41 protein-coding genes and 1 pseudogene (1 of these 42 running past the window's edge) are annotated in these 57,671 nt (G+C 65.3%); 23 read left to right on the plus strand and 19 right to left on the minus strand.

The genetic code is table 11. The features are described 5' to 3' along the window. The first annotated feature begins 105 nt into the window (after positions 1-105). The 4 genes from ACOJB8_RS34195 to ACOJB8_RS34210 all read left to right on the plus strand — a co-directional run bounded on the left by ACOJB8_RS34195 (position 106) and on the right by ACOJB8_RS34210 (position 5,224). Entirely contained in the window at positions 106-1,308 is a 1,203-nt protein-coding gene (locus ACOJB8_RS34195) for a CaiB/BaiF CoA transferase family protein (RefSeq protein WP_342948730.1), read from the plus strand. Between the two features lie 65 nt (positions 1,309-1,373). Further along, positions 1,374-2,249, plus strand: coding sequence for an amidohydrolase family protein (locus ACOJB8_RS34200; protein WP_342948729.1), 876 nt, complete (start codon positions 1,374-1,376; stop codon positions 2,247-2,249). A 78-nt stretch (positions 2,250-2,327) separates the two neighbouring features. Next, positions 2,328-3,695 (plus strand): short-chain fatty acid transporter, encoded by a 1,368-nt coding sequence (locus tag ACOJB8_RS34205; protein ID WP_342948728.1) that lies wholly within the window; start codon positions 2,328-2,330, stop codon positions 3,693-3,695. 44 nt (positions 3,696-3,739) lie between these two features. Further along, on the plus strand, positions 3,740-5,224 hold the full coding sequence (locus tag ACOJB8_RS34210; RefSeq protein ID WP_475016580.1) for an MmgE/PrpD family protein: 1,485 nt from the start codon (positions 3,740-3,742) through the stop codon (positions 5,222-5,224). An 18-nt stretch (positions 5,225-5,242) separates the two neighbouring features. On the opposite strand, the gene ACOJB8_RS34215 is transcribed toward ACOJB8_RS34210, so the two are convergent. The 4 genes from ACOJB8_RS34215 to ACOJB8_RS34230 form a co-directional block, all read right to left on the minus strand. Then, positions 5,243-6,829 (minus strand): Na+/H+ antiporter, encoded by a 1,587-nt coding sequence (locus ACOJB8_RS34215; protein ID WP_069263442.1) that lies wholly within the window; start codon positions 6,827-6,829, stop codon positions 5,243-5,245. A 55-nt stretch (positions 6,830-6,884) separates the two neighbouring features. Then, entirely contained in the window at positions 6,885-7,790 is a 906-nt protein-coding gene (locus ACOJB8_RS34220) for a LysR family transcriptional regulator (RefSeq protein ID WP_342948725.1), read from the minus strand. Between the two features lie 92 nt (positions 7,791-7,882). Next, a complete protein-coding gene (locus tag ACOJB8_RS34225; protein ID WP_342948724.1) occupies positions 7,883-8,650 on the minus strand; it encodes an SDR family NAD(P)-dependent oxidoreductase in 768 nt (255 codons plus the stop codon). Positions 8,651-8,691: 41 nt separating this feature from the next. Beyond that, positions 8,692-12,222 carry an indolepyruvate ferredoxin oxidoreductase family protein gene (locus ACOJB8_RS34230; protein ID WP_342948723.1) on the minus strand — a complete coding sequence of 1,177 codons (3,531 nt, stop codon included), beginning with the start codon at positions 12,220-12,222 and terminating at the stop codon, positions 8,692-8,694. A gap of 140 nt (positions 12,223-12,362) precedes the next feature. Here ACOJB8_RS34230 and ACOJB8_RS34235 point away from each other — a divergent pair, with 140 nt between their 5' ends. After that, on the plus strand, positions 12,363-12,836 hold the full coding sequence (locus tag ACOJB8_RS34235) for an Lrp/AsnC family transcriptional regulator (RefSeq protein WP_069263434.1): 474 nt from the start codon (positions 12,363-12,365) through the stop codon (positions 12,834-12,836). 210 nt (positions 12,837-13,046) lie between these two features. Here ACOJB8_RS34235 and ACOJB8_RS34240 read toward each other — a convergent pair whose 3' ends face one another. Continuing rightward, on the minus strand, positions 13,047-13,256 hold the full coding sequence (locus tag ACOJB8_RS34240; protein ID WP_069263432.1) for a DUF1059 domain-containing protein: 210 nt from the start codon (positions 13,254-13,256) through the stop codon (positions 13,047-13,049). A gap of 453 nt (positions 13,257-13,709) precedes the next feature. Here ACOJB8_RS34240 and ACOJB8_RS34245 point away from each other — a divergent pair, with 453 nt between their 5' ends. The 5 genes from ACOJB8_RS34245 to ACOJB8_RS34265 all read left to right on the plus strand — a co-directional run bounded on the left by ACOJB8_RS34245 (position 13,710) and on the right by ACOJB8_RS34265 (position 16,966). Continuing rightward, positions 13,710-15,116, plus strand: a complete 1,407-nt coding sequence (locus tag ACOJB8_RS34245; RefSeq protein ID WP_368727737.1) for an FAD-binding oxidoreductase — start codon at positions 13,710-13,712, stop codon at positions 15,114-15,116. Positions 15,117-15,150: 34 nt separating this feature from the next. Further along, positions 15,151-15,444: a GYD domain-containing protein gene (locus ACOJB8_RS34250; protein WP_069263426.1), complete on the plus strand. Its 294-nt coding sequence runs from the start codon at positions 15,151-15,153 to the stop codon at positions 15,442-15,444. 270 nt (positions 15,445-15,714) lie between these two features. Beyond that, a complete protein-coding gene (locus ACOJB8_RS34255) occupies positions 15,715-16,089 on the plus strand; it encodes a hypothetical protein (protein ID WP_368727736.1) in 375 nt (124 codons plus the stop codon). Positions 16,090-16,093: 4 nt separating this feature from the next. Next, the gene (locus tag ACOJB8_RS34260) at positions 16,094-16,432 is read left to right on the plus strand and encodes a hypothetical protein (protein WP_475016584.1); all 339 of its coding nucleotides are present in this window, start codon (positions 16,094-16,096) and stop codon (positions 16,430-16,432) included. 81 nt (positions 16,433-16,513) lie between these two features. Beyond that, positions 16,514-16,966, plus strand: coding sequence for a lytic transglycosylase domain-containing protein (locus tag ACOJB8_RS34265; protein WP_428996002.1), 453 nt, complete (start codon positions 16,514-16,516; stop codon positions 16,964-16,966). Between the two features lie 48 nt (positions 16,967-17,014). Here the strand turns inward: ACOJB8_RS34265 and ACOJB8_RS34270 are convergent, their stop codons facing one another. Together ACOJB8_RS34270 and ACOJB8_RS34275 are read right to left on the minus strand one after the other, a co-directional pair. Next, complete coding sequence (locus ACOJB8_RS34270; protein ID WP_069263421.1) at positions 17,015-17,986, minus strand: DUF6492 family protein; 972 nt, start codon at positions 17,984-17,986, stop codon at positions 17,015-17,017. A 19-nt stretch (positions 17,987-18,005) separates the two neighbouring features. Next, positions 18,006-20,024 (minus strand): GumC family protein, encoded by a 2,019-nt coding sequence (locus tag ACOJB8_RS34275; protein ID WP_475016586.1) that lies wholly within the window; start codon positions 20,022-20,024, stop codon positions 18,006-18,008. A 325-nt stretch (positions 20,025-20,349) separates the two neighbouring features. Between ACOJB8_RS34275 and ACOJB8_RS34280 the strand changes: the two genes are divergently transcribed. From ACOJB8_RS34280 to ACOJB8_RS34305, 6 genes are all read left to right on the plus strand, one after another. Next, positions 20,350-21,069 carry a polysaccharide biosynthesis/export family protein gene (locus ACOJB8_RS34280; RefSeq protein WP_069263417.1) on the plus strand — a complete coding sequence of 240 codons (720 nt, stop codon included), beginning with the start codon at positions 20,350-20,352 and terminating at the stop codon, positions 21,067-21,069. A 63-nt stretch (positions 21,070-21,132) separates the two neighbouring features. Further along, entirely contained in the window at positions 21,133-22,419 is a 1,287-nt protein-coding gene (locus ACOJB8_RS34285) for a hypothetical protein (protein ID WP_475016588.1), read from the plus strand. Next, positions 22,406-24,091 (plus strand): glycoside hydrolase family 44 protein, encoded by a 1,686-nt coding sequence (locus tag ACOJB8_RS34290; protein WP_475016590.1) that lies wholly within the window; start codon positions 22,406-22,408, stop codon positions 24,089-24,091. Before ACOJB8_RS34285 ends, ACOJB8_RS34290 begins: the two co-directional genes overlap by 14 nt. Next, positions 24,084-25,466 (plus strand): lipopolysaccharide biosynthesis protein, encoded by a 1,383-nt coding sequence (locus ACOJB8_RS34295; protein WP_475016591.1) that lies wholly within the window; start codon positions 24,084-24,086, stop codon positions 25,464-25,466. Before ACOJB8_RS34290 ends, ACOJB8_RS34295 begins: the two co-directional genes overlap by 8 nt. A 436-nt stretch (positions 25,467-25,902) precedes the next feature. Next, the gene (locus tag ACOJB8_RS34300; protein WP_475016593.1) at positions 25,903-27,693 is read left to right on the plus strand and encodes an FAD-binding oxidoreductase; all 1,791 of its coding nucleotides are present in this window, start codon (positions 25,903-25,905) and stop codon (positions 27,691-27,693) included. A 359-nt stretch (positions 27,694-28,052) separates the two neighbouring features. Further along, positions 28,053-30,047 (plus strand): alkaline phosphatase family protein, encoded by a 1,995-nt coding sequence (locus ACOJB8_RS34305; RefSeq protein ID WP_475016595.1) that lies wholly within the window; start codon positions 28,053-28,055, stop codon positions 30,045-30,047. Between the two features lie 69 nt (positions 30,048-30,116). Here ACOJB8_RS34305 and ACOJB8_RS34310 read toward each other — a convergent pair whose 3' ends face one another. Together ACOJB8_RS34310 and ACOJB8_RS34315 are read right to left on the minus strand one after the other, a co-directional pair. Then, positions 30,117-31,799 (minus strand): alkaline phosphatase family protein, encoded by a 1,683-nt coding sequence (locus ACOJB8_RS34310; RefSeq protein ID WP_368684652.1) that lies wholly within the window; start codon positions 31,797-31,799, stop codon positions 30,117-30,119. 279 nt (positions 31,800-32,078) lie between these two features. Further along, on the minus strand, positions 32,079-32,333 hold the full coding sequence (locus ACOJB8_RS34315; protein ID WP_176732859.1) for a hypothetical protein: 255 nt from the start codon (positions 32,331-32,333) through the stop codon (positions 32,079-32,081). Between the two features lie 175 nt (positions 32,334-32,508). Between ACOJB8_RS34315 and ACOJB8_RS34320 the strand changes: the two genes are divergently transcribed. After that, the gene (locus tag ACOJB8_RS34320) at positions 32,509-34,935 is read left to right on the plus strand and encodes a putative bifunctional diguanylate cyclase/phosphodiesterase (RefSeq protein WP_475016597.1); all 2,427 of its coding nucleotides are present in this window, start codon (positions 32,509-32,511) and stop codon (positions 34,933-34,935) included. 146 nt (positions 34,936-35,081) lie between these two features. On the opposite strand, the gene ACOJB8_RS34325 is transcribed toward ACOJB8_RS34320, so the two are convergent. Together ACOJB8_RS34325 and ACOJB8_RS34330 are read right to left on the minus strand one after the other, a co-directional pair. Next, entirely contained in the window at positions 35,082-36,263 is a 1,182-nt protein-coding gene (locus tag ACOJB8_RS34325) for an acetate/propionate family kinase (protein ID WP_368602624.1), read from the minus strand. A gap of 78 nt (positions 36,264-36,341) precedes the next feature. After that, positions 36,342-38,732: a DUF3141 domain-containing protein gene (locus tag ACOJB8_RS34330; RefSeq protein ID WP_475016599.1), complete on the minus strand. Its 2,391-nt coding sequence runs from the start codon at positions 38,730-38,732 to the stop codon at positions 36,342-36,344. A 442-nt stretch (positions 38,733-39,174) separates the two neighbouring features. Between ACOJB8_RS34330 and ACOJB8_RS34335 the strand changes: the two genes are divergently transcribed. Continuing rightward, positions 39,175-40,926: a SulP family inorganic anion transporter gene (locus tag ACOJB8_RS34335; RefSeq protein ID WP_475016601.1), complete on the plus strand. Its 1,752-nt coding sequence runs from the start codon at positions 39,175-39,177 to the stop codon at positions 40,924-40,926. Between the two features lie 29 nt (positions 40,927-40,955). Next, complete coding sequence (locus ACOJB8_RS34340; protein ID WP_475016603.1) at positions 40,956-41,636, plus strand: VIT1/CCC1 transporter family protein; 681 nt, start codon at positions 40,956-40,958, stop codon at positions 41,634-41,636. Between the two features lie 301 nt (positions 41,637-41,937). Here ACOJB8_RS34340 and ACOJB8_RS34345 read toward each other — a convergent pair whose 3' ends face one another. From ACOJB8_RS34345 to ACOJB8_RS34355, 3 genes are all read right to left on the minus strand, one after another. Next, positions 41,938-42,645 carry a transposase gene (locus ACOJB8_RS34345; protein WP_342948707.1) on the minus strand — a complete coding sequence of 236 codons (708 nt, stop codon included), beginning with the start codon at positions 42,643-42,645 and terminating at the stop codon, positions 41,938-41,940. A gap of 351 nt (positions 42,646-42,996) precedes the next feature. Then, positions 42,997-43,944, minus strand: a complete 948-nt coding sequence (locus ACOJB8_RS34350) for an NAD-dependent epimerase/dehydratase family protein (protein WP_342948705.1) — start codon at positions 43,942-43,944, stop codon at positions 42,997-42,999. Then, entirely contained in the window at positions 43,944-45,662 is a 1,719-nt protein-coding gene (locus ACOJB8_RS34355) for an FAD-dependent oxidoreductase (protein WP_475016606.1), read from the minus strand. Before ACOJB8_RS34355 ends, ACOJB8_RS34350 begins: the two co-directional genes overlap by 1 nt. A gap of 307 nt (positions 45,663-45,969) precedes the next feature. On the opposite strand from ACOJB8_RS34355, the gene ACOJB8_RS34360 reads away from it, so the two are divergent. Continuing rightward, positions 45,970-46,794, plus strand: coding sequence for a WecB/TagA/CpsF family glycosyltransferase (locus ACOJB8_RS34360; RefSeq protein WP_069263374.1), 825 nt, complete (start codon positions 45,970-45,972; stop codon positions 46,792-46,794). A 58-nt stretch (positions 46,795-46,852) separates the two neighbouring features. Here ACOJB8_RS34360 and ACOJB8_RS34365 read toward each other — a convergent pair whose 3' ends face one another. Further along, positions 46,853-48,295: an undecaprenyl-phosphate glucose phosphotransferase gene (locus ACOJB8_RS34365; RefSeq protein ID WP_475016608.1), complete on the minus strand. Its 1,443-nt coding sequence runs from the start codon at positions 48,293-48,295 to the stop codon at positions 46,853-46,855. 605 nt (positions 48,296-48,900) lie between these two features. After that, entirely contained in the window at positions 48,901-49,257 is a 357-nt protein-coding gene (locus ACOJB8_RS34370) for a DUF4148 domain-containing protein (protein ID WP_342948701.1), read from the minus strand. Between the two features lie 273 nt (positions 49,258-49,530). Here ACOJB8_RS34370 and ACOJB8_RS34375 point away from each other — a divergent pair, with 273 nt between their 5' ends. Genes ACOJB8_RS34375 through ACOJB8_RS34385 form a run of 3 tightly spaced genes read left to right on the plus strand, consistent with a single transcriptional unit; the run spans position 49,531 to position 55,462 of the window. Next, positions 49,531-52,740: an efflux RND transporter permease subunit gene (locus tag ACOJB8_RS34375; RefSeq protein ID WP_475016610.1), complete on the plus strand. Its 3,210-nt coding sequence runs from the start codon at positions 49,531-49,533 to the stop codon at positions 52,738-52,740. A 10-nt stretch (positions 52,741-52,750) separates the two neighbouring features. Further along, positions 52,751-53,965 carry an efflux RND transporter periplasmic adaptor subunit gene (locus tag ACOJB8_RS34380; protein ID WP_475016612.1) on the plus strand — a complete coding sequence of 405 codons (1,215 nt, stop codon included), beginning with the start codon at positions 52,751-52,753 and terminating at the stop codon, positions 53,963-53,965. 12 nt (positions 53,966-53,977) lie between these two features. Beyond that, on the plus strand, positions 53,978-55,462 hold the full coding sequence (locus ACOJB8_RS34385) for an efflux transporter outer membrane subunit (protein WP_475016614.1): 1,485 nt from the start codon (positions 53,978-53,980) through the stop codon (positions 55,460-55,462). Here ACOJB8_RS34385 and ACOJB8_RS34390 read toward each other — a convergent pair. From ACOJB8_RS34390 to ACOJB8_RS34400, 3 genes and pseudogenes are all read right to left on the minus strand, one after another. Further along, a complete protein-coding gene (locus tag ACOJB8_RS34390; protein ID WP_475016633.1) occupies positions 55,437-56,852 on the minus strand; it encodes a heavy metal sensor histidine kinase in 1,416 nt (471 codons plus the stop codon). The two genes, ACOJB8_RS34385 and ACOJB8_RS34390, sit on opposite strands and share 26 nt — an antisense overlap. An 8-nt stretch (positions 56,853-56,860) precedes the next feature. Continuing rightward, entirely contained in the window at positions 56,861-57,538 is a 678-nt protein-coding gene (locus tag ACOJB8_RS34395) for a heavy metal response regulator transcription factor (protein ID WP_069263361.1), read from the minus strand. 100 nt (positions 57,539-57,638) lie between these two features. After that, positions 57,639-57,671 (minus strand): annotated as a pseudogene (locus tag ACOJB8_RS34400) (aldo/keto reductase) (its annotated part continues 321 nt past the right edge of the window); the annotation flags it as partial.

Genomic DNA, 57,671 nt, shown 5'->3' on the forward strand with positions numbered 1-57,671 from the left:
CGGCAAGATGATCGACGCGCCTTTCGTCGAGCGCGCCCGTGCCCTCGTGCAGAGCGCCGAACGGCTTGGACTCATTGCATCCGCAACGTCGAGCGAGGTGCGCCAATGAGCCAGCCTGCCGAATCGAATGCAGCGCCGCGCGGCCCGCTCGCGGGCGTGCGCGTGCTCGACCTGAGCGCCTATATCGCGGGCCCGTATGGCTGCACGCTGCTTGCAGACCAGGGCGCGGACGTCATCAAGATCGAGCCGCCCACGGGCGATAACCTGCGCAAGTATCCGTCCACGCTCCAGGCCGAGAGCCGCGCCTTTCTCGGCGTCAATCGCGGCAAGCGCGGGCTCGTGCTCGACCTGAAGCAATCCCGCGCGCAGGAGGTGCTGCTGCGCCTCGTCGAACAGGCTGACGTGCTCGTGCACAACTTTCGACCCGGCGTGCCGGCACGGCTCGGTATTGCCTGGGAACAGCTGCGCGAAGTGAACCCGCGGCTCATCTACTGCGCAGTCACCGGCTACGGCGACCAGGGCCCGAACAAGGACAAGGCCGGCTACGACCAGGTGCTGCAAACCATGACGGGCATGTGCGCGCTGCAGGGCAAGAGCGATGGCCCGCCCGAGATTCTTTACGGCTCGGTGGTCGACTACTACGCCGCCGCGCTCGTCGCAGCGGGCGTATCCTCCGCGCTGTTCGAGCGCGAGCGCAGCGGCGCGGGCCAGTACGTGGGCGTTTCGCTGCTGCGCAGCGCGCTCACCATGCAGTCCGCGCGCATGATCTGGGCCGACGACGAGCCGAAGGACGTTGGCCGCGACATGCGTTCGGGCGGCATCACCGGTATTCATCCGACGCGCGAAGGCTGGCTCTACATCTCCGCGAACACGCCGCATTTCTGGCAGGCGCTCTGCGAAAAAACCGGGCTCGCTGCACTCGCGCAGAACGAGCGTTACGATTCGGTGCGCAAACGTGCCGAGCATCGCGACGAGATCGTGCCGCAATTGCACGCCGCGTTGCAGGCGCGCAGCGCGCTCGAATGGGAAGCGCATTTTGGCGAGGCGGTGCCCTGCGCGGCGGCGCGCACCGTCGAAGACATGTTCGACGATCCCCAGGTGCTCGCAGAGGAGATGGTCACGCGCTACGACTATCCCGGCGTGGGCGCGTATCGCGGCTTTCGCGAGCCGATTCGCTTCGGCGCGACGCCTGCGCCGGACCCGATCGCCGCGCCCGCCTTCGGCGAGCACTCCGATGTGGTGCTGCGCGAGGCCGGCTGGAGCGATGCCGATATCGAACGATTGAGAAACGAGCACGCCGTGCTCTGAACACACAAAGCTGCATCCGCGCGCGTCCATGCCTGGTAGCGCGCGGCAAACAAGGAGACAACGCGATGGAGCGTGAGCAGCATGTCCATACCATCGAGGCCCCCGGGGCGCGCATCGCGGCGCCCGCCTTCGCGTGCGATTCGCACATCCACATCTACGATCGCCGCTTTGCGGCCTCGCCCGGCAACGGCGCGCATATCGTCGATCGCGCGACGGTCGAGGACTATCGACGCGTACAGGAACGCACCGGCACGCAGCGTACCGTGATCGTCACGCCGCGCCCCTACGGCACCGATAACTGCGTGACGCTCGACGCGATCCGCCAACTGGGCATCGACAACGCCCGCGGCGTAGCCGTCCTGCGCCCCGAAGTGAGCGACGCCGAACTCGACATGCTCGACCGCGGCGGCATACGCGGCATCCGCTTCACGTTGTACACGCCGCATCAGGCGGTCGTGACCTTCGACATGGTCGAGCCGCTTGCGCAGCGCATTGCCGAACTCGGCTGGCATGTGCAGTTGCACTGGACCGCCGACCAGATTGTCGAGCACGAAGCATTGCTCACTCGCCTGCCCTGCAAGATGGTGTTCGACCACCTCGCGCGCCTGCCCCTGCCCGCGGGCACCGCGCACCGCGCGTATGGTGTGGTGCGCCGTCTGGCCGCTTCGGGGCGCGTATGGGTCAAGCTCTCGGGCGCCTACCTCGATTCGCAAGTGGGCCTCGCAGGCGGCTACGCCGACCTCGCCGACACAGCACGCGCATGGTCCGCGCTGCTGCCGGAGCGCACCGTGTGGGGCAGCGACTGGCCGCACGTGACGGAGGCGCACAAGCCCGACACCGCCGCGATCTTCGATCTGCTCGGCGCGTGGGTCGACGACGAAGCGGCGCGCAAGCGGATTCTCGTCGACAACCCCGCCGAACTCTACGGCTTCGCCCGATGAACTAGCGCCACTGCGCCCCCGATACAAACAGCCGCGCGCCAGGTACGTGCGGCCACTTTCAGCACCAGGAGACGAAACATGAAGTCCACCGCTACCGCCGCACCCGTACGCAAGACACGCTTTACCGACGCGACGATCAGCCTGTTCGAGCGCACCATTCCCGACCCGTTCGTGCTCGCGATCCTCATCACCGCGGTCGTGGCCGCGCTCTCGGCGATGTTCGCCCCGCATGCGACGCTCAACACGCTCGTGGTCGGGTGGTACAAGGGCTTCTTCAATATCCTCACGTTCGCCTTCCAGATCACGCTCGTGCTCGTCACGGGCCACGCGTTCGCGCACGCCGCGCCCGTGCAGCGCGTGTTCAAGGCGCTCGTGGGCATCGCCCGCACGCCGGTGCAGGCAGCGGCGCTCACCTTCCTGCTAGTAGCCGTGGCCTCGTTCTTCAACTGGGGCCTCGGTCTCGTGGTGAGCGCGCTGCTCGCGCGCGAAGTGGCCAAGCGCATGCGCGTGGACTTCGCGTGGATCGTCGCGGCGGGCTTTTCGGGCTGGGTGGTGTGGGCGAGCGGCATTTCCAGCTCCATCGCGCTCGCGCAGTCCACGCCGGGCAGCGCGATGAACGTCGTGCAAAAGCTCACGGGCGAAGTGCTGCCGTTCAACGACACCGTGTTCACGGCGTTCAACCTCGTGCCCGTGCTCGTGATGCTGGTCGCCACGCCCATCGTGCTCGCACTGCTCAAGCCGCGCGATGAAGACGCCGTCGTGCTCGACATCGAGAATAACCCCGACCCGGAACCGCGCAAACGCCCCGAAGGCAAGCTGAGCTTCGCGAAATGGCTCGAATACTCGTGGATCGGCAGCGCGTTCATCGGCCTCGTGGGCGTGACGTTCCTCGTGCTCGCGCGCATCGAGCACATCGAAGCGTTCTCCGGCGTGAACGCCGTGATCTTCGTGATGTTCATCGCGGGCGTGATCCTGCATGGCTATCCACTCGCTTACGCGGATGCGGTCAAGAACGCCGCCAAACAGACCGGCTCGATGATGCTGCAATACCCGCTATACGGCGGCGTGATGGGCATGATGGACGCCACGGGCCTGCCCAACGTGATCTCGCACTTCTTCATCGCGATCTCGAACACGCACACGCTGCCGTTCTGGAGCTATGTGTGCTCGCTCATCGTCACGTTCTTCATTCCGAGCGGCGGCGGCCACTGGGCCGTGCAGGGCCCGTTCGTCGTGCCCGCGGCGATCGCGCTGCATGCTTCGATGCCCGCAACCACCATGGCCGTCGCCATGGGCGAGCAGGTCTCGAACATGATGCAGCCCTTCTGGGCCGCGCCCGTGGTCGCGATGGCGGGCATCGGCGTGCAGCGCGTGCTGGGCTTCACGGTCATGACGTTCCTGCTCGGCACCGTGGTGTTCGGCGCGGCGCTGCTGCTGCTCGTTTGATGCGCATTCTTCCCTGAAACGAACAAAGAACAAGGAGACACCGCATGCAACGGCGTGCATTCATGGCGTCGCTCACGGCGCTCGCCGCGGGCGCGGGCACATTCGGCGGCATCGGCGCGGCGCGCGCTCAGAAGGTCGCTTCCGCATCGGCTTCGGCCACGATCGCGCAGCGGCTTGCGGCTTACGCCGCCGCGCTTGACTACGACGATCTCGATGCCGGTACGATCGAGGCGGTCAAGACCCACTCCGCCGACGCGCTGGGCTGCGGCATCGCCGCGCTCGGCGAGAAACCCGTGGGCATCGCGCGCCAGGTTGCGCTCAACTACGCGAGCGGCGACGGCCGGGGCGCAACCGTGCTCGGCACGCAGCGGCGCACGTCGCCCGACCTCGCGACCTTCGCGAACGGTGCGGCCATCCGCTATTACGACCTCAACGACGTCTATGCGGGCAAGGAAATCGGCCACCCGAGCGACAACATCGCCGCATGTCTCGCCCAGGCCGAGGCCGAAGGTGCGAATGGCCGCGATCTGATCGTCGCCATCGCCCTCGCCTACGAGATCGATTGCCGCCTCATGGACGCCGCTTCGATCAGTTCGCGCGGCTGGGATCACCCCATCTTCAGCCTGCCAGCGGCCGCGCTCGCGGCGGGCAAGCTCATGAAGCTCGACGAGCGGCAACTGGCCGAAGCGGTCAACCTCTCGCTCAACGGCCACCTCGCGCTGAATCAGACGCGTGTGCAGACCATGTCGAACTGGAAGGGTCTCGCCGATGCCGACGCCGCACGCAACGCGGTGTTCTCGGCCGCCCTCGCGCGCGACGGACTCACGGGCCCCGCGCCGATCTTCGAGGGCAACGCAGGGCTGTTCAAGCAGGTATCCGGCCCATTCAGCATCGACACGGCGAGCTTCGGCGGCAAAGGCCGGCCGTTTCGCATCAACGACTGTGCCGTGAAGTTCTACCCTGCGCAGGCGCTCACGCAAACGGCGATTGCTGGCGGCATCGACGTGGCGAAACAGGTGGGCGACCTCGATCGTATCGTCAGCATGGAGATTCGCACCTCGCACGAAGGCTACTTCTCGGCAGGCATGGACCCGCAGAAATGGGCCCCCGAAACGAGCGAGACTGCCGATCACAGCCTGCCCTACGTGACCGCGCGCGCCATGTTCGACGGCGATATCAGCCTGGCGAGCTATCGCACCGAAGCGCTCCATGACCCGAAGATCCGCACCTTCATGCAGAAGATCAAGGTTGTAGAGGATCCCGAACTGACCCGGCTCTATCCGAAATATTACGCGACCATCGTAAGCGCCACGCTCACGGACGGACAAACCGTGTCGAAGCGCGTGGACGACATTCCAGGCTTCGCCACGCGGCCGATGCAGCGCGGCGACTTCGAAGCGAAGTTCCGCAAGAACGCGGTGCCAGTGATCGGCAAGGCGCGCGCCGACGATGCGCTTGGTTTTTTCTGGAGTCTCGACGAGCAGCGCGACCTCTCGAACCTGTTTGCGCCACTCGTCGTGCACGCCTGAAGAACGCGAGGGGAAGCATCACCCCCTCCCGTGTCGCGCCGAAAGCTCCTCCAGATCGAGATCGCGTTCGAGCACGCGCAGTAGTTCGTCGTGGATCAGGCCGGCACGGTGCAGCTTCAACAGCTCCGCGCGTCCAGCCTCCACGGCGGCCAGCACGACATCGTAGTGCGAGGTGCGCATTTCCTGCGGATAGCTCTCGGCGTTTGCAAAATTGCGCGTGAGGTTCGCACGATACGTGTACTGCTCCAGCAGCCGCGGGTGGATCACGCTGCCGTCCGGACCATGGACGAGCGGCGTGATTGCCGCTAGCTGGGCGGCTTCGAGGCGCGCCCACGCCTGCGGCTCGTTGAGGTAGGGTTCCTCCCCTTCCATATCGTTCGCAGGCCTGATCAGCTTGATGAGCGGTCCGATGGTCGTGCCTTGCAGCAGCACCGTGAACAGAATGACGGCAAATGCGGCGAAGAGAATGAGATCGCGGCCCGGCATCGCTTCCGGCAGCGCAAGCGCAATGGCCAGCGTGACCACGCCGCGCATGCCGGCCCAGCTCACCACCGTTGCGCCACGAAAGTCCGCCGCTTTCACGCGGGTCGGTAACATCCGGTGCAGCGCGGTCCTGACGATCTCGATGCCATACGTCCACACGCAGCGCGAGACGACGACGGCGAGCACAACGGCCATTGCAGCGGGACCGAGCAGCGCGACAGCATTGCCCGTCCCGCCGAGGCGCAGCATGACCCCACGCAGCGAGAGGCCGATCAGCACGAAAACCAGCGCCTCGAGCACGAAGACCATGACCTGCCAGAACGCCGTGCCGCGGCTGCGCACCGTGGCCGAAAAGATTTCGTGCTGATGCCAGCCTAGCTGCATGCCGCACGTGACCGTGGCGATCACACTCGAAACGCCCAGCATGTCCCCCGCGATATAGGCGATCCAGCCTGCCAGCACGGAGGCGGTGATGATCAGATACTCGTCCTGGAGCTGACGCAGCAGGCACACGACGACATAGCCCACGACAGCGCCGACAACAATGCCGCCCAGCGCGAGCCCGACGAAACTGAGCGCCGCATTCGGCTCGCTGAATACGCCCGTCAATGCCGCCGCGACGGCGAAGCGAAACAGCACGAGACCGGCGGCGTCGTTGAGCAGGCTCTCGCCTTCGAGCAGCACCATCAGCCGGCGCGGCAGCGCGAGCCGCTCGAGCACGGCTTTCGCGGCGACCGCATCGGGCGGCGAGACCACCGCGCCCAGTGCGAAACATGCGGCCCAAGGCAGTGACGGAACGGCCCAATGCGCGACCACGCCAACGGCCCACGTCGTGAATGCCACCGCGCCAATGGCGAAGAGCAGGATGGGCGCGAGGTGACGCTTGAAGTCGGACCAGACGAAGAAGTAAGCGCCGTCCATGAGCAAGGGCGGCAGAAACACGATGAGGACGAGGTCCGGGTCTATCACCACGGGCGGCAGGCCGGGCGCGAAGGCCATGGCGGCGCCGCCGACCAGCAGCGCGGCAGCGGGCGGCAGGCGCAGGCGTTTGGCGAGCAACTCGAGCGCGATGATGGCGATGAGCGAAAGGAGCACGAGCTTGAACGCCGACACAGCCGACATGACGCTTCCTTGTTTTTACCCAGGTACGGTGAGTGGAGGAGCGCGGCCGCCCCCTTCAATTCCCGCAAGCGTGAATCAAAAACTGCTGCATCGCTCGCGCCGGATCGCTGAGCACGGCACCAGGATGCCACAACATGCCCGCTTCCATCTGCGGAATGGCATCCTCGATGGCGCAAGCGTCGATGCGCTTGCCCTCCAGCGACCACGGCCTGAACACCATGTCCGAGAGTATCGTCACGCCGAAGCCATGCGCCACGAGCCCGCGCAGCGCCTCCATCGAACTCGTGCGAAACGCGATATTCGGCGCAACGCGGCGCTTTTTCCAGTAGCGCAGCGTCGAGGCCTCGCCCTCGTCCACCGTGAGCTGGATATAGGGGTAACGCGCGATGTCGCGCAGCGTGACGGTGCCCATCTGCGCGAGCGGATGCGTCGGCGCGGCCCACAACTGGCGGCGCGAACGCATCAGCAAGTGGTGACCGAAGCGCGCGCGCCGCTCCACATTGGAAAGCAACGCCACGCCAAGGTCGACTTTGCCCGCGAGCACCGCCTCCTCGATGGCCGGCCGGTCCAGATCGTGCAGATCGATCTCGATCTCGGGATAGGTCGCCCGAAACCGCGCGAGCAGTTCTGGCAGGAAGTAGCCGAGCAGCGTATAGGAGGCGGCCATGCGCACCGTGCCGCGCAAGCTGTGCGCGCGAAACGGCGCCTTGTGCAGTGCGTCGCGCACCGACTCCAGCACGTGGCGCGCGTGATTGAGGAAGTCCTGCCCGTCTGGCGTCAGTTCCACACCTTGGGGCAAGCGCACGAAGAGCCGCGTGCCGAGCGCCTCCTCGAGCGCAAGCACCGCGTTGGTGATCGCCGACTGCGAGACATGCTCGGACGTCGCCGCCATCGAAAACTGCCCGTTCTGCGCCGCCGCCACAAAGTAGCGGAACTGCCGCAAGGTCACGTCCTTGGCCATGTGCTTTTCGAATATCGTGAGTCGATGGTTCCGATTCTACGATACGTGGTCTTAAACGTGCCCGCAGCGGCCGGCCCCACACAAACCGGGTATCAGCGCGGCGCCATCCGCAACGCGCCATCGAGCCGGATCACCTCGCCGTTCAGATAGCGGTTGCCGACGATATGCTCGACGAGCGCCGCGAACTCCGCGGGCTGGCCAAGACGCTGCGGAAACGGCACGCCCGCGCCCAGCGCCTGCTGCACTTCGGCGGGCATGGCGAGCAGCATCGGCGTTTCGAAGATGCCGGGGGCGACGGTCACCACGCGAATACCGTTGCGCGCCAGTTCGCGCGCCGCCGGCAACGTAAGTGAAACGACACCACCCTTCGAAGCCGCATAGGCCGACTGCCCGATCTGGCCATCGTACGCGGCTACCGAAGCCGTATTGACGATCACGCCGCGCTCGCCGCCGGCATCCGGCGTATTGTTCGCCATCGCCACGGCGGCGAGGCGCATCACGTTGAAGGTGCCGATGAGGTTGACGCTCACGACCTTCGCGAACAGATCGAGCGAATGCGCGCCGTCTTTTCCGACGATGCGCTGCGCCGGCGCGATCCCCGCGCAGTTGACCACGCCATGCAGCGCACCGAAGCGCTGGGTGGCAAGCGCGATCGCCGCCTCGACGCTTGCCGCCAGCGTCACATCCACCTCGACGGCCAGTGCATGCTCGCCGCCGAGCGCCGCCGCGTCACGCGCACGAGCTACGTCGATATCGCCGAACACAATATTCGCGCCGCGTTCGAGCAGATGTCGGCCCACCGCCGCGCCGAGTCCAGAACCGCCGCCCGTGATGAAAAACGTCTTGTCCTGCACAACCATTTGAGTATTCTCCGTTGGTTATCGATTCGTTATCCGATCTTTCAAACCGTCTCGCCAGCCAGTTCCGCCCGATACTTTTCGCGCACGCCGCGCGAGCGGTCGTAATTGCGCTCCTTGACGATACCGAAGCCTCGCACCGCACCCGGCACGCCAAGCAGGCCGACGGCTGCCGCCAGCGTCTGCTGCGTCAGTTTGCCGAGCACGAGGCGCACGTCTTCCTCGAATTCGCCGATCATCGCGCGCTCGATCACGCGGTCGCGCTGCCGTGCGAACGGATCGAGCGCCGTGCCGCGCAGCGCCTTGCCGTGCTTGAGTACACGCAGCAGCGGCTCGGCCCACACGCCGCGCAGCGCGATCTTGTTGCGGCGCCCGGTTTGCGCATCGCGGCGCGTGAGGAGCGGCGGCGCCATGTGGAACGTCTTCCTGACCGCCGTGCCATCGAACAACGCGCACAGGTACGCGCCGAAGCCGCCATCGGTGTGCAGGCGCGCAACCTCGTACTCGTCCTTGTAGGCGAGCACCTTGAAGTATTGGCGTGCCGCCGCTTGCGCAAGCGCGCCGCTCGCCCCTCCGATCGCGCGCTCTGCCTGCGCGACGGCATCGACCAGCGCGCGATAGCGCTTCGCATAGGCGGCGTTCTGGTACAGCGTGAGATCGTGCTCGCGCTCGGCCACGAAGCGAGCGAGATCGAACGGCGTGTCAGCGACCGCTAAGTCCGCTCCCGTCACGCGTTCGAGCGCGCGAGCGTCCTGTGCGATCAAACGACCCCAAAGGAACGCGCGTTCATTCATCTTCACAGCCGCGCCATTGAGCCCGATTGCCTGCAGGATCGATGCTTCGCTAAGCGGCACGAGCCCCGACTGATACGCGTAGCCCACCATCATCATGTTCGAAGCGATGGCGTCGCCGAAAATCGCTTCTGCCGCCGCCGTGCAGTCCCAGAACACCATGCCGTCCGCGCCCATCGCGCTCTCGATCGCCGCCTGATGCACGGCTTTGCTCACGGGCAGATCGCCGTCGCGCACGAAGTCGGCGGTCGCGTTGATGCGCTCGTTCACGATCGCGCGCGCGCCGCTGCCCGGCAGGCGCGAGAGCGCGCCCAACGATGCCGCCACCACGGCGTCGCAGCCCAGCAGCACGTTGGCCGCATGCGCGCCGATACGCGAGGTGGTGATGAGCCCGCGGCTCTGCGCGATCTGCACGTGGCTCAACACCGCGCCGTTCTTTTGCGCGAGGCCCGTGAAGTCGAGCGTCGAGGCGCCGCGCCCTTCGAGGTGCGCGGCCATGGCGAGGATCGCACCGATCGTCACGACGCCCGTGCCGCCCACACCCGTCACAACCATGCGCAGGTGTTGCTCCAGCGCCTGCGGCACGTGAGCGGGCGGTGCGAGCGTGGCGCGCAGTTCCGCTTCGATGCGCTGAATGCGCGCGGCGTCCGGGCGCTTCGGCTCCATGCCCTCCACCGTCACGAAGCTCGGGCAAAAGCCCTTCACGCACGAGGTGTCCTTGTTGCAACTCGATTGATTGATGGCCCGCTTGCGGCCCAGCTCCGTTTCGAGCGGCTCGATCGCGATGCAGTTCGACTGCACGGAACAGTCCCCGCAGCCTTCGCAGACGGCCGGATTGATCACCACACGCGTGGGCGGATCGATCAGCTTGCCGCGCTTGCGGCGGCGCCGCTTTTCGGCGGCGCAGGTCTGGTCGTAGACGATCACCGAAACACCCTTCTGCTCGCGCAGGCGGCGTTGCAGCGTATCGAGCGCGTCGCGGTGCAAGAGCGTCACGCCCGCAGGCAACGCCTGCGAGCCCGCGTACTGCTCGGGCCGGTCGGTCGCCACGACGACTTCGTTCACGCCTTCGGCCCGGACCTGCGCCACCACGCGATGCACGGTGAGGCCGCCCTCGGCGGGCTGGCCGCCGGTCATCGCCACCGCATCGTTGAAGAGGATCTTGTAAGTGACGTTCGCGCGCGCCGCCACGGCCTGGCGGATCGCCAGGCTGCCCGAGTGCTGATAGGTGCCGTCGCCGAGATTCACGAACAGATGCGGCATGTCCGTGAAGGTCGACATCCCGACCCACTGCACGCCTTCGCCGCCCATCTGGCAAAACGTCGCCGTGTTGCCCGCCTCGCCGAGCGCCATGATGTGGCAGCCGATACCGGCCGCGGCATGCGAGCCGTCGGGCAGACGCGTCGACGTATTGTGCGGGCAGCCCGCGCAGAAGAACGGCTTGCGGGTGAGCGGTTCGCCTTGCGGCGCTTGCGCGAGCGCGATCACGCGCTGCGCACCCGAACGCGCATGGGTCGCGCCGGTAGCGACCAACGGCAGATCGATCTCGACGTGCCGGAAAAACCGCTGCAGTGCGTGCGCGAGCTGCTCGGGTGCGAACTCCATCGCGGCGGGCAGCAGCGGCTCGCGCTCGCCGAGCGTCTTGCCGTGCACGGACGGCCGCTCGTCGGCCCGCACGTTAAAGAGTGCTTCCTTGATCTGCCGCTCCACGAACGAGCGCTTTTCCTCTACGACGAAAAGCGCCTGCATGCCGCGCGCAAATGCCTTGAGCCCTTTCGTTTCGAGCGGCCAGATCATGCCGACCTTATAAAGCCCGATACCGAGTTGTTCGAGGCGCTCGGCCGTGAGCCCCAGCGCCTCGAACGCGGCCAGCACGTCTGCATGCGCCTTGCCCACCGTCACGATGCCCACGCGCGCCTGCGCGGGGCGCAGCAACGCGCGGTCGAGCGGATTCGCCCGCATGAAGGCGAGCGCGGCGGGCAGGCGCTCTTCGAGCACGCGGCGCTCCAGTTCGGCGCGCTCCGCGGGCCAGCGCAATTGCGGGTCGTAGTTGAAGCCGCGCTTCGGCGGCACGGCGATGTCGGCGGGCAAGCGCAACGGCACGCCGCGGCCCACGCGCATCGAGCGGCCGCTTTCCACCGTCTCCGTAATCGCCTTGAAACCGACCCACAGTCCGCTGAAACGCGACAGCGCATAGCCGGTGAGCCCGTACTCGATGTATTCCTCTACCGACGCCGGAAAGAGAATCGGCATCATCGCGCCTTCGAAGACGTGGTCCGTCTGGTGCGGAAACATCGACGACTGCGCCGCGTGGTCGTCGCCGGCCACCGCCAGCACGCCGCCGTGCCGCGCGGTGCCGAGCATGTTGGCGTTGCGGAACACGTCGCCGGTGCGGTCCACGCCCGGCCCCTTGCCGTACCACATCGAGTACACGCCTTCCACACGTTTGCCGGGAAACGCGTCGAGTTGCTGCGCGCCCCACAGCATGGTCGCGCCGAGGTCTTCGTTCAGGCCCGGCTCGAAGCGCACGTCGAAGTCCGCGAGCAGTGCCTTCTGGCGCCACAGTTCCTGATCGAATCCGCCGAGCGGCGAGCCGCGATAGCCGGAGACGAGACCCGCCGTTTTCAGCCCGGCAAGGCGGTCCGCGCGCGCCTGTTCGATCAGGATGCGCACGAGCGCCTGGGTGCCGGTGAGAAAGACCGCGCCGTCCTCGCGCAGGTAGCGGTCTTCGAGTCGATAGTCCGTATCGATCTGGCGATCGGTCTCGACGGCTCGCATGTTCATGGTGTCTCCGCTGTTCGACTTGTGGGTATTAGCGGATTCTAGGTAGCCAATAGCGGCGATTCGTGCCAAACTGAGCCACATTCTGTTCATCAATTAGCAACACTCGCCCCAAATTCAACTTTTTCAGGGAAAGCTGGCCAATGAAATTCGACCGCGTGGATGTGGCCATCCTGCACGCCCTGCAGCGCGACGCGCACGTGAAGTCGGCCGACCTCGCCGAATCGCTCGGGCTTTCGCTTTCACCGTTCTACCGGCGCATCCGTATGCTCGAAGAGCGCGGCGTCATCACGCAGTACGTCACGCTGCTCGATCAGGAGAAAGCGGGCTTTCCCGTCAACGCCTATGTGTCGGTGGCAATCGAGAAGAAGAACGAGACACGGCTAGCCGCGTTCGAGCGCGCGATCTCGAACTACGACGAGGTGATGGAGTGTTATTTGATGACGGGCGCGTTCGACTACATGCTGCGCGTGGTGGCGAGCGATATTGCGGGCATCGAGCGTTTCGTCATGACGCGCCTCACCAAGATCGAGGGCGTGCGTGACATTCACACTTCCGTGGCGCTGCGCCGCGTGGAGTACAAAACCGAGCTGCCGGTGCGCGTGCGCGACGAGTGACGCGCGGTGCAATGCTGCGGTTCAGGATGTCGAAGGAATCACTGCTTAGCGAGGGCGTTCACGCCTTTTGCCCCGTCTTGCGGCGCGCGCCTGCGCCGTGAGCAGCGCGGCGGTGCGCTGTTCGAGCGCCACGTTGCGGCGCTGCGTTTTCTCGTGCGCCTCGGGGGCAGGCGCACCGGCCGGCACATTGCATGCCGGGCCGGTTTCTCGTCATGAACGTGGCGATATTTCGGGCGGCGAGCCCTCATGAAAGAGCTGGCTGAGTTGCGCGCGCAGTTCGGGCGAATCGGCGTGACGATGCACGCTCACCGCGTGTTGCACGGCAGCTTCCAGAAGCTCCGAATCCGAATCCGCCGAGATAGCAACCGTGCAGTTCATCTCACTGGGAAACTCCCTGCAGTCAATGTACTTTCGCGTCATGGTGGAACCTCTCGCTGGGCGGGTAAAAAACAGGCACGCATGCAGGCCGCGCGCGTGAAAATTATAGAATCCATGCATTGTGCTTGCTAAACTATTAAAGCGAATCCAGACGCGACAATAATCTGAATTAATTGCACGTTTTTTTATCAAGCTGCGTAATTTAGGTTATCTAATGAATCGACGAGGCTCGGTGGCTGCCTGGGTGCAATCCAGATTGTCACAAAGCGCTCGCCGCCCGGCCCCTCGCGGTCCGGCCAGAGGCGGCCCCCGCCGCCCTTTGCGAAAGCCCTTCCTTCCCGCTTTCCCGACCGGACGCACGCCGCGTCACGCGCGTGCGTCAGCCGCATTGATTCGACAATTGAAGCGGTCGCCTGCAGTTCCGTTCAGTCCATGAAAACGCACGTCCGGCTAATGGCGCGCGTTTGTCCGATCCGTTGAATTGAGAGGTGTGCCATGTCGAGCCTGTCGAGCGAATCCATCGCCACATTGAAAAGCGCGCTGCGCGGCGAAGCCCTGCAACCCGGCGACGCGGCCTACGAAGAAGCCCGGCAAATCTGGAACGCGATGATCGAGCGCCGCCCCGCGCTCATCGTGCGCTGCCGGGGTTGCGCCGACGTGCGCCAGACCGTGGCGCTCGCGCGTGAAAGCGGCCTACCGCTCGCCGTGCGCGGCGGCGGCCACAATATCGCAGGCAGCGCGCTATGCGACGGCGGCATCGTGATCGATCTCTCGCTGATGAAGTCGGTCAGAGTCGAGCCCGCCACACGCCGCGCGTATGTGGAGCCCGGCGCCACGCTGCACGATTTCGACCACGAAGCGCAGGCATTCGGCCTCGCTACGCCGCTCGGCATCAATTCGACGACGGGCGTCGCGGGTCTCACGCTGGGCGGCGGCTTCGGCTGGCTAAGCCGGCGCTTCGGCATGTCGGTCGACAACCTCGTCGCCGCCGACGTCGTGACCGCCGACGGCAACCTGCTGCGCGCGAGCGCCGAAGAAAACGCCGACCTCTTCTGGGCGCTGCGCGGCGGCGGCGGCAACTTCGGCGTGGTGACGATGTTCGAGTTCGCGCTACACCCCGTCGGTCCCGAGATCTACGGCGGACTGGTCGTGCTGCCGTTCGACGCCGCGAAAGAAGCGCTGACACACTACCGCGAAGCGGCCGAAGCGATGTCCGAAGACCTGACCGTGTGGAGCGTGTCGCGTCTCGCGCCGCCGCTGCCGTTCCTGCCGCCCGAGGTGCACGGCAAGCCCGTCATCGTGTTCGCGATCTGCTATTCGGGGCCGCCGGAAAACGGGCCGAACGCGGTGGAGGCCGTGCGGCGCTTCGGACCACCGTGTGGCGAACATCTCGGGCCGATGCCCTATGCCGCGTGGCAGCAGGCGTTCGATCCGCTGCTCACGCCGGGCGCCCGCAACTACTGGAAATCGCACAATCTCGACGCGCTGCCCGACGGCCTCATCGACACGCTGATCGACGCCATCGCCGCGCTGCCCTCGCCGGAGTGCGAAATATTCTTCGGGCAAATTGGCGGCGCGACCCTGCGCGTCGCGCCCGATGCGATGGCCTACCCGAATCGCGACGCGCTCTACGTCATGAACGTGCACGGCCGCTGGAGCGATCCCGCCGACGACGCCCGCTGCGTCGCCTGGGCGCGCGGCTTCTTCGAAGCTTCCGCGCCTTATGCGCTCGGCAGCGTCTACGTGAACTTCCTCACCGACGACGAACGCTCGCGCGTCGAGGCGGCCTATGGTCCGAACATGAGCCGTCTCGTCGCCGTCAAGACGAAATACGACCCGCACAATCTTTTCCGCCATAACCAGAACATCCGGCCCGAAGGGTCGGCCGAGGGAAGCCAGTAATCCGCGTTTCGATGTCATCGTAAGGGGAATCGTCATGTCGACTTATGTGGTGCTTGCGCAGTTCACCGACCAGGGTATCCGCGCCGTCAAGAACAGCGCGCAACGGGCCGGTCAGGCAGCGGAACTCGCCAAAACTTTCGGCTGTGAAATGAAGCAGATCTACTGGACGCTCGGGAAGTACGACATCGTCACGGTCATCGAAGCGCCCGACGAGGAAAGCTTCATGGCGTTCGGCCTCGCACTCGGGTCGCTCGGCAATATCCGCACGCAAACGCTGCGCGCCTTGAGCAAGGATGAGTTCACGGCGGTTCTCGGCAAGCTCAATTAATGAGCGCCGGCGCGCGGCACCCGGGCCGGTGCCGCGCCGCCATTCATCATTCTTCATACCTATTCGCCGCACGCGCGGCGCATTCCTCCCGCCAGATTGGGGGAGGCAGTTCCCTGCCCGAACACACCATGGCGCGCGAGCAACCTTCCGGGAAGCCGCATTGCGCGAGCGAAGTCTTTCTTTTTGGCAAACGTTTGCCTCTCGGGTATCAAGTCCGCGCGCGCGAGGCCGACAACGCGTACATCGCCACGAATTTTTGGAGACCCGGACGTGACGCGCGTTTTGCTTTTACTTACCGTAATGGTTGTGACAGGCTGCGCGCAACTGCAGCCGCCCACTACGGCACAAACCGGGAAACCCGCCGAGTCGAACGTCATCATGAAGTTCGACATTCCCGCCGATGCACTAGGCGCGCACGACCCGCAACTGAGCGCCGTGCTCGCCAAGGCCGGCGCGCTCGCCGCCGCGCAAAAGCAGTCCACCGTGATCCGCGTGACGGCGCTGGGCGAGGACTTCAAGTACATCAATCAGGCCATCTGGCGGGGCGTGCCCGCGCGAGGGCCCAAGCCCGCGCTAGAAAACCTGACGGCTGGCGCGAACCAGACGTACAGCGTCTCGATCGAACCGATGCATGCTGGGAGCTGACACGATGCGTCCGATCGTTCTCGCCGCTGCACTCGGCCTAGGTAGCGCCGCCTGGGCGGGCCAACCCGCCGCCAGCGCGCCCGCCTCCACCGTCGTTGCCGCTGCCGCCATGCCTGCCGCCGACAAGGTCTATCCGCCGCTGCCCTCGCTCGCCATGCTGCCGCCCGCAACCGGCGACGACGACGAGGCTCACGCGCCGCATTCGTCGTCGCACAACAAGAAGAAGACGCGTCAGCGCGATTGCCACTGCGCCATGCCCACGCCGCGTCTCGTTGTCTCCGACACCTCGCGCGCCTATCTCAAGGACATCGAGCAGAAACTCGATTCCGCTCTCGCGCAGTGACGTCGCGCATTGACGCCCAACCCGGAGCTTCGACCCATGCAGCAGAAGACCAACGCCCTGCGCCAGCTACGATCGCGAGTCATGCGCGCGTGGGTCGCGATCATGAGCCTCGCGGCGCTCGGCGCGACGGTCGCGCATGCCGCGCCGCCTGCCGACGAATGCTTCGAAAAGGCCGGCGCCTACCAGGGCGTGAATCCGCTCGTGCTGCGCGCCGTAGCGTGGCGTGAATCGAAAGGCGACGCGGCGGCCATCAATCACAATGCGAACGGCTCGATCGACGTCGGCCAAGCGCAGATCAACTCGATCCACTTTTCGGAGCTTTCGCGCGAGGGCATTCCGCACGGCGCCCTCACGGACCCGTGCGTGAATATTTTCGTGGCCGCCTGGCTGCTCAAGCAAAAGATGGTGCGATACGGCAACACGTGGCGCGCGATTGGCGCATACCACTCGGAGTCGCCGCACGAGCGCGATGCCTACGCGCGCAGCATTCAGGCCATTCTCGTGAGCTGGGGCCACCTGCAGCCGGGGCGATGAACGAAGCGCCCGGCGTCGCTTCCTATTCGTTGCATGCGCAACGATCGCTTAGCCGCGCAGCTTGTTCAACAGCTTGAGCCCGCGGCGCGCCATGGCCGAATAGAGCTCGGCGCCCTTGAGCGCAGGGTCGACATGGCGCTCGTAAGGCTGCAGCGTGATCGGGAAATACGGCGCAAGCTTCTCCACCACGCGCTGTGGCGAGATGTGCGTGTTGCTCTGGACCACGGCGAACATGCCGTCGCTTTCCGGCGCAAGGTGGCGGGCCTCGCTCCAGCCTTCCATCTTGTCGGCAAACCAGACGCTTTCGTCGGCGTGCAGCGCGCGCTGGCCCGGTTTCGGGCCCGTGTGGTACTGCTCCAGCAGCCCTTCGTGTTCCGCGTTGAGCCAGTAAAGCGTGTATTCGGTCCAGTCGAGTGCGTAATTGGCGAGCAGCACGCGCCGCCAGTCGGTGCCGTGCAAAGCCGCGAGGCGCTGTTGCAGGCTCAGACACAACGTGCGCGACAGGATGGCCGGCGTCCACCAGATGCCGTCGCGCGCGAGTTGCGGATCGAGATTCAACAGCTTCGCCGAAGCCTCCCAGTAATACGGCTCGACCGTGCGCGGCTGAACATGCGTGAGCGCCCGACCGTCGAGAATCAGCGTATCCGCGCTGAAGCGATGCGTGGCGAAGCAGTCGGGGTCGAGCACGAGGAAATACTCGGTCTCGATCCATTCGGGTGCATTCAGCTTGATGATCTGCTGCCGGTGCCAGTTGCGGATCTGATGACGCTGCGAGAACTCCGCAAAAATGCCCATGTACAGCGATTCGTCGACCACTTCGATGGGGAAATCGGACCACGCTTTCGCGTAGCCCTTGACCTCTTCGAGTTCGTCGTGCGGCACGACGATGACGAAACGGTGAAACGTCCTGGGCGTCGTGAAGTGACGCAGCGACGAGAAGAGGATGTCGCAACGGCCGATATTGTCGGCGTAATGCCGTCCCCGCGTCTTCACCGGCAGGATCGCGCTGATCTGGTGCATGGCAGTCAGGTCCCGAATGTTAGAAGAATCGGTAAATGAAGTTCGGGATATAGCCGCGCCGATGCGTCAGCGCAATGCCGATCAGCCTGCCGCCCGCGTCGAGCAGCTGCGTTTTCAGGCCGAGGACCACGGGCTTGCGCGACACCTCTGCGCGCACCGCCATGACCGTGGCGTCCGCCAGCGCCGCGTTTTCGATGCCGGCGAACGACTGGCTCGCGGGCGGCGCATGCACGACGATGTAGTCGTGCGCCTCGCGCAGCGTATTGAACAGGGTCGTGGTCTGCTGCCACGAAGTCGGGAACGTGCCGCTCTCCGGCCGCGCGACGACGATGTTGTGCCGCTCGACGCTTTCGAACAGGAGGCCGCTCGAAGCCGCGATCTCCGTGGGCGCCGCGCTCGCCGCACGGCTTTGCCCGCCGTGTCCCGACCACGTCAGCAGGCCCTGCGCGTTCGGCGGGCCATAGAGCGGCGAGTCGGCGCCGGAAGCCATGTCGAGAATGAGGACCGGCTTGGTCGTGCGATGCTCGAGTTCGACGGCGAGGCCGCGAATCACCGAAAGCAGCCCATCGTTCTTGCCGAACGAGAGCGCCATGACCACCTTGGCGGGCGAGTCCGTGCTCGCGTTGATGGCCGCGATCATGCGGCCATACGCCATGTGCGCGGGCCGGCTCGCCGCTTTGGCCGCGTCGGCCGACGCCCCCGCGGCGCCGGGCCGGCGTGCGCCGCCGCCGAGCATCACCGGCGCGTTCAGCACCGGCAGCAGCAGAGAGCGCTCGGCCTGCTCCGGACTCAGGAAGGTCTCGCGCAGGCTCGCCATGACGAGCACGACGAGCGCCGAAATCAGCAGACCCGCCGCCACGCTCGCCGCAATGATGAGGCTGGCCGACACGCTGCGCTGCGAAGGCGGGAACGGCGCCTGGATCACGCGCACGTTCGTGCTGTTCACCTGGCTCACCTGTCCCTGCTGGATCTTCGCCAGCTCGACCTGGCGCGAACGGTCCTTGAAGCTGTCGGCCAGAATGTCACGCGTTGCCTGCAGCTGGCGCATCTGGCTGGAGATGTCGCTCAGGCTGCGCAGCTTCGCGCGCGTGTCCTTGATCTGCTCTTCGAGCGCCTGCTGGCGCGCGGTTTCGCCCGCGATGCTCGCATTCAGTGCGGCCAGCCGCCCTTGCACCACGTCGTAGTAATCGTTGTGGCCGTAGCGCGTGGCCGTGGCCATTTGCGCCTTGCGTCGCGCGATGCTCGCGTGCATGTCGGCGATCTGCTGATCGATCTGCTGCACGAACGGCGAGCTGTCCATGTAGCGCGAGGCGAAATCGGCGCGGCGCGCTTCGAGCTGCATCAGCGAAAGCTGCATCGTGTCGAGCGCATGGGCGGCCTCGGAGTCGTCGGTGAAGATCGGGATCGTGGCCTTGACCCCCTTCGAGGACGCCTGCTCCGACTTCAGTTCGCCGCGATGCTGCGCGAGCGACGTGTCGTTCTCGAGCTTTTGCTGAACCAGTTGGCTTTCGAGCAGCACGGCGCGCGAGGTCTGGTCGTCGATATTGACGATGCCGTGCGTTTTCTGGAACGCGAGCAGGTCGGCATCGGCTTTTTTCAGTTGCCTTGCGACTTCGTCGCGCTGACCAGTGAGGAAATCGACGCGGCCGGACGTGAAAATCGTCGCGCGCCGGCGGAAGTACGTGTCGAGCAGACGCGAAAGCGCATCGGCTGCTTCCTTGGGATCGGCGTCGTAATACGTGAGGTTGATGGTGCTCGCGAGATCGTTTTGCTCGATATGCAGCCGATGCTCGAATTCCTGCAAATGGCTGTCGATTTCTTGTTCGCTTGCGTTCGGCCCCAGTTTCGCGATCACCACGTCGCGATGCAGTTCCGGGCTGCTGAGGATCTGCGCTTCGACGCCGTCGAGCTGGCCAATGGCGGGCTGCACCGCGGCGCCGCCATTCGGGTTGTTCGACTGGTCGTAATATCCTGCAAGGAGTACGAGCAAAGTCGACTGCGCCCGGTAAGGCATGGGCACCAGAAGCGCAACCACCACGCCGATCGCCACAACGGAAAGAAATACCGCTGTTGCAACCTTGCGATAATAAAAAAAGGTGTTGAGATAGTCCCGGACCGTCAGTTCGACAACAGCCGCCTTCCTTTCAGGCCTTGTTCTAGTAGTAATAACCATACAGGTGCGGTTCCAGGCCAGCAGTGAAGATTCGACGGCGCATATAATACGTAAGAAAACATCCAGGATGTCGCGTTAAACTGACATCCGCGAAAAAATCGTGCGAGTTCCACCCTTCATTAACGGCAATTCCTGCCGTTACTTGACAAGAGATCAGGAACCGCAAGCCACCGCTTCACCCACGCGCCCGATGAACATACTCCGACCAGCCTGCGTCCTCGGGCTGATAACGCTTACCGCCTGCACCCAGACCTGGGTGGAGCCGCAATTCCAGCAGCGGGCGCAATTCGCCGCGTGGTCGCAAGCCTCGCCGGGCGTCTATCGCATCGAACCCGGCGACGACCTCTCGGTCGTCATGCCTTTCAATGCCGAGCTGAACTTCCGCGGTTCGGTCGCGCCGGACGGCGGCCTGACCATGCCGTTCGCGGGCACGATCCCGGCGGCAGGGCTCACGGTCGCCCAGCTCGGCGACGCCATCGACAAGGCGCTTGCTGCCAACGGCATGGCGAAGAACGCGCACGCTTCGGTTGCCATCGTGCAGTCGGCCGCTAAAATCTATGTGGCCGGCCAGGTCGCGCGCCCCGGCGAAATCGCGCTGCACACGGGCATGAGCGTGCTGCAGGCCATCGCCGCCGCGCAGGGCTTGCTCGACACGGCGCGCACCAACGAAGTCGTGCTGATTCGCCGCAGCCCCGATGGCCGCCCGATGCTGCGCACGATCGACCTCGACGCGCTCACGCATCGCGGCGACCCGGCGCAGGACGTCATCCTGCAGGCCACCGACACGATCTTCGTGCCGAAGTCCTCGATCGCCGAAGTCGACCAGTGGGTCGATCAGTACATCGACAAGGTCATTCCGTTCCAGCGGGGCTTCGACTACACGATCTCGAACAATCCCACGACGTACTAAGCCTGCTCTGCGAGCCTCGACCGCCCGACGGCTCTCCACGGCCGCGCAAACGAATCACACGCGATGGAAACCGCCACCACGACCACCGGGCTTGCCCCCGTCTTTTCGAGCGAGCCCGCCAGGTGGCGGGTCACGTGGTGGCTGCTCGCGCTCCTGCCGCTCTTTGGCCAGACCTTCCATTACCTGAGCACGCTCGTGCCGCTCTGGGCGCTCTCGAAAGCGCTGCCGGTCATTTCGCTGCCCGCCGTGGTGCGTCTGGGCGGCGAACCGCGTTTTCCCATGACGCGGCAAATCCTCATCAGCTTCGCGTGGCTCTTGCTGGTGCCGAGCTTTGCGGCCGTGTTCTACTTCCACGAGGGCTTTTTCACGAGCATCACGGCGCAGGTGAAACTGCTGCCCGTGCTGTACTTCTTCTCGTTTCTCGCGCTGCTCCTCACGCTCAAGCCCACGCTCGGCGAGCTGGAGCGCGGATTCGTGGTGCTGGGCGTCGTCATTCTCGCGGTGCTCATCGTGCTCTGGGCCGTGGTGCCCTCCGACTGGTACCAGGAGTCGTATGTGATCGGCCAGTCGCCCTTTTTCAGCAGCGACAACCGCGGGCATCGCATCCGCATGTCGATGTATTTCCCGCTCATCCTGCTGTTCTTCTGCTACCGGCGCGCCTTCTTCGAAAAGCACGCGGGCTATCTGCTGGGCGTGGTCGTCGCGTTCGCGGTCACGCTGCTGATCGTCAAGACGCGCGCCATGGTCATCGGCATCATGGGCGTGCTCGTCATCAACACCTTCGCCTGGTCGCGCATGCGCACGCGCGTTCTGCTGCTGCTCGCCGCGCCCGTCGCACTCGCCACCCTGTTCTCGGCGGGCTATCTCGCCACGACCTTCAGCACCGACGCGAGCACGGGCTTCGACACGCGCCGCATCACCATCATGCTCGCCACGAAGTTCCTCGGCAGCGAGCCGATGCGCTGGCTCTTCGGGGTGGGCACGATCAGTTCGACCAGCAAGGACAACCTGATCGACTACTTTCACCACTTCTTCTTCCTCGCCGACATCACGTGGCTCGGCATCGTGTTCGAGTACGGCCTGATCGGCGCGCTCATCATCCTGTTCTTCCAGTTGCGCGGCATCGTGTTCTACCGGCGCTTGCGCAAGAAGGTCGACGACGATTTTCTCGGCGCGCTGTTCGACTATCTCGTCTACGTCCTGCTCATTTCATTCTTTTATCCGCCTACCCTCACGCCGGGCGAGACCGCGGTCATTCTCGCGATCTTCGCGTACGTCTGGCGCGTGGGCGAACTGGACGGCGATCACGACGACCATGCCGGTCTGCAGGTTCACCATGCCACGCTTTAAGCGCAACAAGCGTATCGAGCGCCCCAACCTGCACGCGCTGCTGGTCGGCGCGCTGCTCATGTCGGGCGCGGCGGCCTGCACCGACGCGACTTCGGGCACGCCCTTGCCGGTGGCCATCTCGGTGGATGCCGCCGCCGGCCGGCACCCCATCAGCCCGCTGATTTACGGCATCAACTTCGGCACGACGGCGGTTTTGCAGGACCTGCGCGCGCCCATCAACCGCTCGGGCGGCAACAGCGCCTCGGCCTATAACTGGCGCCTCGACGCACGCAACGCGGGCAAGGACTGGTATTTCGAGAGCCTCGCCGTCAATCCCGCCGATATCAACGATCAGTTCGGCGAGCGCTTCGTCGCACTCTCCCAGGCGGCGGGCGCCACGCCCATCGTGACCATTCCGATGCTCGGCCGCGTGGCGAAACTCGGGCCCGCGCGCGAGACGCTCGCGAGCTTCTCGATCGCCAAATACGGCCCGCAGCCGAATCACGACGTGAACGGCCACGCCGACGCCGGCAACGGCGTGGCAGCCGGCGGCAAGCCGATTGCCGGCAACGACGCGAACGACGCCTCGATACCCGACGACCCGCAAAACGAACAGGCGCGCGTCGCGGATCTGGTCAAGCAATTCGGCGGCGCGAGCGGCGGCGGCGTGCGCTACTACGCGCTCGACAACGAGCCGAGCCTCTGGCAGCTCATTCACCGCGATGTGCACCCCACGGGCGCCCATGCGAGCGAAATCGCCAGCAAGGCGATCGTCTATTCGCGCGCCGTGAAGGCGGCGGACCCGCACGCGCAGATCGTCGCGCCGGAAGAATGGGGCTGGCAGGGCTATTTCTACAGCGGCTTCGACCAGCAGTACGCCGCGGACCACGGCCTCGATCACACGTCCGACCGCACAGGCGAAACCCAAGGCATGCCGTACGTGCCCTGGCTGCTCGCGCAATGGAAAGCGGCGGGCCATCCGGTCGACGTGTTCAGCCTGCACTTCTACCCGCAGGGCGGCGAATACGCCGAGACGGGCGTGACGAGTTCGCAGGCCGTCGCGCTCATGCGCAACCGCTCCACGCGCGACCTGTGGGACCCGAACTACAAGGACCCCACGTGGATCAACAGCGTCGTCGCGCTGATCCCGCTGATGCGCCATTGGGTCGATACGTACTACTACCCGGGCACGCCCATCGGCATTACGGAATACAACTGGGGCGGCGACACGCTGATGAACGGCGCGACAGCCCAGGCCGACGTGCTCGGCATTTTCGGCCGCGAGGGGCTGGATATGGCAACGCGCTGGGGCACGCTCGATCCTTCGATGCCGGTGTACAAGGCATTCAAGCTCTACCGCAACTACGACGGCAACGGCGCGGCATTCGGCACAACCAGCATTGCCGCGAACGCGCCCGATCCGGACGCCGTTTCCGCGTTTGCCGCCTTGCGCGAGCGCGACCACGCGTTGACGCTCGTGGTCATCAACAAGCAGCTGGACCGCCCCGCCGATGCCGCCGTCACGCTCGATCATTTTGCGGCGAGCGGCGTGGCCGAAACCTGGCGGCTCGCAAACAACCAGCTGTTCCGCATGCCCGACGCGCACTACCAGGACAGCACGCTGCGCGCGAGCCTGCCCGCGCAGAGCGTGACGCTGTTCATACTGCGCGGCGCACAGGCGCAGCATGAGTGAAGCCGGCGAAGCGCAGATGCCCGCGAGCCAAACCGGCGGCTCGATGATCCGGGGCTCGCTCGTGAGCCTCGGCGTGCGTCTGCTCGACCTGCCGAGCCGCTACGGTTTCCATCTGCTGATCGCCGCCATGCTGGGCGTGGTGCAGACAGGCGACTTCTATATCGTGTTCAGCACGATGGTGGCGCTCGCGGGGTTCGGGCGCCTCGGCATCGACCAGGCGCTCACGCGGCAGATCGCGATGGACCTCGCGGCGGGCGAGGCGCGCGCCGTGCGGCCGGCCATCCGTCGCGCGCTGTGGCTGGTGCTGCTCGCCTCCACGGCCATGTCGATCGCGCTTGGCGCGGGCGCATTCGCCTTCGCGTACGACGTGCTGAAGAAGCCCGAGCTTGCCTGGCCGCTCGCGCTCGGCGCGCTCTCCTTCATCCCGCAAAATCTCGGCGCGGCCATGGCGGGGGCGCTTGCGGGACTCCAACGCGTGGGCTGCAGCCAGATGATCTATTCCTGGCTCTGGCCGGCGATCTTCTGCGCCGTCGCCATCCCGCTTGGACTGACGCACGGCATGAGCGTCGCGAGCACGCTCATGCTGATCGCCGCCAGCTTCACGCTCACCGCGCTGACCGGCGCGTTTCTGCTCAGGCGTTTTCTTGCCGGCGTGCCCGCCGGCGAGCAAGCGCCAGCCGAACCGCCGCGCTTGCTCAAGGCGGGTTTGCCGCTTTTCACGCTGGAATTCACGAAGCTCCTGATCACCTCGGCGCCTGCCATCGTGCTCGGCATCGTCGCCTCGTCGCGCGAGACCGGGCTCTTCGCGCTGGCGTGGCGTCTCGCGCTCGTCATCAATCTGCTGATCAGCGGCGTGACCGGTATGGCCGCGCCGAAGTTCGCGAGCCTTTTCGCGCGCAGCGATCGGCATGGGCTCGACAAAAGCGCGGCCCAGGCGGCCGGCCTCGTGCTGTGCCTCGCGTTGCCCGCCGCGCTGTGCATGCTGCTCTTTCCCGAACACTTGCTGCGCCTGTTCGGGCCTGGCTTCGGCGGCGGCGCGGCGGCGCTGCGCGTGCTCGCGCTCGGCCAGATCGCCGCGGCCTGCTTTACCGCCATGCCCGAACTGCTGGGCATGACCGCCCACACTTCCGTCCTGTACCGAATCAACCTCTACTCGGTCGCCGTGCTGCTCGTGGGCCTCGCCGCATTCGCGCCGCTCGGCGGCAGCGTGGGGGCCGCGGCGGCGGCATCGCTGGCCATCGCCGTGAACGGCGCGCTCGCAGCGTGGGCGGCGCACCGGCTGCTGGGCGTGTTGCCACTTGCGTTGCTCGGGCAATGGGTGCTCGGGCGCGTGCCGGGACGCAGCGCGGCGCAAGACCCAAACCAGGACGCCTAGATCGTGGGGCAGTGCCGGCCTCAACTGCTTGCGCTTTCAACGACAATTCGCTCGCGACCCCGAGTGTGATTTCCCCGACCGACCAGCAGTAACGGCACACCAGGGCGACAGCCGGTCGCAAAAAAGCGCCGCGGCCCGCGATATGCTGCGCGCCCATGAGGCGCGCAGCTTTGCTGATATCATGAATAAATTCGCACCCCGGTGCGAACTAAACCGCTTTACGCCGATGGCGGGACGGCGCGCACCGTGCGCCACGTTGCTCGGCAATACCGTGAACTACACCCATCCTGACCGTGCGATCCGCGAGTGCGCTTGCTCTCGACGGGATTGACGAGGCGATCGTCGAAGCCGGCCGCTCGCGTCAGCGGGTTGTGGCAGCCCTGCGTCATAATTTGGAAAACTAAGCGTTTCACCCGTCGCGAGGAGAAGAAACGTCATGAAACGACGCTGCCTGCTAAAGGGGGTTGTCGCTTTGCCGTGCCTTACCGCTACCTCGAGTTTCGCCGGCGTGCAGCCCGCTGCGGCCCGTGCGGGCCGCATCCGGCCCAGCGACCCCGCGTGGCCGAAAGCGCCGGAATGGGAGGCGTTGAGCCAGGCAGTCGGCGGAAATTTGCTGCAACCCACCACGATCTGGCAGACCTGCGCGCAAGCGCCCCACGCACCAGCATGTCTGGCAAGAATCGAGGAAGCGCGCAATCCGTTCGCGCTCGGCGACGATCCCGGCGCCACCCAGGTCTCCGGCTGGCTCAATGCATGGACGGCGCACGCAAGCGCCTACGCGGTGGCAGCCCGCTCGACCGCGGACGTCGTCGCGGGCGTCGATTTCGCGCGCCGACACAACTTGCGCCTGGTGGTGAAAGGCGGCGGTCACAGCTACCTTGGCGGCTCGAACGCGCCCGATTCCCTGTTGGTCTGGACGCGCGGGATGAACCGCATCGCACTCCATGACGCGTTCGTGCCGGCCGGCTGCCAGTCACCGCCACAGCAGGCCGTGACGGTAGAGGCTGGCTGCATGTGGATCGACGTCTACACCGCCGTCACGACGCACGCGGGACGCTACGTTCAGGGCGGCGGATGTACGACCGTGGGCGTTGCCGGCCTCGTTCTCGGCGGCGGTTTCGGGTCCCACTCGAAGCGCTACGGACTCGCGGCCGCGAGTCTGCTCCAGGCGGAGATCGTCACCGCCGACGGCGCTGTCCGCACGGTCAACGCATGCCAGCAGCCCGATCTTTTCTGGGCACTCAAAGGGGGCGGCGGCGGCAGTTTCGGTGTGGTGACGAAGCTCACGCTGCAGACCCATGAGTTGCCCGAGAACTTCGGCTGGGCCAGGTTCAAGGTCAAGACTTCATCGCCTGAGGCTTACCGGCGGCTCGCTGCGCGACTGGTCGATCACTATGCGGAGCATCTGTTCAACCCTGCATGGGGCGAGCGCTTCGTCTTTCACAGCGACGAGATCGAAGTGGCGATGGTGTGCCAGGGTCTCGACGACCATCAGGTCAAGTCAGCCTGGGCGCCTGTCATCGATTGGGTGCGCGCCTCACCGGCAGATTTCACCTTCAACCAGGGACCTCGCGTCGGCGCCGGTCCATCGCGCCGCTGGTGGGACGTCGAAGCCAACCCGGGACTCGTGCCCGACCCACGCGCGGGCGCTGCGCACAACCATGGCTGGTGGCAAGGCGATGGCGAGCAGGCTTCCGCCTTCCTGCACGGCTACGAGTCGCAATGGCTGCCCGCGGCCCTTCTCGAACCGGCGCAACGCGGCCGGCTGGTCGACGCCTTCGTGGCGGCGGCCCAGTTTCAGGCCGTCGAGTTGCATTTCAACAAGGGACTCGCGGGCGCGCCGCCGGAGGTGAACGAGCAGGCGCGCCAGTGTGCGACCAACCCAAAAGTCGCCGACGCCTTCGGCCTGATGATCGTCGCCACAGGCGGCCCGCCACCCTTTCCGGGCCTGCCCATCCCCGCGCCTGACATGGCGCAGGCACATCGCAACGCCGCGAACATAGCCAAGGCCGCGGCCATTCTCAAAGCGCTATCGCCAGAAAGCGGCTCCTATATTTCGGAGACCGATTTTTTTCGCAGCGATTGGCGTGAAGCGTTTTGGGGCGTCAACTACGCGCGGCTGAAAGCGATCAAGGATCGCTACGATCCGGAAGGCTTCTTCTACGTCCATCACGGCGTGGGCAGCGAGGACTGGAGTCCCGACGGCTTTACGCCCGTGCAGTCGTGAAGGTTTCGGTAATGGGCGCGCATTCCTTGCCTGGCTTGACTCACTAAGAACTCGCATTCTCGCAACTCATCGTGCAGATGGGGAGGGTCCCTTATTTCCCCGCATCTCCCACATCAGCACCCACCTCATCAGGACTCCTGTCATCTTGCGCAGCCCGGGTCCTGCATCAATCGAAAGATCCGCGAAGGTAAATCGTAGGCACGGTCACGTGACCTGCACAGAACCGACTTACTGCCGCCCTCGGAACGTCATGTGGAAGGTCTAGCTTTCCAGCCTGTAACACGCCGTAATGATTTGAAGTGACGCAATCGCCGTCCCACCGTCATGCAAAGAAGTGCAACGCTTCAATGGAGAGACACATGCGCCAGACATCGAGATCCAGACACCAACGGCCTGCCGTTCCTGCCTTGCTTGCGGCAGTTTCGCTAGCGGCGACGGCACTCTATTGTTCTGCTGCCGATAGCCAGTCCACCGCGAATACATCTTCGATCACGGCAACGCCGATCAAGCATGTCATCATCATCGTGGGCGAAAACCGAACGTTCGATCACGTGTTTGGCGCTTATCAGCCGCGCTCGGGCCAAACCATATGGAATCTTCTGTCGAGAGGCATCATCCGGGCTGACGGGGGACCCGGACCCAACTTCAAGATCGCCGAGCAATACATGGCCAAGGCCACGAATCCCTCGCAGTTCGACGCCAGCCCGGTGTCGAAACAGCCTTACGCGACGCTGCCCGCGCCGAATACCGGCTCGGCGCCGACCGCAGCGAGCGACGCGAATCCTCCGCCGTTCGCGACACTGGCGGCTGCGCAGGCAGCCGAAGGCTATGCCCTCGAATCGAACGATGTCGTTCAGTTGACGACGGGCGCAACGGGCCTCCCCAACGACGTGCCTGACGCGCGCTTTGGGTCGAACCTGTACAACCTGCAGAGTGGCCCCTATCAGATCTCGCGTGTGGGTCCGAACTACGACCAGTACATGAACAGTCCGGTGCATCGGTTCTACCAGAACTGGCAGCAGTCGGATTGCAATATCGCGAACGCGACCCTCGATAATCCGAGCGGCTGCAAGATGGATCTGTTTGCGTGGGTCGAAGTGTCGGTCGGCGCCGGATCGAATGGCAATGCGCAAGCGGCCCACTTCACCGATCAGTCGACCCACGAAGGCGCGACCGCGCTCGGGTTCTATAACGTGAATACCGGCGATATGCCCTATTTCACGGATCTCGCGCGTCATTACACGATCAGCGACAACTATCACCAGCCGGTGATGGGCGGCACGGGCGCGAACAGCATCATGATCGGAACGGCCGACGCGCTCTATTACACGGACGGCAAAGGCAATCCGGCGACGCCGCCCCAGAACGAGATCGAAAACCCGCGGCCGCAGCCAGGCACCAACAACTGGTACGCGCAGGACGGCTACTCTGGCGGGACCTATAGCAATTGCTCGGATCCGAAGCAGCCTGGCGTCGGCGCGATACGAAAATATCTCGACAGCTTGCCGTATCACCCCAATGCCAACTGCGCGCCCAGCACGTACTATCTGCTGAACAACTACAACCCTGGCTACAACGGTGACGGCACCGTCAACACGAGTACGTTCACCATTCCACCTTCGCCGGTGCGCACGATCGCCGATACGCTCCTCGAGAACAATATTTCGTGGAAATACTACGGCGAAGGCTGGAAGACGTTCATCACCCGTCCGTCAACGAGTGTCTACTGCAATATCTGCAATCCGTTTCTCTATGAAACGGCGATCATGACCAATCCGTCGCTGGTGGCCGCGCATCTTCAGGACACGCCGAACCTGTATGCCGACATCGCAAACGGCACGCTACCCGCGGTGTCGTTCGTGAAACCCGGCGGACTGCTCGATGGGCATCCGTCCTCTTCGAAGTTCGGTCTTTACGAAGGGTTCGTGCACAAAATCATCGATTCCGTTCAGGCGAACCCCGCGCTGTGGGCCTCCACTGCGATCTTCATCACGACGGACGAAGGTGGCGGCTATTACGACTCAGGGTACATTCAACCCGTGGACTTCTTCGGGGACGGCCCGCGCATTCCTCTCATCGTCGTTTCGCCGTACTCGCGCGGTGGCCGTGTCGTTCACGACTATTCGGATCACGTGTCGCTCGTGAAATTCATCGAACGCAACTGGTCGCTGGGACCGATCACGGCGCGCAGTCGCGACAATCTCCCCAACCCGGTCCAGCTGCCCGCGAGCCCGTACGTGCCGACGAACGCGCCGGCGATCGGCGACCTGTTCGGTGCCTTCCTGTTCCAGCCCGCCAGGCAGGCGGCAGCGGGCAATGGCAACGAGGGCGCGGCTGGCATGTTCCCGTTCTGATCGCAGTCCAGAAGCGCACTGAAGACGCCGAAGGTCCCAACCCCAACGGGACCGTCGGCGCGCTTGCTCCTACTGCTCCGATTGATCGCCCGAGTCGTCGTCTCCCGTGGTCTGGAGGCCCGGAAGGACATGGGTGCCTTCACGCTGAACGGCTACGAGCTTGTGCGGGTCGAGACCGAGCGCCTTCAGGATGGTCGGCGCCACCTGCATGTTGGTCACCGGCGAATCGACGACGTTCTTCTGCAACTTCGGATTGGAAACCACCAGCAGCGTGTTCGTATCGTCCGTATACATTCCGCCGTGCTCTGCCAGCTTCGCCGCGCTCTTGCTGTAGATCGTCCCAGGTATCGGCTGAATGATGAGGTCAGGCACACGGCCCTGGGCAGGGTCGCCCCAGATCGCCTTCAGCGCCGTGTCGTGGTAGAGCGTCTGGATGCGAGTGGAATTGCCGCTCGCCTCGTCAGCGTCGAGGAGTGATACCGCTTTTGCGGTATCGCCGTGGTTCTTGAGCCAGATGAGCGACACGTCGTCGGCCGTCTCCTGGGCGACCGGCACGCCGCCATTGCCGAGCACGGTGGCGACATCGCTCACGTCGGCGGTGGCATAGGCGTTCTTCGAACCGCTCAGCATGTGAAGCTTCTTGAGGTCGATCGGCGACTGGCCGTGTTTGCCGCCGACGATGAACAGCGTCGAATGCAGAAGATGGCCCGCTTTGAGCGCATCGTACATCTGGCCCAGCGAGGCATCGACGAAGTCGAGCGACTGTTCGAGCGGCACGGTCGGCGTGCCGGCTGCGTCGAGATAGCCGCCACGCGTCGTGGTCGTGCCTTCCATCGCGGACGTGACCTTCTGCCCGACGCTCACCGCCTGAAAGTTCATGCCGAAGATCGCGGGTACGCCCACCTGCTTCGTCCCGGTCTGATCGAGCCCATGAATCCAGTTCAAGACGACCTTGACCTTGAAGCCGTCATAAGCCCGGGTATATATCGGGTCGGCGGTCCAGTCGACGGTCGCGGGCGCGCTCGGGAAGCCATTGGCTTGCAGCGAGGTCGAGTTGATCTCGGGCGCGTAGAGTTCGTCGAGTCCCAGCCCCGAAGGCCCATTCACGATCTCGTAGGCCGGGTGCTTGTCCGACCACGCGGTGCGCATGCCGGCCTGATGAATGACCTCGAAGATCGTGTTCGTCCCGTTCTTCATGTACAGATGCGGCCAGACCTGCACGCAGGCGCCGCCGGCCGTCTTGCGCAGTGGAAGTTTTGCGGGATTGATGTGCGGATTGCGCTTGTCGTACGTGGCCCCCGCAGGCGGCGAACCGCCGTCGAGCTGGGTGAGATCCCAGTCGAGCGCTTCGAAATTGGTGACCTCCGTGCCAGGCGTGCCCGTGCAATTGCTGCCCGGCGGATACAGCGTCGCATCGTAGGTGTCGTCATAGAAGACACCATGGCTCAGCGGGCTGCCGCCGGTTGCGAATGCGAGGAGGCCGGGATACGAGTCGGAAGGCCGGGATGTCGAAGCGTGGGTGTACTCGACACCGTGTTTGACGAGCTTCGCGAAGGTGGATTGCGGGTGCGTCTTGATGTAGTTTTCCAGGTCGGCCTCGTGCATCCCGTCCACACTGATCAGCAAAACGTGCGTGTATTGCTGGTTGTGATCGCCATCCTGATCCTGCGCTGCCGCGGCCATGCTCGCAAATGCCAGCACGCTCGCAGTGAAGATTGCCCTGACTCCGAACCGCTTTCCGATCTCGTTCATTCTTCACCTCTTGATATGAATTATGAATTGGGCGCGAATGCGCCCTAGAGGAGATAAGTCGCGGAATGAGTAAATGCCGTGAAAGATTACTTTCGGATGTCTTCCACTGGAGCGCGGGAGGCTTGATGGGCGTGCGTTTGATTCAATGTAACAGGTTGTATCAGGACGGTGCGGCGATTCCACGACGTTGTGAATGCACCGATCCTGCCGGTCGATTCCTCTACTTCCGGTGTAAATCTGGAATCCTGATAACGTTTATCATTTGATACGGCTAATTGTCTAACCAGTCGAATCCGCTCCGTTCACATCGCTGTCATTGTTCTTTTCATGTTCGAGCATATCGAGCGCAAGCACACGTCCGACATCACGCACGAACGCTTCCATGACCGCGAAAGATTCCGGGCTGCCCGGCACACAGTCTTCAGGATTGCGCTTTCCCTGTGCCCGTCTGATCGCGCGGATGCTGCCTTCCAGCGCCCGTGCTTCTGCCCGGATCGGATCCTCTTGAGGTGGTTTGGGTTGTTCGTGCGCCATGCTGGGATTTTCGGCGGCCGGCACACAAACTTTAGCGTCTGGGCGTGACCGCCCTCCTTCCGACCCAAAATCCGCCCCAAATCGGCCCTGGCGAAATAGCGATTGGCCGCCCTCAAGTTGCCCGGATCTTTGTCGATATGTCAATTGCAGAGATTGTGGGCGCAGGGTGACGAGCATGCAGCGTGAGGACAGCAAGATGGGAGATAGCGCAGGAAATCCGGCCGCAAAGCCGGCGCTCATCGGCCTATGGCGTGTGTTGCACGTATGGAGCGCACAAAAAACCCGGCTGGTCGCGCCGCTGGCCCTCATTGCGATCCTGTCGGCCATCGCGCTCAATACCGCCATTGCCCTGCGGCAGTCTCATGAGCAGCGCTATGCGCTTTCGCAGCAGCGTGCGGTCGAGTCGGCCAAGCGGGATCTCGACGAACTGCAGAATGCACTTCTCGACGAGCATGAGCAGCTCTACACGGTAATCGGCACGCGGCCGTTCTATCGGCGCGCCGCCTACATCTATCCGCTTCCGGCACTGATCGACGACGCCAACGCGGCGCAGCGGACCTGCGAAGGCCGCGAGCGCTGCATCGCCCTGCTCGACGAGTTGAAGGACATGATTCGCCATCTGGGCGCCCTGAGCAACCGGCTCGCGATGCTTTCCATGCTCAAGCCGGGCAGCGTGACGATGGATACGCCGTCGCTGGGCGAACTCGACGCGCGCTTTTTCCAGACGATGCAAAAGATCGGCGAGATCCGCATGGACGAAGACGCGCATCTTGACCAGTCGGTCACGAGGGCGTCGCGAGATTCGCAAATGGCTTCGGCGCTCCTGCTCGGGTCGGGACTGGCCGCGGCGTGCCTGCTGCTGGCATTCCTTCGCCGCAACGCGCGCATCACGAAATCGTTGCGCAAGGCGCTCCAGGCGGCGGACGTCAACCGCAAGAAGTACAAGCGCCTCTTTCAGCTCAATCCGCTGCCGATCTGGATCGTCGACGACGCGTCCATGCGGCTCGTCGCCGTCAACGACATGGCGGCGAAAGCCCTGGGCTACCGCGCGAGCGAGATGCTCGAGCTGAGGCTTGGCGATCTGCGCATGAACAAGACCGCGCTGCATGGGGCCCCGTTCGCGCACGCGCGCGGGCACGACGACGGCACAGCCATCTGGGAACACCGAACGAAGAGCGGCGAGTTGCGCTCGATGAACGTATTCCAGCTGCAAACGGATTTCGACGGCCGAAGCGCGACCCTTTGCGTGATGGAAGACGTCACGACGCAGCTCGCAGCACAGGCTGAACTGAGACATCGGGCCGAATACGACGCGCTCACCGGCCTCACGAACCGCAAGTATTTCGACGAGCGCGTGAACCGGGAACTGCAGCAGGCTAGCCGTGCGGGCAAGACGCTCGCGATGATCTTCCTCGATCTCGACAATTTCAAGGAGGTCAACGACTCGCTCGGCCACCGCATCGGCGACGCGCTGCTCGCCCAGATCGCGCGGCGCATCGAGCGCGTCGTCGGCGAGCGTGGCACGGTGGCGCGCTATGGCGGCGACGAATTCATGGTCATCGCCGACGGCGCCGCTTCGTTGCTCGAACCGCTGCTCGACTCACTGCTCGCCGCGATGACGGAACCGATACAGGTAGCGGGCCACGAACTCTTCATCGAGGCCAGCATCGGCATCAGCCTCTACCCCGCCGACGGCGACGACGCCGACGCGCTGGTGCGCAATGCCGACGCCGCGATGTATCTGGCCAAGCAGAACGGCCGCAATCAGTACCAGTTCTATCGCCCGGAATTGAGCGAAGCCGCGACCTCGCGCTTGCGCATTTCGACGCGCCTGCGCCAGGCGTTCCGCAACGGCGCATTGACCGTGCTGTATCAGCCGCAATTCGATATGGCAACGGGCACGATGATCGGCGCCGAGGCGCTGCTGCGATGGACCGACGCGGAACTCGGCAGCGTGTCTCCGGCCGTATTCATCCCGGTCGCCGAGGAAACCGGCCTGATTCGCGGCATAGGCGAATGGGTGCTGCGCGAGGCATGCCGGGAAGCAGCGCGCTGGAATCGGGACCCGGCGCGGCCGATACGCGTCTCCGTCAACGTCTCGCCCTTGCAGTTCGAGCATGGCGACCTGATGGGCCAGGTGCGGGAGGCACTGCGCGATTCGGGTCTGCCGCCGGCGCTGCTGGAACTCGAGGTGACCGAGGGCGCGCTCATGCGCACGCCCGATCTCGCCGCGCGCACGCTGGCCGGTCTGCGGGAGATGGGCGTTCGCGTCGCTATCGACGATTTCGGCACGGGTTATTCGAGCCTCGGGTATCTCAAGCGCTTTCGCGTCGATCGCCTCAAGATCGACCGCGAATTCGTGCGCGAGATTGGCCAGGACACGGAAACGGAAGCGATCACGCTCGCCGTCATCGCCGTGGCGAAGGCGCTCAATTTCGAACTGATCGCGGAAGGCGTCGAAACCAGCGGACATCGCGATTTCCTGCTGCAAAACGGCTGCACACATGCCCAGGGTTTCCTGTACAGCCACGCCGTGAGCGCCGGCGCGATCGCCGACATCGCGGCGAATGCGGCGGCACGTCCGGCGCCCCTGCCCGTGTGAACCGTGCTACGGCGCGCTCGGGCGGCGCGACGAAAGCCGCGTCACAAAAAATTCACTCAACGCGGCATGAAATGTCCATGGCCGCTGCAAAACCCGGATGTTGAACGCTCTGGCTCATCCGTCTTCTCCCTCGCAACCGGGCAGTGTCACGCAACGCCCGTTACTTCACGCGTGTGACGCGCAATCATGAGTTCTTCGTTGGTCGGTATCACCCAGACCGAGACCTTGCTCGACGCCGTGCTGATACAGGGGCCGCCCGCTTCGTTCGCCCTGCTGTCGATTTCCACTCCGCACCAGCGAGCCTGTTCGCAGGCCCGCCGCCGGATCTCCGGCGAGTGCTCGCCGATGCCCGCGGTGAAGACCAGCGCGTCGAGCCCCTGCAGCGCGGCGGCGAGCGATCCCAGTTCGCGTCCGATGCGATACGCGTACAACTCGACGGCGAAGGCGGCGCGCGCGTCGTGGCTCGCCAGCAGCGTACGCATGTCGCCCGAAATACCCGATACCCCAAGCAGACCCGACCGGCGGTACAGCAGGTCCTCGACGCCGCGCGTATCCATTTTCAGTTCGTCTAGCAGGTAAAGAATCGCGCCGGGATCGAGATTGCCGCTGCGCGTGCCCATGGGCAGCCCATCGAGCGCGGTGAAGCCCATCGTGCTCGCCACACTCCTGCCCGCGTCCATCGCACACATGCTCGCGCCATTGCCGAGATGCGCGACGACGGTGCGGCCTTTCGCTGCGTCAGGAGCGACATGGGGCAGCGTGCTGGCGATGTACTCATAGGACAGCCCGTGGAAGCCGTAGCGCCGCACGCCTTGCTCCGTCAACGCTGCCGGCAGCGCAAACGTCGAGGCAAGCGCAGGCTGTGTCGCATGAAACGCCGTGTCGAAACAGGCGACTTGCGGCAGCTCAGGATTGCGTCCGGCGATGACACGAATCGGCTTCAGGTTATGTGGCTGATGGAGCGGCGCGAGGGGCGCGAGCTTGTCGAGTGCGTCCAGCACAGCGGGTGTGACGGCCACGGGCTTCGAGAACTCGCGGCCGCCATGCACCACGCGATGCCCGACGGCGACCACGCGGTTGCCGTCGCGATGGCTGCGCAGGAACTGGGCGATGTGAGCAACGGCCTCATCATGCCCGAGGGGTTGATTGCCCCAATCGTGACTCCCGGTCAGCACGCTTTTCCCATCGAACGCGACGAAACGCGGCGCCGACAGCAGGCCTTCGATCTGGCCGTGCATGACAAGCGGCAGATCGTCCGGCTGCGCATTGAACGCGCTGAACTTGATGCTCGACGAACCGGCATTGAGAACGAGGATGACGTCGGCCATCGTTCTACCCTATCGCCCGCGCGCCGGACAGGCACGACGGGCGGTTCGTAAGCCGCTCATCCTTTTCGTGTTCACGATTCACAACGCCTCCTTGAGATCGGGCGCCACGCGAGTGGGCGGCGCCTCGGGAACCTCATGCATGGCTCCGACTGTGCGTACCGCCGATGTGCGTTCCAGCGGCAGCGACGAACGGATCTTGTCGAGCATGCTGAGCTGGGCAGCGGTCGGCCCGGCTTCCTGCACGCGCTTGTCGTCCAGCAGCTTTTCGGCCAGTTCAAGCAGCTTCTCCCGGTCTTGCGGGTCGGCCAGCAGATGCGGCAGCGTGGCGAGCGCCTGTTCCGGCTCGTAACGCACGATGATTTCCTGCTCGCCGCGCACGCGCCGCCATTGGTCGCCCGGCAGCTGAGGCAAATAAGCGGCGTAGTCCTTCGCGAGTTCGTGGCGCAGGGCAAGCCGCGCGAGCGGGAGCGGCTCGCCCCGGCGCGCGAGCAGGCAGGCGGCGCGAGCCAGCGCCTCCGTGTAGCCGCCTTCGGCCATCGACGCCAACGCGTCCCTCACGTAGGGCAGATCGCGGGGGTCTCCGGCCGCCACGGCGGGTCTGGCTTGCGCCTCTTCACCGTGTTCGACGGTGTACAGGTTCCCGTAGAAGGAAAAGAACGCGCTCTCCGTCATGGCGTCGCGCATCGCGCGATAGAAGTCGAGCGATGCACTGAACATCTCCGAACCGTAGTGCTCGAACTCCCTCAACGGCGTCTCTTCGTGGACTTCGGCATGCCGCTTTGCCCTGACTGCCTCGGCAGCAGGCCCAAGCCAGGCGAGCCACGGATTCAGATCCGAAAGCGCCCAGCGCTGCGCGCGAAGCGGATGAAACTGCCGCTGCAGATTCGCTGTCGTTTCGTTCGACCACATCCGTACCCACGGTTGCAGGAACAGCTCGTACGCACGCTGGTTCAACTCCGATACGCGCTTGACGGCCTCGAACGGCTGTTCGTCGCTACGCTCGAAGCGGTTCAGGCGCGCGGCAATCTCTTCGAGCCGATACTCGCGGAATGACACGTCGTATGCCGTTTCTCCGTCTTCGCCCCGACGCTCGGCAATCTCCATGCCGTAAAGACCAGGCGGGAACGCTTCGATCGCTTCGAGCACGGAGGCGATCTGCCGATGCTCCTTCTTCGCGACTTTGCCCGAAACGAAAATGCCGAGGTGGCCGATGCTCTGGTGCACGAGTCCTACGATCACCTGACCGCGCGCCTTGATTTCTTCCGTGCTGCCGTAAATGTCGGCGACCCAGTTGAATGCCTGTTGAGGCGGCGTGATGTTGTCGCCCAGCGAAGCGAACAGAATGATCGGCGACTTGATTTCCCGCAGATCGAACGCCGTCCCGTTGAGACCTCGAACTTCGCCCGACCAGAGCGTGTTACCGACGAACAGGTTGCGCGTGATCCACTCGATCTCCTCGCGGTTCATCAGGTAATAGCCGCCCCACCAGCGCTCGAAGTCGAGGAAGCGCGGCGGCTCGGTATCGGCGTTGTCGAACAGGTGGTAGTACTTGTCCCATAGGCTGTTGGCGGGATTGAGATTCTCGAAGTTCTGCACGAGATGGGCGCCGTCGAACTTTCCGTTGCCGAGATCGGCCGTCAGCGACGCGAGCCAGGTCCCGCCCAGCATGCCGCCGGAATAGCGCATGGGGTTGTCGCCCTCGCCTTCGCTCCACGCGCCGCTCCAGTAGGACATCGGCGCGCCGTTGATGACGAGCGGCCCCGTATGGTCCGGGTCGGAACTCGCGAGCATCATGGCGGCCCAGCCGCCCTGGCAGTTGCCGACGATCGCCGGCTTCGGGCTGTCCGGGTGCAGTTCGCACACCTTCTTGACGAATTGCGCTTCCGCCGCACAGACATCGAGCAGGGTCTGGCCAGGCTCCGGATCGCGAAAGAAGATGACGAAATACACGGAGTGGCCCGCCTTGAGCGCAACACCGGCCTGTGAATCGTCCTTGAAGCCGCCGATGCCCGGACCGTGGCCCGCACGCGGGTCGATGATCACATAAGGACGCTTGCTAACGTCGATGACCACACCGTCGGGCGGCAGCAGGCGCACCAGCGCGTAGTTGACCGGCCGCGCCAGCTTCCGGCCGTCGATCACGAGTTCGTGGTCGAAATGGAGGACCGGCCGAAGACCGTTGCGGGCCTGCTCGACGAAGCCATTGCCGCGCTGGCGCAAGGTGTCCCAGAAGAGCACGGACCGCTCGGCGACATCCACCGCGTAGCGGTAGCCGGCCCAGGGGTCCAGCGCGGTTGCCCATGCTGGGCTCGCCGAAGCGGGTTTGTCGCTTTCGACCAGCCGCCCAGTCGCATCCGCTAAACGCTGACTGAATTGGGTTTGCGCTAGTTCCGATCGCCTGGCGAGGAGCCGGGCAACTTTGCCGCCGATCTCCTGGCAACGCGCATATTGATTGGCTAGGTCGGTCATGGCATCACCTTCTGGTCCGCGAAGGGGTGGCAAAGGCCACCTCCGCCGCCTCGATTGAATGAAAGGAATGCTTACGAATATGCTGGGCAGTCGCGCGCGTAGCCGTAAAGGCCGGCATGGCTGCTATCTCTCCAGACACTGGCAGACGCACGTGACAGGTTCGTTACGGCGCCGCGCCGGGCCGGCGACGATTCCGTCTGCACGAACTGAATCGTGCAGCCGCTCGCGTGCTTTCTCTATAGGACCATCGGCCCATACCCCGCCGTAACGATTGCCCTTGCAGCAGTAGGACCAAAGTCCGATTGACGCTTGATCAACAACATGGGATTCGTCAAATTTCCGCTTCAGCATGTTGAATGCAGTAGCCCACGGGGAAGTAACGGTGAGACATTCGACGTAGATGTGCGTCGGTCGTGTTTCTGCCCCTGGAGGCCACAGCATCATGCGCGATCAGCCCGCGTCGCACCGCAAATCCGGCTTTCGTCTTCCCGTTCTCGAATGGGTACGCGACTACCGGACATCGTGGATCAAACCCGACATCGTTGCGGGCGTCACGGCGGCGGCTGTCGTGTTGCCGAAAGCGATGGCTTACGCGAGCGTTGCCGGACTGCCCGTCGAGACCGGGCTCTACACGGCGTTCGTGCCGATGGTGATCTACGCGCTCTTCGGTACGTCAAGGCCACTGAGCGTCAGCACCAGCGCGACGCTGGCCATTCTTAGCGCGGCCGCGCTCGGTCAGGTTGCGCCCGATGGCAACACCGCCCAACTGGTCATCGCGACCGCCACACTCACGCTGCTCGTCGGCCTCTTCCTCGTTCTCGCGGCCTTGCTCAGGCTGGGGTTTGTCGCGAACTTCATTTCCGAGCCCGTGTTGACGGGCTTCAAGGCCGGCATCGCCATCGTCATCGTGCTCGATCAACTGCCGAAACTGATTGGCATTCACGTCGTGAAAGGATCGTTCTTTCATAACGTATATGCGCTCGCTGCCGGGCTTCCCCATGCGTCGATGGCGACAGTTGCCATGGGCGCACTGACGATCGCCGTGCTGGTCGCGCTCGAACACTGGTATCCGAAGTCCCCCGCCCCGCTCATTGCCGTGGCGCTCGGCATAGCGTGTGTCGCTTTCGCCGGCGTGCAGCGGTACGGCGTGGAGATCGTCGGCGAGATCCCGACCGGATTGCCTTCGTTCGTGATGCCCGATCTTTCCCTGATCGACGCGCTCTGGCCGGCGGCGGTGGGCATTGCCCTGATGAGTTTTACCGAAACGATTGCTTCAGGGCGCGCATTCGCGCTCAGCGGGGAACCCGTTCCGCTGCCGAACCGCGAACTGCTGGCGACGGGCCTGGGCAATGCGTTGGGCGCGCTGTTCGGCTCGATGCCCGCGGGCGGCGGGACGACCCAGACGGCCGTCAACCGGCTGGCCGGTGCGCACTCGCAACTGGCCGAACTCGCCACCGCGGCCGTGACGCTCGGCACCATGGTGCTGCTCGCGCCCGTCATCGGACTCATGCCGCATGCCACGCTCGCTGCCGTGGTGATCGTCTATTCGATCGGCCTGCTCAATCCGGAGGACTTCCGCGCGATCCTCGCCATCCGGCGCACCGAGTTTGTCTGGGCGGTCGTGGCGCTGGTGGGCGTCGTGCTGCTCGGCACGCTGCAAGGCATTCTGATCGCCATCGTCGTATCGCTGGTGGCACTCGCCCATCAGGTGTCCGATCCCCCTGTGTACGTGCTGCGGCGCAAACGCGGCACGAACGTATTCCGTCCGGTATCGGACGAGCATCCGGACGACGAGGACTTTCCCGGACTGCTGCTCCTGCGGCCCGAGGGGCGAATTTTCTTTCTCAACGCCTCCAACATCGTCCACAAGATCATGCCGCTCCTCGCCCAGACGCGCCCCAGGGTCATGGCGCTCGATATGCGGGCCGTATTCGATGTGGAGTACACAGCATTGAAGATGCTGACCGAGGCCGAGAAGAAGTGTCGCGAGAGCGGAATCGAAGTCTGGGTCGTGGGCCTCAATCCCGATGTCTTTGCCGTGCTCGAGAAGGCGCCGCTCGGCAGCGTGCTTGGACACGAGCGCATGTTTCTCAATCTCGAACAGGCGCTAGCCGCGTGGCGGGAGGCGCAGCATGCCATTGTGCGCGATGGCGTATCGTCTGCCAGTAGACACCCTGGACAGAGAACGCCTTGAGCGCTTATCTACTTTTTGCAAGAGGCCATATGAATACCACTACCCCGACACAGCAAACCGCGGCCGAAAAGCGCGAGCCCGTACTCAACACCGTCGAGCGCGTGACCGAACTGTGCTTTGGCCTGTACATGGCGTTGACTTTTGTCGGCGCCGTCAAGGCGGTCACAGCGGGCGAGGACGCCGGCCGCAAACTGTTCCTGGCCGCCCTCGGATGCAATCTCGCCTGGGGCCTCGCAGACGCCGTGATGTATCTCGTCCGCACGCTCGCGGATCGCGGACAGCGCCTGACACTCGCCCTGACCGTGAAACGCGAACCAGACCGCGCCGCGGCCGTGCGGGCGTTGCGCGACGCATTGCCGACGGCGCTGGAACCGCTCGTCGACGACGAAGAACTCGAGCTGATTCGCGCGCGCCTCGCCGCGGCGCCTACGCTGCCACCTCGCGCGCATTTCAAGCGCGATGACTTTCTTGGGGCAGTGAGCGTTTTTCTGCTCGTGGTCGTATCGACGTTCCCGGTTGCCCTGCCCTTTATCCTCGTGAGGGATCACATAGCGGCGCTCGTCATCTCACGCATACTCACGCTCGCGATGCTCTTCGCCGCCGGTTTCGCGCTCGGACGCTACACCGGCGCGGGCGCGATGAAAGCGGGCTTCGCGATGATGCTGCTTGGGATCGTGCTGACGATGGCGATCATTGCGCTCGGCGGCTAGCCGTCAGGCGACACGGCTTCGTTATCCGCGGTCATCGGCAGCCCGCACTGCGGCTGGCGATCACCGTCACCCCTGCCTGGAAGTGGATTTCGGCCACGAACATCGGAACGGATGTCTGCGTCGTGCCCGGTTGTTCGGAAGCCGGCGTGCCATACATGTTGTGCCAGTATTCGTAGCCAGGACCCAGGTACGCCGTGCGCGGATGGCCGGCGAACGATCCCCGTCCGGATGGATCTCGTAGACGATCGACCCATCAGGACGAACGACCACCCCCGCTGTGCGGCTAGCCCACCGTCCCTCGTCATGCGTGGGCGCTGGCCCTGCGAACCTTGGCCGGCCGGTCGCGCAGCAGCAATGGCATCAAGCGCCGGTTGGCTGTCTGCGCCGCCCACTCGCAGTATGCAGCGCTGCCGAGCACCCAGCCCTCGAGCGTCGCCCGCATCAGGTTATTGACCTCGGCTTCGTCGAGAGGCTGTGCGCCCAGGTCGCGGTAAGACTCGTGCCGTTCGAACGGCGTATCGCCGAGCGCGCGATAGAGCGGATGATCCTTGACGAACCTGTCGACACGCAGCCCGACGTGGTGCGTGTAGCTCGACCACGGATAGTTGCCCGGCTCGGCCACGAGGCGGTTGCGCACCGGCGCATGATCGATGACCTGGCTCGCGAGCAGGAAATAGCGGTCGGGTTCGATCACGGTTGCCCGGTACTCGCCACGCCACATCGCACCGCGGCGTCCATGGCGGCGGTTGAATGTCTCGACATAGCGACGGCAAACCGCCTGCATCGCCATGGCTACGCTCGACTCGTATGAAGGCGTGACGAGGAACTGCACCGCGTCGGGCATCAGCACCCACGCGTGGACTGCCAGATCGGCGACGCGCGCGGCGTCCGCGAGGCAGGCGAGGAAGTAAAGGTAGTCTCCTTCGTCGAGGAATGCGGGCCCTTTGAGCCCCTGCAAGATAACGTGCTGCGGTTGTTCTGGGACGTAGTGCCGTGCAAGCCGTGTCATGCTGAATTAACCGGAAATCCGATGTGGGGGAGCGATCCGACAGGTATCGATCGCCTGACGCTGCGTGAGTGGATCTACGATCAAATTCTATGGGCCGTGCGCGCACGTCTGCGTCGCGAACAGGCCTTTTTTATGGCCTCAATTCGCTGATTTGACGAGCGCAACGCGCGCATTTTTACGCCGCCGCTGAATAGCCGTCGAAGCGCGATCCGGCACCACTAAAGCGTAGCGATGAGGGTACGATGGTCGAAGCGACTGAAGTCGCAAAATTTATCCGCAGGACTCCGAATTATAGTGATGGGTCGAAGCCGAAGCCTTCGACGCGCCGAAACCCCGGCTAACCCGACCGGTTCAGTCGGCGCGCGACGACGCCGCCATGAACGCTTCGGCCTGCAGCGCGACGCGCCACGGCGTCCACGTCATCCCAAATGCCTGTTCCGCGCGGCGCGCGTCGAGCCGGATGTCCTGTTGCCACAGCCGCGCGAGCGAAGGCGGCAGCGGCGGCGGCACCTTCACGCCACCCAGTTTGCGCCCCGCGATCCCGGCGATCTTCAGCGCAGGCGCCCACAGCTTCGTTTCGAGTGCAAGACGCCGCGCACCGATCCGCTCCACGGGCGTCGCCCCCAAAATTCGCGCGTAGGCGACGAAGTATTCATTCCAGCGCGGCGCCTCGGCCATCGCCAGGTTGTAGGCCTGAGCGCCCGAAGCCGGCGTGCGCAGCGCAGCCAGCGCCGCCTGCACGACGTCGTCGATGTGGACGAGATTACTGCAACCGTCGCCGGCGGCGCCGAGGTCACCCAGGCGCCGCGCGCACAGCAGCTGCGCAATGCGCGCCGACCACTGCGGACTGCCGCCTCCGTAGATGCAACCCGGGCGCAGTATCGTGAGCGCGGGCAGCGCAGCGAGCAGTCGTTCCGACTCGACCTTCGCATGGCCATAGGGGCTCACGGCGTCGAGCGCCGCCGCTTCGTCGATACGGCCTTCGGCGGCGCCGTACACCGCCATCGAACTGAAGTGGACCACCGGCAGCGGCGCACCGCGTGACGCCAGCGCGGCCGCCAGCGCACGCGCATTCGCGACGATCGTCGCCGGCGCACCCGCCACGCAGTTGACCACGCCGTGCACGTCGGCCAGCGCGGCGGCGAGCGACGCGGGGTCCGCGGCATCGACACGGCGCAAGCCGCTTCCTTCCCTGCGCGAGGCGGCCACCGGCTCGGCCCATTCGGTACGGCTCAACGCTTTCACCAGATGGCGGCCGACGAAGCCGGTCGCGCCAAGAACGAGAATACGGGCTTTCATTACGCGGGTTCGGAAGGGTTTGCGATTGGAACGGGCAGCGCGCCGAGATCGGCGGCGCCCTTGAGGTGTTCGGCGAGCCGCAGTGCGAGCGCGACGATGGTCAAGGTCGGATTCGCCTGGCCCGAAGTCGGGAAGACCGCGGCGCCCGTCACATAGACGTTGTCCGCTTCGTGCAGCCGGCAGTCGGCATCGACCACGCTCGTGCGCGCATCGCGCCCCATGCGCGCCGTGCCGATGTGATGGCCGCCATAGGCTCCGTAGCGCGTCATTTCGGCCTCGACCTGCGCGGGGTCGTAGGTGAAACGGCCCACGCCCGCGCGCTCGACCTCGTGCGCAAGCGCGGCGAGCGCGCGGCTCACGGTCGCGACGTCCTGCTGCGTGTAGCGCCAGTCCACATGGATGCGGCGCAAGCCGAGTGCATCGGTTTCATCGCCGAGCGTGACGCGGCTCGCCGGATTGGGCTCCTGCTCCGCATGGAAGTCGAGCGAGAAACGCAGATTCGCAGGCCGCACGATCACCGAGGGGAACTTGCGCGCGGCCAGCGTGCGCCGCCGCAGCCAGTGCCATAGGAAACGCGCCGTGTTCGGCGCGTCCGCAACGACGTTTTTCGCGTGCGCGAGCGTGGAGCCCGCATAGCCTTTGGGTGTGCCGTCGTAGAGGCGCTTCGCGTATTCGTAGGGCACGATGCCGCGCGCGAGATACAGCGCGGAGAGGATGCCATTGCCGTGCCCGGCGTCCGGAATGCGCGGATGATGCAGGCGCGCAATGAAGTTGCCCGCGCGCAGCGCGTCTTGCTGTTCCGGGCGCAGCGCGAGGCGGCGGCGGCAATAGATGCCCTCTTCCGTCACCTCGTAGCCGTGCCACACGGACTGCGCCGCCGCGAGATCGAGCGTGCCGATCGTGCCCGCGAGATGGCTCATGTAATAGCGGCCCACCGCGTCGTGGGCGTTGCCGAGCCCCCCGCCGCTCGGCCCGGGGCTGTTGAGCAACAGGCGCGGCACTTCGAGACCGCCGGCCGCGAGCACGTAGGCGCGTGCGGCCACCTCGAACGTCGCGCCGCCCGTCGCGTCTTTCGTATTGAGCACGCGCACCTGGGCCGCGCCGACACGCCGCGTCGAACCCGCCAGCATCGGCAGGCGGCACAGGTTCGCATGCTGGAGCACACGCACGCCGCCTTTCGCCAGGCGCGCCCGGTAACGCTGACCGAAATCGGTCGGGCAGCTGAAGCGCTCGAGCGTGTGCGTCGAAAACACGTCGCTGGCAAAGCCACCGATCATCGGGCGCGGGGGCGCCGCGAACGCGCCTTCGGCCGTATAGGCGAATTCGCCCGCTTCGCACAGTGCGTTGGCTTGCGGGTAGTGGCGCAGCACATCGGCGAACGCGATCGGCCAGCCGCTGTGCGCGACGTAATCGCGCGCCTCGAAGTCGTGCGCGTCGAGCGGCATGCAGCGGCCGCCCCACAGCGTGGTCGAGCCGCCGAAGCGCCGCACGCGGTAGTTGTCCGGCGGCGGATGAAGCGCCGCATTCGCCACCGTGCCCGCGTACAGCTGCTGGGTGGCGGGCTCGGGCGCCTCGCCGCCGCTTTCCACCACGATTACGTCGAGCCCGCTCTTCTCCAGCGCGAGCGCGAGCGCAATGCCGGCGGCGCCGGCGCCCACGATGCACAGGTCCGCGTGCAGCGTCGTGCCGGCGGGAATCTCACGGGCGTCGGTGATCATCGTCTGTTATGTATGGGAAAGGGAAGACGGGCCGCGGCGATCGTAGCCGATCGCTCGCGTGCAACCAACGGCGCCAGCCGAGAAATTTCAGACGCATCCCGATTTTTGTCTCTAAAAAAACACTGTTGTATTACCCGCAGCACCGACACAGCAGTAAGATTCCGTCTGAAGTCCAAAACGCCTTGGCAAAAGCCAGGAGACCAGAAAAAACATAACGTACGTCGCATGACGGGGTGGCACGACGCCGGTTCAACGGGCGCCGTGCGTGGCTCACGTCGTGTACGCACGTCGGGGTCACAAAAACAACATGAGTACGCCTTACATAACAGCGGCGCCGCAGGCGGCCGCACGGGGTGTCTTCAAGCCGAGCATTCCCTTGTTCGGTCTCAACATCGCCGCCGTGTCGTTCGACACCGCGCTCGACGTGCTTTGCACCGCCGCCTTGCAGCGCGACGGCCGGGCGCGTGTCGCGGTCACGCCGAACGTCGACCACGTGGTGCGTCTCGACACGCAGCCCGATCTTCATCGTCTCTACCGCACCGCCGACTTCCTGTTCGCGGACGGCATGCCCGTTGTCTGGGCGAGCCGCCTGTTCGGCGCGCCGCTGCCGGAACGCGTGACCGGCGCGGACCTGTTGCCCGCCCTGTGCGAGCGCGCCCACGCAGCCGGCTGGAAAGTGGTGGTGGTCGGCGGCCGCCCGGGTCACGAAGCCACGCTCCTGAATGGCTTCGCGCAGCACTATCCGGGCCTCGACGTCGAGGTGATCGCACCTTCCATGACGTTCGATCCGACCGGCCCCGAGGGCGATGCGGTGGCCGGGCGCGTGCGCGCGGCCGCGCCCGATATCGTGTTCGTGTGCCTCGGCATGCCCAAGCAGGAACGCTGGGCCCTGCATCACGCGAGCAAGCTGCCGGGCGGCCTCATGCTGTGCGCCGGGGCGGCCGTCGAGTTTGCCGTCGGCCTGCAGCAACGCGCCCCCGTGTGGATGCAGCGCTGTGGACTCGAATGGTGCTGGCGCATCAAACAGGACCCCGCGCGCCTGTGGCGCCGGTACCTCGTGGACGACCGCCGCTTCTTCGCCATCCTGTGGCGTCACTGGCGCATGGCGCGCACGCAGCAGCGCGCGGCGTAAGGCCGCCGATGCGGACGCGGCCGGCTCATGTTCGGCCACGTCTCGCGCGGCGCAGGCTTCAAACCGCATTGCGGCCCGAGACGATCGACGGGATCGTCTTCAGCAGGATCTGCAGGTCGAGCCACAGCGACCAGTGCGTGATGTAGTAACGGTCGTACTCCACGCGGCGCTGCATCTTGTCGGGCGTATCGGTCAAGCCACGCAACCCGTTGATCTGCGCCCAGCCGGTAATGCCCGGCTTCACGCTATGGCGCAGCATGTAGCCGGGAATCAGCTGCCGGTACTCTTCGTTGTGCTCGGCCGCGTGCGGACGCGGACCCACGAGACTCATCGAACCGCCCAGCACGTTGAAGAGCTGCGGCAACTCGTCGAGCGAAGTCCGGCGCAGATAGCGCCCCACGGCCGTGATCCGGTCGTCGCCGCTGCGGGCCTGGCGCACGCCCTGCTCTTGTGCATCGCCCTCGTTCTCCGCCGCGACGCGCATCGAGCGAAATTTGTGCACGACGATCGCCCGGCCGTGCTCGCCGTTGCGGCGCTGCCTGAACATCACCGGGCCCGGCGAATCGAGCCGGATCACCAGCGCGATCGCGAGCATGACGGGCCACAGCAGCGCGAGCAGCAACGCCGCGCCGGCAATGTCGACCGCGCGCTTGAGCATGCGCGAGAGCCCCAGAATCGGCACGTCGTGCAGTGCCAGCAGCGGCACGCCGGCCAGGTCCGCTCCGGTCGTCGCGACGTCCTCCAGGTAATGCAGCTCGGGCACGAGATAGATCGCAGCCGTCGAATCGTAGAGGCGCGTCACGATGTCGGCCGTGATGTCCTTCACTTGCGTTGCGTCGGCTCGCGCCATCGCGGCCTGCCCCATCGCGAGGAACACGATCTCATAGTCGTTCGCGAGGATGCGCATGGCGGCGTCTTCATAGCGGCCGAGATACGGCGGCAGCGTTTCCCCGTCACGCGGCGTGGCAGGCGCATCGTTGTAATAGCCCACCACGTGAATACCGAGAATCGGCGAACGCTGCAGGCGCAGGTTCAGCTTGCGCGCCTCGCGGCCCATCCCGAAGAACACCGCGCGGCGCAGGTTGCCGGGCGCGTTGTTGACGCTGTGGGCCACGCCGCGCAATACAGCCAGGCCGACGAGTTGCAGCGGCAGCGCAATGGCAGCCCACTGGACGACCAGCGTACGCAGGGCCGTCGTGCCGCTATCGCCATGCGTCGCGAACAGCAGCACCATGAGCGCGACCGGCAGCCGGCACCAGCGCCATGCGCCGCGGCCCAGCATCCACCAGAGATGACGCGCGCTGGCAACCAGGTGAAAGCGCGCAAACACGACGAACGCGGCCACGGCGAACGCCCCGGTCAACGCCCGCGTGTACGGCGTATCGCCGGTCTGTCCGCGCAGCAACAACAGCGCCACGAGCGCGCCCGTATTGAGCGCCGCGCTGATGACACCGACCAGCGCCATAAAGAGGCGGTGATGGTGGGTCGACTGGGTGGACATGACGGGTTCGGCCAGTATGTGCGACTGTTTTATACGCCTGATTGGCATGACGGCGGGATTAGACCGCGAGGGGAATGACCGTCTGCGCAAGGCGCAACAGCAGCAAGCGGCGGCAGTCGATTCGCCCAAAAGGCGAAACCCGAGTCTCAAACGCTTGCGATTAAACACACGAACCGAACGTACGCGCTTTTTTAAACATGGAGCGCTATTCGTAGTGCAAGACGGCCGCTCCCCGTCGGCCTGACGGCGCAGACTCCTGATCCGGCAGCGCGAGTGGTCTAGATTCGCGCCAATAGCCCGGAATGGAGAACGGCCATCCCAATTCGCGCGTATCTTACCAGCGCATTATGAATTTGCGTGATCCGGAAAGATAGCGCCGTGAAAACGCGCGGTATCGTGGCGAATTTGCCGATGCGGCTGATTTAACGCCGCCGTAATTAGTAGGGTAGGTTCGGGGCTTCAATAAAAATGAATAGCGATTTCTTGCGCGCGAATGGGGCGAATTATGTTCGCGCAAACGTTTGTTCAAGCGAATCGAAATGCGCGGGAGCGCCCGGCGTTATCGCCGGGGCTGCTGCGCCGCGTTCGAGCATCCAGTGGCTCGCTCAGTGGCCCGCATAAATCGACCGCTCGCCGACGCTGGCCACGACCGGCGCACCCGCGTCCGAGCTGCCCGTCATCGCCACGCCGCCGACCGCCGTGCTGCCCGGCGCGGCCTGCTGGTTCTTTTGCGCCTGCTCCTTGGCCACGATCGCCTCCGCGTGCTGGATGTCATCCGGGTAGTTGACGTCCTTGGCCACAGGACGATACCCCGCCTGCTCCAACCGCACGAGATCGTCGATCACCTGGGCGCGCGTGACCGGCGCGTTGGCCGGGTCGGCGGGGGTGGCGGTCTGTGCGAAAGCGGCAGCGGGAGCGGCCAGGGCGCAGGCAACGAGCAATGTGGAAACGAGTGCTTTCATGGTGTTCACCTCTCAATGAATGGCCGCTGCATCGGGAAGGGATGCCGCCTCAGCCACCCTCGGCAATGTCGCGAAGGTTGAACGCATTCTGGTCGCGCGGCGCTGACCCAAAGCTGACCTGCTGATTACGAGTTCGTTATCTGGGCGCAGCGCGCCCCCTGCGGCCAGCGTGCTTGCGCGGCAAAGATGACAAATCCGTAATGTCGAGGTCAGGACCGGGTAAGCGCGCCCTCCCGATACTTGCGCCACTCCCGCCTCAACCCGGACCCCGTCATGTGGATCGTCAAACTGGCTCTCAGACGGCCTTACACGTTCATCGTGCTGGCCGTACTGCTTTTCATCCTCGGGCCGCTCGCCATCATGCGCACGCCCACGGACATTTTTCCGAACATCAATATCCCGGTGGTCAGCATCGTCTGGACCTACAACGGCTTCTCCGCTGAGGACATGGCGCACCGCATCACCTCGAACTACGAGCGCGCGCTGACTTCGGACGTGGACGACATCGAGCACATCGAATCCCAGTCGCTCAACGGCGTGTCGGTCGTGAAGGTGTTCTTCCATCCTGGCGCCGACATCAACCGCGCGATTGCCGAGGCCGCGTCCAACTCCGCGTCGATCCTGCGTGTGCTGCCGCCCGGCACGCTGCCGCCGAACATCATCACGTACAACGCCTCCACGGTGCCGGTGCTGCAACTGGGCCTGTCCAGCGCGACGTTGCCCGAGCAGTCGCTTTACGACCTCGGCAACAGCTTCATCCGCACGCAGCTCGCGACCGTCCAGGGCGCGGCCGTGCCGCTGCCCTACGGCGGCAAGATCCGCCAGATCATGGTGCAGCTCGATCCGAAAGCGTTGCAGGCCAAAGGTCTTGCACCCGCGGACGTCGTCAACGCCGTGAACGCGCAAAACCTCATCCTGCCCGGCGGCACGGCGAAGATCGGTTCGCGCGAATACAACGTCGAGATGAACGGCAGCACGCAAACCGTCGCGGCGCTCAACGACCTGCCCATCAAGACCGTGAATGGCAGCGTGGTGTATGTGCGCGACGTCGCGCACGTGATCGACGGTTACGCCCCGCAAACGAACATCGTGCGCGCGGACGGCAAACGCGCGGCACTCCTTACGGTCGAAAAGACCGGCAGCGCCTCGACGCTCACGATCATCCAGCAGGTGAAGGCCATGCTGCCGACGATCGCCGCGGGCCTGCCGAGTGCGCTCAAGATCACCCCGCTCTCCGATCAGTCCGTGTTCGTGAAGTCGGCGATCTCGGGCGTGGTGCGCGAGGCGCTCATTGCGGCTTGCCTCACCGCCGCGATGATCCTGCTCTTTCTCGGCAGCTGGCGCGCCACGCTCATCATCGCCGTGACGATTCCGCTCGCCGTGCTCACGTCGCTCATCGCGCTCGCGGCGCTCGGCGAGACCATCAACATCATGACGCTCGGCGGCCTCGCGCTTGCGGTCGGCATCCTCGTTGACGACGCCACCGTCGCTATCGAAAACATCACGCATCATCTGGAGCGCGGCGCGCCGCTGCACGACGCCATTCTCAACGGCTCCGGCGAGATCGCCGTGCCGACGTTCGTCTCGACGCTCTCCATCTGCATCGTGTTCGTGCCGATGTTCCTGCTTTCGGGCGTGGCGCGCTATCTGTTCGTGCCGCTCGCCGAGGCCGTGGTGTTCGCGATGTGCGCGTCGTACTTCTTCTCGCGCACGCTGATTCCCACGCTCGCCATGTATCTGCTGCGCGCGCGTAAGCCTGACGCTGCGCCCAGGCGCGGCATCGCCGGTGCGTTGACGCGCTTTCAGGCGGGCTTCGAACGACGCTTCGAAGCGGTGCGCAACCGCTATCGCGCGCTGCTTCAGGCGGCGATTGCGCAGCGCCGCCGATTCGTGGTGCTGTGGCTCGCGCTGTGCCTCGGCTCGCTCGTGCTCGTGCCGTTCACCGGCCGCGACTTCTTCCCCGCTGTCGATACCGGCGAAATCCGCCTGCACCTGCGCGCGCCTACCGGCACGCGCATCGAGGAAACGGCCCGCATTACCGACGAAGTCGAAGCGAAAATCCGCAGCGTGATTCCGCCCGCCGAACAGGCCGCGGTGCTCGACAACATCGGCGTGCCGGTGAGCGGCATTAACCTCACGTATGACTCGTCGGACCCCATCGGCCCCGAAGACGCAGACGTCCTCATCACGCTCACGCCGAAGCACCAACCCACCGCGCAATATGTCGCGAAGCTGCGCAACGTGCTCAACGCCTCGTTTCCGGGCGTGACCTTCGCGTTCCTGCCCGCCGACATCGTGAGCCAGATCCTGAACTTCGGCCTGCCTGCGCCCATCGACGTGCAGATCGTCGGCAACAAGCTCGCGCAAAACCGCGTCGTGGCGAATCATCTGCTCGACCAGATGCGTGGCGTGCGCGGCCTCGTCGACGCCCGCATCCAGCAGCCCGGCGACGAGCCCACCATCAACGTCGACGTGGACCGCACGAAGGCGTTGCAAGCGGGCCTCACGCAGCACGACGTGGCGCAGAACCTGCTCATCGCGCTCTCGGGCAGCTCGCAAACCACGCCCAACTTCTGGCTCGATCCGAAGAACGGCGTGAGCTATCCGCTCGTGACCGAGGTGCCGCAATACGATATCCATTCGCTGCAAACACTCGCCAATATTCCGCTGACGACGTCGCAATCCGTCACGTTCTCGCCGCAAAACCAGCTCGGCACGCTCGGCACGGTCTCGCGCAGCTCGCAGGAAGCCGTGGTGTCGCACTACAACGTGCAGCCCGTGCTCGACATCTTCGCGTCGACACAGGGACGCGACCTGGGCGGCGTCGCCTCCGATGTGAACCGCCTCGTGAACGCCGCGCGCGCGCAACTGCCGCCTGGCTCGTCGATCGTGATGCGCGGCCAGGTGCAGTCGATGAACGCCTCGTTCAGCGGCCTCGCAGCGGGCCTCGTGTTCGCCATCGCGCTCGTGTACCTGCTGATGGTCGTGAACTTCCAGTCGTGGCTCGATCCGCTCATCATCGTGAGCGGTCTGCCGGCCTCGCTCACCGGGATCGCGTGGATGCTGTTCGTCACGCAGACCACGCTCAGCGTGCCGGCGCTCACGGGCACGATCCTCTGCATGGGCATCGCCACGGCCAACAGCATTCTCGTCATCAACACGGCGCGCGAGTCGCTCGCCGCGGGCATGGAGCCGCTCGCCGCCGCGCTCGATGCGGGCTTCAACCGCTTTCGCCCGGTGCTCATGACGGCGCTCGCGATGCTGATCGGTATGTTGCCGATGGCGCTGGGTCTCGGCGACGGCGGCGAGCAGAACGCGCCGCTCGGGCGCGCCGTGATCGGCGGCCTCGCGGTCGGCACGCTTTCCACGCTCGTGTTCGTGCCGGTCGTGTTCGGCATGGTGCATGGCTGGCTCGCGCAACGCCGCGCCGCGCGCGATGCCAGCAACGATGCGCAAGCCGATACAACCACTCACGTTGAATAAGGATTCCATAATGAAATCGCAGACACCGCACGAAGAACGCGATGCCGCGGCGCGAACCGCAACGCGAGGTCGCTCGGCTGTCGTCGTCGGCCTGACCTGCCTCGCTATCGCCGCGGCGCTCCTCACGGCGGGCATCGTACCGCGCCTCCAGGCGCGCACGGCGCAAGCGCAGCAGGTCGCGGCGCAGCGTGAGCTGATCGTCTCCACCCTCACGCCCACGCGCGCACCCGTCACGCAGGACCTGTTGCTGCCCGGCTCGGTGATGTCCTGGGCGGACGCGTCGATCTACGCGCGCACGAGCGGGTACGTGCAGCACTGGTACGCGGATATCGGCGCGCACGTGAAGGCAGGCCAGACGCTCGCGCAGATCGACACGCCCGAACTCGATGCGCAACTCCAGCAGGCGCGCGCCGACGAAGCCACCGCACAGGCCAACTATCGCTTCGCCAGCAGCACGGCGCAGCGCTGGCAAACGATGCTGCAGACGCAATCGGTCTCCGAGCAGGACGCCCAGGCGAAAACGAGCGATGCCGCCGCGAAACTGGCCACGCTCCAGGCGGCGCAGGCCAACGTGGCGCGGCTGCAGGAGCTGGTTTCCTACCAGAACGTAACGGCGCCTTTCGACGGCGTCATCACGGCGCGCAACGTGCAAGTAGGCGCGCTCGTCACCGCGGGCGGCACGCCCGGCCTCGCCACGATGCCAGGCGAGCTGTTCCATCTCTCGCAGACCGACCGGCTGCGCGTGTATGTGGACGTGCCTCAGGACGACGCGAGCCTCGTCACGCCAGGCACGGCAGTCTGGCTGACGACGCAGCAATATCCGGGCCGCCGTTTCGAAGCCAGCGTGGCGCGCAGTTCGAACGTGATCGATCCCGTGAGCCGCACGTTGCACGTGGAAGTCGATGTGGACAATCACGACGGCGCGCTGATGCCCGGCGCCTACGCGCAGGTGCACCTCGCGCTCACGGCGGCCGCGCCGGCGCTCGAACTGCCCGTGAGTGCGCTGCTGTTTCGCCCGGACGGCGTGACCGTCGCGGTGGTGGATGCAAAGAGCATGGTGCAATTGCGCAAGGTGACCATCGGCCGCGACTTCGGCACCTACGTGGAAATCGCCACCGGACTCGCGCCGACCGATCGCGTCATCAACAATCCCGGCGACGCCATTGCGAGCGGCCAGAGCGTGCGCGTGGCGGCAGCCTCGACGGCTGCGCAAGCGAAAGCGTAAGCGAGGCTCATCATGTTCGAACGCCCTCTCCCTGCGCTGCGCCGGATCGTCGTCGCCTTCACCGCAGCATCGCTCGCGGCGTGCACCACGTTGCCGCACTACAGCGTACCCTCGACGGACGTGCCTGCGCACTTCGCGACACAAACGACGCAACCCGCAGCGGCACCCGGCTGGACCGTCGCCGCGCCCGCCGACGCCCAAACGCGCGGCCCATGGTGGACGCTCTTCGGCGACAACGACCTCGACCAGCTCGAAGCCCGCGTGGACGTGTCGAACCAGAGCGTGCGCCAGGCCGTTGCCAATCTCGAAGCCGCGCGCGCGATGATCGACTATCAGCGCGCGGGCTATGCGCCGACCGTCACGGCGGATGTGGCGGCGCAGCGTTACCGGACCTCGCAGAATCTCGTGGACCATTCGCTTGCGGGCAAGACGATTCCCGATTACTCGACGGGCCTCACGGCAAGCTGGGAACCCGACCTGTTCGGGCGCGTGAAGGACGCGACCACCCAGGCCCACGCCAACGCCCAGGCCACGCAAGCCGACCTCGAATCGGTGCGCCTTTCGGTTGCGAGCCAGCTGGCGACGGATTACTTCGATTTGCGTTCGCTCGATCGCCAGAAGAAGCTGCTCGACGACACCGTGAGCGCCTACACGGCGGCGCTGCGCATCGTGCAGCAGCAGCTCGCCGACGGCGCGATCGACGCCTCCGCCGTCGCCCAGGCACAGACCCAGCTCGAGAGCGCGCGCACGGCGGATAGCGACATCGACGTGCAGCGCGCGCAGCTTCAGCACGCCATCGCCACGCTGATCGGCGTGCCCGCTTCGACGTTCAGTCTGCCGCCGCGTGTCGATCCCGCCGCCGTGCCGTCGATTCCCGCAGGGGTGCCCTCAGCGCTACTCGAACGGCGTCCCGACATCGCGGCCGCGGAGCGGCGCGTGGCGGCGGCCAATGCCGGGATCGGCGAGGCGCGCGCGGCCTTCTATCCCGATCTCACGCTCTCCGCGACGGCGGGCCTCGAAAGCACGTTCTTCGCGCCGTGGCTGAGCGCGCCCAGCCTCTTCTGGTCGCTCGGCTCGCAACTGGCGGGCACACTCTTCGACGGTGGCCGGCGCGACGCCACGCTCAAAGGCGCGAACGCACAATACGATGCGGCAGTAGCCGGCTACCGGCAAACCGTGCTGACGGCGTTCCAGCAAGTCGAAGACAACCTGAGCGCGCTCGACACGCTAGCGAGCGAAGCGCAAAGCCAGCAGCGCGCCACCGCCGCCGCGCAACTCTCGCTCAGGCTCACCACCAACCGCTACCAGGCGGGCGCGGTGAACTATCTCGACGTCGTGACGGCGCAGACCATCGCGCTCTCGAACGAACGCAACGAGGAGCAGATCGCGGCAAGGAGGCTCGATGCGAGCGTGCATCTGCTGGAGGCGCTCGGCGGCGGCTGGGACCGCGCGGCGCTGAGCGACCTGAGCGCTAGGAACGGGCGAACGTCAGGATGAACCGCGTGCTTGCCGCGTCGCTTTCGGCGCGCGCCGAGCCGCCGTGCAGCGCCATGATCGTGCGCACGATCGCGAGCCCCAAACCCGCCGAAGCACCCGCACGCGCCTCGCGATGGCGCGACGCATCCGCGCGATAGAAGCGATCGAAAATGCGTTCCATCAGCGCGGCTTCGATCGGCGTGCCCGGATTGGCCACCGTGACCTCGACGGCCCGTGGCGTCTGCTCGACGCTCAGCGTGATCGCCGCGCCGCGCGGCGTATAGCGCAGCGCATTGGCGAGCAGGTTGCCCACGGCGCGCCGGAACAGCTCCTTGTCCGCGCGCAGGCGGCCCTCGCCCTCCACGCGGATTAGCACGCCCGCCTCGTCGGCGAGACCTTCGAAGTAGTCGGCAATCTGCGTGAGCGCATCGTGCACGTCGAACTCCGCGAGTGTCGTCATGAACTGCGGGTGCTCCGCACGCGCGAGAAAGATCACGCTTTCGATCATGCGCGAAAGCCGTTCGCATTCCTCCAGATTCGATTCGAGCAACGCCTCGTATTCGGCCGTGGTGCGCTCGCGTGCGAGCGCCACTTCGTTCGCGCCGCGCAGGTTGCCGAGCGGCGTACGCATGTCATGCGCGAGATCCGCCGTGTATTGCGACATCCGCTCGAAGCCCCCGTGCAAACGGTCGAGCATGGCGTTGAGCGATTTCGTGAGCGCTTCGAGCTCGCTCGGCGCGCGTTCGACTTCGATGGGCGTATCGAGCCGGTCGACCGTGACCGTGGCCGCGCGCGCCGCCATCTCGCGCAGCGGACGCAGCGACTCGCGCACGAGCAGCCAGCTCATGAGGAACGCGAGCAGCATGCCCGCCAGGCCGAAACCGTAGAGCCGCTCGCGATAGTGATCGAGCAGCTGCCAGCGATCGGTCATGTCGCGTGCGATGACGATGGTGACGGGCGTGCCGTCCGCCAGCGCGGCGTCGGTAGCGAGTCCGCGCACGGGTACGCCGCGCGCGTTGCGCCATGCCACCACGTCGCCTTCGGTAATGCGTTGCGTCGGCGGGAGACGCCGCGCGAGCGCCGCTTCTGGAAACGCCGCGTCTGCAATGCCCGCCGTGTTGTGCTCGACCAGTTGCGCACCGCCGGTACCGAGTATTTCCATGGAAAGCGCGGGATTGCCGAGCACCTGGCTCGTGAGCCGCTCCGCATGTTCGCGCACGTCGTGCTCGTTGTGCAGTTCCTGCGCGAGGCGGCGCGTGTGGCGCGAAATCAGCACAATATCGAGGTCGTCCTGCTGCTTCACCTCGCGGTCCAGCGTGAAATAAAGCGTGCTGCCCACAAGCGCGAATACCGCGAGCGTGGTACCCGCGAAACTCAGCGCGAGGCCTGTGGCGAGCGAGCGCACAGCCATGCGCGGCATCAGGCGTTCCCTTTGATTTCGGCGACGTAGCCCACGCCGCGCACCGTGTGGATCAGCTTGACGTCGAACGCGTCGTCCACCTTCGCGCGCAGGCGGCGGATGGCGACTTCCACGACGTTCGTGTCGCTGTCGAAGTTCATGTCCCACACGTATGAGGCGATCTGCGTGCGTGTGAGCACTTCGCCCTGGCGGCGCACGAGCAGCTGCAGCAGCGAGAACTCCTTCGGCGTGAGGTCGATGCGCGTGGCCCCGCGTTTCACGCGCCGGCGCGTGACGTCCACTTCGAGGTCGCCGAGCAGCAGCACGTCGCTCTCGCGCGGGGGGCCGCGGCGGGCCAGCGTGCGCACGCGCGCGAGCAGTTCGACGAAGGCGAACGGCTTGACGAGGTAGTCGTCCGCGCCCAGCTCGAGGCCCTTCACGCGGTCGCTGATGTCGTCGCGCGCGGTGAGGAACAGCACCGGCGTGGTGTGCGTGGCGCGCAGCGTCTTGAGCACCGTCCAGCCGTCCATTGCGGGCAGCATGACGTCGAGCACGATCACGTCGTACGCCGCCTCTTTCGCGAGAATCAGGCCTTCCGCGCCGTCCGCCGCGACATCCACGGCATAGCCGGATTCCTCGAAGCCCTTCTTCAGATACGCGCCGGTCTTCGGCTCGTCTTCGATTACGAGAATGCGCATCGCCGTTCAATTTTGAGTGTGTCCGGCTCAATTGTATGCGCTCCCTGGCCCGCTGCGCCTATCGCTGTGCATCCTGCATACGGTAACGCTGCGTGGCTTCGTCGAGCGCCGCGCGGGTCACGCGCACGAGCGA

It is taken from the genome of Paraburkholderia sp. BR10141, from assembly GCF_056155635.1.

Coding starts and splice junctions, on each gene's coding strand:
- ACOJB8_RS34265 (WP_428996002.1), top strand. CDS start 16,514: ATGCGCGCGTGGGTCGCGATCATGAGCCTCGCGGCGCTCGGCGCGACG.
- ACOJB8_RS34360 (WP_069263374.1), top strand. CDS start 45,970: ATGAGTACGCCTTACATAACAGCGGCGCCGCAGGCGGCCGCACGGGGT.
- ACOJB8_RS34205 (WP_342948728.1), top strand. CDS start 2,328: ATGAAGTCCACCGCTACCGCCGCACCCGTACGCAAGACACGCTTTACC.
- ACOJB8_RS34395 (WP_069263361.1), bottom strand. CDS start 57,538: ATGCGCATTCTCGTAATCGAAGACGAGCCGAAGACCGGCGCGTATCTG.
- ACOJB8_RS34300 (WP_475016593.1), top strand. CDS start 25,903: ATGAAACGACGCTGCCTGCTAAAGGGGGTTGTCGCTTTGCCGTGCCTT.
- ACOJB8_RS34355 (WP_475016606.1), bottom strand. CDS start 45,662: ATGATCACCGACGCCCGTGAGATTCCCGCCGGCACGACGCTGCACGCG.
- ACOJB8_RS34280 (WP_069263417.1), top strand. CDS start 20,350: ATGAACATACTCCGACCAGCCTGCGTCCTCGGGCTGATAACGCTTACC.
- ACOJB8_RS34385 (WP_475016614.1), top strand. CDS start 53,978: ATGTTCGAACGCCCTCTCCCTGCGCTGCGCCGGATCGTCGTCGCCTTC.
- ACOJB8_RS34250 (WP_069263426.1), top strand. CDS start 15,151: ATGTCGACTTATGTGGTGCTTGCGCAGTTCACCGACCAGGGTATCCGC.
- ACOJB8_RS34245 (WP_368727737.1), top strand. CDS start 13,710: ATGTCGAGCCTGTCGAGCGAATCCATCGCCACATTGAAAAGCGCGCTG.
- ACOJB8_RS34330 (WP_475016599.1), bottom strand. CDS start 38,732: ATGACCGACCTAGCCAATCAATATGCGCGTTGCCAGGAGATCGGCGGC.
- ACOJB8_RS34340 (WP_475016603.1), top strand. CDS start 40,956: ATGAATACCACTACCCCGACACAGCAAACCGCGGCCGAAAAGCGCGAG.
- ACOJB8_RS34365 (WP_475016608.1), bottom strand. CDS start 48,295: ATGTCCACCCAGTCGACCCACCATCACCGCCTCTTTATGGCGCTGGTC.
- ACOJB8_RS34305 (WP_475016595.1), top strand. CDS start 28,053: ATGCGCCAGACATCGAGATCCAGACACCAACGGCCTGCCGTTCCTGCC.
- ACOJB8_RS34350 (WP_342948705.1), bottom strand. CDS start 43,944: ATGAAAGCCCGTATTCTCGTTCTTGGCGCGACCGGCTTCGTCGGCCGC.
- ACOJB8_RS34310 (WP_368684652.1), bottom strand. CDS start 31,799: ATGAACGAGATCGGAAAGCGGTTCGGAGTCAGGGCAATCTTCACTGCG.
- ACOJB8_RS34235 (WP_069263434.1), top strand. CDS start 12,363: ATGAAATTCGACCGCGTGGATGTGGCCATCCTGCACGCCCTGCAGCGC.
- ACOJB8_RS34195 (WP_342948730.1), top strand. CDS start 106: ATGAGCCAGCCTGCCGAATCGAATGCAGCGCCGCGCGGCCCGCTCGCG.
- ACOJB8_RS34230 (WP_342948723.1), bottom strand. CDS start 12,222: ATGAACATGCGAGCCGTCGAGACCGATCGCCAGATCGATACGGACTAT.
- ACOJB8_RS34260 (WP_475016584.1), top strand. CDS start 16,094: ATGCGTCCGATCGTTCTCGCCGCTGCACTCGGCCTAGGTAGCGCCGCC.
- ACOJB8_RS34380 (WP_475016612.1), top strand. CDS start 52,751: ATGAAATCGCAGACACCGCACGAAGAACGCGATGCCGCGGCGCGAACC.
- ACOJB8_RS34215 (WP_069263442.1), bottom strand. CDS start 6,829: ATGTCGGCTGTGTCGGCGTTCAAGCTCGTGCTCCTTTCGCTCATCGCC.
- ACOJB8_RS34240 (WP_069263432.1), bottom strand. CDS start 13,256: ATGACGCGAAAGTACATTGACTGCAGGGAGTTTCCCAGTGAGATGAAC.
- ACOJB8_RS34325 (WP_368602624.1), bottom strand. CDS start 36,263: ATGGCCGACGTCATCCTCGTTCTCAATGCCGGTTCGTCGAGCATCAAG.
- ACOJB8_RS34345 (WP_342948707.1), bottom strand. CDS start 42,645: ATGACACGGCTTGCACGGCACTACGTCCCAGAACAACCGCAGCACGTT.
- ACOJB8_RS34220 (WP_342948725.1), bottom strand. CDS start 7,790: ATGGCCAAGGACGTGACCTTGCGGCAGTTCCGCTACTTTGTGGCGGCG.
- ACOJB8_RS34335 (WP_475016601.1), top strand. CDS start 39,175: ATGCGCGATCAGCCCGCGTCGCACCGCAAATCCGGCTTTCGTCTTCCC.
- ACOJB8_RS34200 (WP_342948729.1), top strand. CDS start 1,374: ATGGAGCGTGAGCAGCATGTCCATACCATCGAGGCCCCCGGGGCGCGC.
- ACOJB8_RS34320 (WP_475016597.1), top strand. CDS start 32,509: ATGCAGCGTGAGGACAGCAAGATGGGAGATAGCGCAGGAAATCCGGCC.
- ACOJB8_RS34210 (WP_475016580.1), top strand. CDS start 3,740: ATGCAACGGCGTGCATTCATGGCGTCGCTCACGGCGCTCGCCGCGGGC.
- ACOJB8_RS34370 (WP_342948701.1), bottom strand. CDS start 49,257: ATGAAAGCACTCGTTTCCACATTGCTCGTTGCCTGCGCCCTGGCCGCT.
- ACOJB8_RS34290 (WP_475016590.1), top strand. CDS start 22,406: ATGCCACGCTTTAAGCGCAACAAGCGTATCGAGCGCCCCAACCTGCAC.
- ACOJB8_RS34375 (WP_475016610.1), top strand. CDS start 49,531: ATGTGGATCGTCAAACTGGCTCTCAGACGGCCTTACACGTTCATCGTG.
- ACOJB8_RS34390 (WP_475016633.1), bottom strand. CDS start 56,852: ATGGCTGTGCGCTCGCTCGCCACAGGCCTCGCGCTGAGTTTCGCGGGT.
- ACOJB8_RS34270 (WP_069263421.1), bottom strand. CDS start 17,986: ATGCACCAGATCAGCGCGATCCTGCCGGTGAAGACGCGGGGACGGCAT.
- ACOJB8_RS34295 (WP_475016591.1), top strand. CDS start 24,084: ATGAGTGAAGCCGGCGAAGCGCAGATGCCCGCGAGCCAAACCGGCGGC.
- ACOJB8_RS34225 (WP_342948724.1), bottom strand. CDS start 8,650: ATGGTTGTGCAGGACAAGACGTTTTTCATCACGGGCGGCGGTTCTGGA.
- ACOJB8_RS34285 (WP_475016588.1), top strand. CDS start 21,133: ATGGAAACCGCCACCACGACCACCGGGCTTGCCCCCGTCTTTTCGAGC.
- ACOJB8_RS34315 (WP_176732859.1), bottom strand. CDS start 32,333: ATGGCGCACGAACAACCCAAACCACCTCAAGAGGATCCGATCCGGGCA.